Origin of the sequence: Thermohalobaculum xanthum (genome assembly GCF_016623495.1) — a bacterium.
Taxonomy (GTDB): Bacteria; Pseudomonadota; Alphaproteobacteria; order Rhodobacterales; family Rhodobacteraceae; genus Thermohalobaculum; species Thermohalobaculum xanthum.
In genome coordinates, this window is sequence record NZ_JAEHHL010000006.1 from 1 (window position 1) to 56218 (window position 56218).

Annotated in this window: 55 protein-coding genes (1 of these 55 cut by a window edge); 33 read left to right on the forward strand and 22 right to left on the reverse strand. The window is 65.2% G+C overall.

The window, feature by feature from the left end; genetic code table 11:
• Window positions 1–217 precede the first annotated feature (217 nt).
• From H0I76_RS09795 to H0I76_RS09805, 3 genes are all read right to left on the reverse strand, one after another.
• Entirely contained in the window at window positions 218–919 is a 702-nt protein-coding gene (locus H0I76_RS09795) for a copper resistance protein B (RefSeq protein ID WP_200609695.1), read from the reverse strand.
• Between the two features lie 4 nt (window positions 920–923).
• A complete protein-coding gene (locus H0I76_RS09800; protein WP_234455243.1) occupies window positions 924–2798 on the reverse strand; it encodes a copper resistance system multicopper oxidase in 1875 nt (624 codons plus the stop codon).
• 63 nt (window positions 2799–2861) lie between these two features.
• Entirely contained in the window at window positions 2862–3434 is a 573-nt protein-coding gene (locus H0I76_RS09805; RefSeq protein ID WP_234455244.1) for a cupredoxin domain-containing protein, read from the reverse strand.
• A 743-nt stretch (window positions 3435–4177) separates the two neighbouring features.
• Here H0I76_RS09805 and H0I76_RS09810 point away from each other — a divergent pair.
• Window positions 4178–4678 (forward strand): restriction endonuclease, encoded by a 501-nt coding sequence (locus H0I76_RS09810; RefSeq protein ID WP_200609696.1) that lies wholly within the window; start codon window positions 4178–4180, stop codon window positions 4676–4678.
• Between the two features lie 648 nt (window positions 4679–5326).
• Here the strand turns inward: H0I76_RS09810 and H0I76_RS09815 are convergent.
• The 3 genes from H0I76_RS09815 to H0I76_RS09825 form a co-directional block, all read right to left on the reverse strand.
• Entirely contained in the window at window positions 5327–6526 is a 1200-nt protein-coding gene (locus tag H0I76_RS09815; RefSeq protein WP_200609697.1) for an MFS transporter, read from the reverse strand.
• Window positions 6527–6577: 51 nt separating this feature from the next.
• Entirely contained in the window at window positions 6578–7018 is a 441-nt protein-coding gene (locus H0I76_RS09820; protein WP_200609698.1) for a cupin domain-containing protein, read from the reverse strand.
• Between the two features lie 398 nt (window positions 7019–7416).
• Entirely contained in the window at window positions 7417–8244 is an 828-nt protein-coding gene (locus H0I76_RS09825; RefSeq protein WP_200609699.1) for a 3-hydroxybutyrate dehydrogenase, read from the reverse strand.
• Window positions 8245–8500: 256 nt separating this feature from the next.
• Between H0I76_RS09825 and H0I76_RS09830 the strand changes: the two genes are divergently transcribed.
• From H0I76_RS09830 to H0I76_RS09880, 11 genes are all read left to right on the forward strand, one after another.
• Window positions 8501–9424, forward strand: coding sequence for a LysR family transcriptional regulator (locus H0I76_RS09830; protein ID WP_200609700.1), 924 nt, complete (start codon window positions 8501–8503; stop codon window positions 9422–9424).
• A gap of 382 nt (window positions 9425–9806) precedes the next feature.
• Complete coding sequence (locus tag H0I76_RS09835) at window positions 9807–10490, forward strand: hypothetical protein (RefSeq protein ID WP_234455245.1); 684 nt, start codon at window positions 9807–9809, stop codon at window positions 10488–10490.
• Window positions 10487–11638 carry a patatin-like phospholipase family protein gene (locus tag H0I76_RS09840; protein ID WP_200609701.1) on the forward strand — a complete coding sequence of 384 codons (1152 nt, stop codon included), beginning with the start codon at window positions 10487–10489 and terminating at the stop codon, window positions 11636–11638. Before H0I76_RS09835 ends, H0I76_RS09840 begins: the two co-directional genes overlap by 4 nt.
• 141 nt (window positions 11639–11779) lie before the next feature.
• Complete coding sequence (locus tag H0I76_RS09845) at window positions 11780–12823, forward strand: LacI family DNA-binding transcriptional regulator (protein ID WP_325166439.1); 1044 nt, start codon at window positions 11780–11782, stop codon at window positions 12821–12823.
• A 327-nt stretch (window positions 12824–13150) separates the two neighbouring features.
• Window positions 13151–14473, forward strand: coding sequence for an ABC transporter substrate-binding protein (locus tag H0I76_RS09850; protein WP_200609703.1), 1323 nt, complete (start codon window positions 13151–13153; stop codon window positions 14471–14473).
• 114 nt (window positions 14474–14587) lie between these two features.
• Window positions 14588–15535: a carbohydrate ABC transporter permease gene (locus tag H0I76_RS09855; protein WP_200609704.1), complete on the forward strand. Its 948-nt coding sequence runs from the start codon at window positions 14588–14590 to the stop codon at window positions 15533–15535.
• On the forward strand, window positions 15532–16470 hold the full coding sequence (locus H0I76_RS09860; RefSeq protein WP_200609705.1) for a carbohydrate ABC transporter permease: 939 nt from the start codon (window positions 15532–15534) through the stop codon (window positions 16468–16470). Before H0I76_RS09855 ends, H0I76_RS09860 begins: the two co-directional genes overlap by 4 nt.
• Window positions 16467–16655 carry a hypothetical protein gene (locus H0I76_RS09865; protein ID WP_200609706.1) on the forward strand — a complete coding sequence of 63 codons (189 nt, stop codon included), beginning with the start codon at window positions 16467–16469 and terminating at the stop codon, window positions 16653–16655. The genes H0I76_RS09860 and H0I76_RS09865 overlap by 4 nt, the downstream gene beginning before the upstream one ends.
• A gap of 3 nt (window positions 16656–16658) precedes the next feature.
• Window positions 16659–17756, forward strand: coding sequence for an ABC transporter ATP-binding protein (locus tag H0I76_RS09870; protein WP_200609707.1), 1098 nt, complete (start codon window positions 16659–16661; stop codon window positions 17754–17756).
• The gene (locus H0I76_RS09875; protein WP_200609708.1) at window positions 17749–18744 is read left to right on the forward strand and encodes an ABC transporter ATP-binding protein; all 996 of its coding nucleotides are present in this window, start codon (window positions 17749–17751) and stop codon (window positions 18742–18744) included. The genes H0I76_RS09870 and H0I76_RS09875 overlap by 8 nt, the downstream gene beginning before the upstream one ends.
• An 11-nt stretch (window positions 18745–18755) precedes the next feature.
• Entirely contained in the window at window positions 18756–20372 is a 1617-nt protein-coding gene (locus tag H0I76_RS09880; protein ID WP_200609709.1) for a dihydroxyacetone kinase subunit DhaK, read from the forward strand.
• Between the two features lie 305 nt (window positions 20373–20677).
• Here H0I76_RS09880 and H0I76_RS09885 read toward each other — a convergent pair whose 3' ends face one another.
• The gene (locus tag H0I76_RS09885) at window positions 20678–21589 is read right to left on the reverse strand and encodes a DMT family transporter (RefSeq protein ID WP_200609710.1); all 912 of its coding nucleotides are present in this window, start codon (window positions 21587–21589) and stop codon (window positions 20678–20680) included.
• Between the two features lie 83 nt (window positions 21590–21672).
• Here H0I76_RS09885 and H0I76_RS09890 point away from each other — a divergent pair, with 83 nt between their 5' ends.
• On the forward strand, window positions 21673–23883 hold the full coding sequence (locus H0I76_RS09890; protein WP_200609711.1) for a N,N-dimethylformamidase beta subunit family domain-containing protein: 2211 nt from the start codon (window positions 21673–21675) through the stop codon (window positions 23881–23883).
• 31 nt (window positions 23884–23914) lie between these two features.
• On the opposite strand, the gene H0I76_RS09895 is transcribed toward H0I76_RS09890, so the two are convergent.
• Window positions 23915–24145: a hypothetical protein gene (locus tag H0I76_RS09895; RefSeq protein ID WP_200609712.1), complete on the reverse strand. Its 231-nt coding sequence runs from the start codon at window positions 24143–24145 to the stop codon at window positions 23915–23917.
• Window positions 24146–24304: 159 nt separating this feature from the next.
• On the opposite strand from H0I76_RS09895, the gene H0I76_RS09900 reads away from it, so the two are divergent.
• The 9 genes from H0I76_RS09900 to H0I76_RS09940 all read left to right on the forward strand — a co-directional run bounded on the left by H0I76_RS09900 (window position 24305) and on the right by H0I76_RS09940 (window position 30958).
• A complete protein-coding gene (locus tag H0I76_RS09900; RefSeq protein WP_200609713.1) occupies window positions 24305–25510 on the forward strand; it encodes a tyrosine-type recombinase/integrase in 1206 nt (401 codons plus the stop codon).
• Complete coding sequence (locus tag H0I76_RS09905) at window positions 25510–26190, forward strand: hypothetical protein (protein ID WP_200609714.1); 681 nt, start codon at window positions 25510–25512, stop codon at window positions 26188–26190. Before H0I76_RS09900 ends, H0I76_RS09905 begins: the two co-directional genes overlap by 1 nt.
• 124 nt (window positions 26191–26314) lie before the next feature.
• Window positions 26315–26554, forward strand: a complete 240-nt coding sequence (locus H0I76_RS09910) for a hypothetical protein (protein WP_200609715.1) — start codon at window positions 26315–26317, stop codon at window positions 26552–26554.
• Window positions 26555–26723: 169 nt separating this feature from the next.
• A complete protein-coding gene (locus H0I76_RS09915; protein WP_200609716.1) occupies window positions 26724–27011 on the forward strand; it encodes a hypothetical protein in 288 nt (95 codons plus the stop codon).
• Window positions 27008–28354 carry a DUF3631 domain-containing protein gene (locus H0I76_RS09920; protein WP_200609717.1) on the forward strand — a complete coding sequence of 449 codons (1347 nt, stop codon included), beginning with the start codon at window positions 27008–27010 and terminating at the stop codon, window positions 28352–28354. The genes H0I76_RS09915 and H0I76_RS09920 overlap by 4 nt, the downstream gene beginning before the upstream one ends.
• Window positions 28351–28620 (forward strand): hypothetical protein, encoded by a 270-nt coding sequence (locus H0I76_RS09925; protein ID WP_200609718.1) that lies wholly within the window; start codon window positions 28351–28353, stop codon window positions 28618–28620. The genes H0I76_RS09920 and H0I76_RS09925 overlap by 4 nt, the downstream gene beginning before the upstream one ends.
• Window positions 28617–28841 (forward strand): hypothetical protein, encoded by a 225-nt coding sequence (locus tag H0I76_RS09930; RefSeq protein ID WP_200609719.1) that lies wholly within the window; start codon window positions 28617–28619, stop codon window positions 28839–28841. Before H0I76_RS09925 ends, H0I76_RS09930 begins: the two co-directional genes overlap by 4 nt.
• Window positions 28842–29236: 395 nt before the next feature.
• Complete coding sequence (locus H0I76_RS09935; RefSeq protein ID WP_200609720.1) at window positions 29237–30409, forward strand: phage major capsid protein; 1173 nt, start codon at window positions 29237–29239, stop codon at window positions 30407–30409.
• Window positions 30410–30697: 288 nt separating this feature from the next.
• Window positions 30698–30958, forward strand: coding sequence for a hypothetical protein (locus H0I76_RS09940; RefSeq protein ID WP_200609721.1), 261 nt, complete (start codon window positions 30698–30700; stop codon window positions 30956–30958).
• Window positions 30959–31218: 260 nt separating this feature from the next.
• On the opposite strand, the gene H0I76_RS09945 is transcribed toward H0I76_RS09940, so the two are convergent.
• Entirely contained in the window at window positions 31219–31557 is a 339-nt protein-coding gene (locus tag H0I76_RS09945; RefSeq protein WP_200609722.1) for a hypothetical protein, read from the reverse strand.
• Window positions 31558–32175: 618 nt separating this feature from the next.
• Between H0I76_RS09945 and H0I76_RS09950 the strand changes: the two genes are divergently transcribed.
• Window positions 32176–32430, forward strand: a complete 255-nt coding sequence (locus tag H0I76_RS09950) for a hypothetical protein (RefSeq protein ID WP_200609723.1) — start codon at window positions 32176–32178, stop codon at window positions 32428–32430.
• A gap of 243 nt (window positions 32431–32673) precedes the next feature.
• Window positions 32674–33069, forward strand: a complete 396-nt coding sequence (locus H0I76_RS09955; RefSeq protein ID WP_200609724.1) for a hypothetical protein — start codon at window positions 32674–32676, stop codon at window positions 33067–33069.
• Between the two features lie 766 nt (window positions 33070–33835).
• Here H0I76_RS09955 and H0I76_RS09960 read toward each other — a convergent pair.
• On the reverse strand, window positions 33836–34105 hold the full coding sequence (locus H0I76_RS09960) for a hypothetical protein (protein ID WP_200609725.1): 270 nt from the start codon (window positions 34103–34105) through the stop codon (window positions 33836–33838).
• A 99-nt stretch (window positions 34106–34204) separates the two neighbouring features.
• On the opposite strand from H0I76_RS09960, the gene H0I76_RS09965 reads away from it, so the two are divergent.
• On the forward strand, window positions 34205–34447 hold the full coding sequence (locus tag H0I76_RS09965) for a helix-turn-helix domain-containing protein (protein WP_200609726.1): 243 nt from the start codon (window positions 34205–34207) through the stop codon (window positions 34445–34447).
• Between the two features lie 97 nt (window positions 34448–34544).
• On the opposite strand, the gene H0I76_RS09970 is transcribed toward H0I76_RS09965, so the two are convergent.
• From H0I76_RS09970 to H0I76_RS09995, 6 genes are all read right to left on the reverse strand, one after another.
• Entirely contained in the window at window positions 34545–35078 is a 534-nt protein-coding gene (locus tag H0I76_RS09970) for a hypothetical protein (protein ID WP_200609727.1), read from the reverse strand.
• A gap of 27 nt (window positions 35079–35105) precedes the next feature.
• On the reverse strand, window positions 35106–36746 hold the full coding sequence (locus tag H0I76_RS09975) for an amidase (protein ID WP_200609728.1): 1641 nt from the start codon (window positions 36744–36746) through the stop codon (window positions 35106–35108).
• Window positions 36743–38374, reverse strand: coding sequence for an ABC transporter ATP-binding protein (locus H0I76_RS09980; protein WP_200609729.1), 1632 nt, complete (start codon window positions 38372–38374; stop codon window positions 36743–36745). Before H0I76_RS09980 ends, H0I76_RS09975 begins: the two co-directional genes overlap by 4 nt.
• The gene (locus H0I76_RS09985; protein WP_200609730.1) at window positions 38371–39261 is read right to left on the reverse strand and encodes an ABC transporter permease; all 891 of its coding nucleotides are present in this window, start codon (window positions 39259–39261) and stop codon (window positions 38371–38373) included. Before H0I76_RS09985 ends, H0I76_RS09980 begins: the two co-directional genes overlap by 4 nt.
• The gene (locus H0I76_RS09990; protein ID WP_200609731.1) at window positions 39258–40235 is read right to left on the reverse strand and encodes an ABC transporter permease; all 978 of its coding nucleotides are present in this window, start codon (window positions 40233–40235) and stop codon (window positions 39258–39260) included. Before H0I76_RS09990 ends, H0I76_RS09985 begins: the two co-directional genes overlap by 4 nt.
• An 82-nt stretch (window positions 40236–40317) precedes the next feature.
• A complete protein-coding gene (locus H0I76_RS09995) occupies window positions 40318–41913 on the reverse strand; it encodes an ABC transporter substrate-binding protein (RefSeq protein WP_200609732.1) in 1596 nt (531 codons plus the stop codon).
• Between the two features lie 343 nt (window positions 41914–42256).
• Here H0I76_RS09995 and H0I76_RS10000 point away from each other — a divergent pair, with 343 nt between their 5' ends.
• Window positions 42257–43699, forward strand: coding sequence for an aldehyde dehydrogenase family protein (locus tag H0I76_RS10000; RefSeq protein WP_200609733.1), 1443 nt, complete (start codon window positions 42257–42259; stop codon window positions 43697–43699).
• Between the two features lie 35 nt (window positions 43700–43734).
• On the opposite strand, the gene H0I76_RS10005 is transcribed toward H0I76_RS10000, so the two are convergent.
• A complete protein-coding gene (locus H0I76_RS10005) occupies window positions 43735–45459 on the reverse strand; it encodes a tetratricopeptide repeat protein (RefSeq protein WP_200609734.1) in 1725 nt (574 codons plus the stop codon).
• A gap of 368 nt (window positions 45460–45827) precedes the next feature.
• Between H0I76_RS10005 and H0I76_RS10010 the strand changes: the two genes are divergently transcribed.
• From H0I76_RS10010 to H0I76_RS10025, 4 genes are all read left to right on the forward strand, one after another.
• Window positions 45828–46067, forward strand: a complete 240-nt coding sequence (locus H0I76_RS10010; RefSeq protein ID WP_200609735.1) for a hypothetical protein — start codon at window positions 45828–45830, stop codon at window positions 46065–46067.
• A 105-nt stretch (window positions 46068–46172) separates the two neighbouring features.
• Entirely contained in the window at window positions 46173–47855 is a 1683-nt protein-coding gene (locus H0I76_RS10015) for an arylsulfatase (protein WP_234455247.1), read from the forward strand.
• 72 nt (window positions 47856–47927) lie between these two features.
• Window positions 47928–48929 (forward strand): HAD family hydrolase, encoded by a 1002-nt coding sequence (locus tag H0I76_RS10020; protein WP_200609736.1) that lies wholly within the window; start codon window positions 47928–47930, stop codon window positions 48927–48929.
• Window positions 48930–48965: 36 nt separating this feature from the next.
• Window positions 48966–49784 carry a transporter gene (locus H0I76_RS10025; protein ID WP_234455248.1) on the forward strand — a complete coding sequence of 273 codons (819 nt, stop codon included), beginning with the start codon at window positions 48966–48968 and terminating at the stop codon, window positions 49782–49784.
• A gap of 99 nt (window positions 49785–49883) precedes the next feature.
• Here H0I76_RS10025 and H0I76_RS10030 read toward each other — a convergent pair whose 3' ends face one another.
• Window positions 49884–50309, reverse strand: coding sequence for an Lrp/AsnC family transcriptional regulator (locus H0I76_RS10030; RefSeq protein ID WP_200609737.1), 426 nt, complete (start codon window positions 50307–50309; stop codon window positions 49884–49886).
• A gap of 129 nt (window positions 50310–50438) precedes the next feature.
• Between H0I76_RS10030 and ctlX the strand changes: the two genes are divergently transcribed.
• From ctlX to sugE, 3 genes are read left to right on the forward strand one after another with little or no spacing between them, the layout of a single operon-like run.
• Window positions 50439–51380 (forward strand): citrulline utilization hydrolase CtlX, encoded by a 942-nt coding sequence (ctlX, locus tag H0I76_RS10035; RefSeq protein ID WP_200609738.1) that lies wholly within the window; start codon window positions 50439–50441, stop codon window positions 51378–51380.
• 11 nt (window positions 51381–51391) lie between these two features.
• Window positions 51392–52453 carry an ornithine cyclodeaminase gene (locus H0I76_RS10040; RefSeq protein ID WP_200609739.1) on the forward strand — a complete coding sequence of 354 codons (1062 nt, stop codon included), beginning with the start codon at window positions 51392–51394 and terminating at the stop codon, window positions 52451–52453.
• Between the two features lie 12 nt (window positions 52454–52465).
• Window positions 52466–52786 carry a quaternary ammonium compound efflux SMR transporter SugE gene (sugE, locus tag H0I76_RS10045; RefSeq protein ID WP_200609740.1) on the forward strand — a complete coding sequence of 107 codons (321 nt, stop codon included), beginning with the start codon at window positions 52466–52468 and terminating at the stop codon, window positions 52784–52786.
• Between the two features lie 93 nt (window positions 52787–52879).
• On the opposite strand, the gene H0I76_RS10050 is transcribed toward sugE, so the two are convergent.
• The 4 genes in view from H0I76_RS10050 to H0I76_RS10065 are tightly spaced (at most 6 nt apart) and all read right to left on the reverse strand, a layout consistent with a single transcriptional unit that may run on beyond the window.
• Window positions 52880–53770 carry a F0F1 ATP synthase subunit gamma gene (locus tag H0I76_RS10050; RefSeq protein ID WP_200609741.1) on the reverse strand — a complete coding sequence of 297 codons (891 nt, stop codon included), beginning with the start codon at window positions 53768–53770 and terminating at the stop codon, window positions 52880–52882.
• Between the two features lie 6 nt (window positions 53771–53776).
• Window positions 53777–55303 carry an alternate F1F0 ATPase, F1 subunit alpha gene (locus H0I76_RS10055; RefSeq protein WP_200609742.1) on the reverse strand — a complete coding sequence of 509 codons (1527 nt, stop codon included), beginning with the start codon at window positions 55301–55303 and terminating at the stop codon, window positions 53777–53779.
• Complete coding sequence (locus H0I76_RS10060; RefSeq protein WP_200609743.1) at window positions 55296–56192, reverse strand: F0F1 ATP synthase subunit B family protein; 897 nt, start codon at window positions 56190–56192, stop codon at window positions 55296–55298. The genes H0I76_RS10055 and H0I76_RS10060 overlap by 8 nt, the downstream gene beginning before the upstream one ends.
• Before the next feature lie 4 nt (window positions 56193–56196).
• Window positions 56197–56218: the 3' end of a F0F1 ATP synthase subunit C gene (locus H0I76_RS10065; RefSeq protein WP_200609744.1), read on the reverse strand. The gene runs 257 nt beyond the window's last position; only the last 22 of its 279 coding nucleotides appear in the window; its start codon lies off the right edge, out of view; its stop codon occupies window positions 56197–56199.

The following is a 56218-nucleotide window of genomic DNA, read 5'->3' on the forward strand; positions in this document are numbered from 1 at the left end:
GGTGTCCAGGATTCCGATCAAAGACCCATCGCCTCCCATCCGATTCGTTGGGCGAACCCTAACATTCTCGACGGTGAACAGCCTTTCCTTCGCCGAGACCCGCAAGCGGCATACGGGGCGGGCCGCGGCACGCAGCCGAACGCTAAAACGCGTCGAGGTGGACGCCCGCGTATCCGAGAGCGCCCCGGCGCCATCAAGCGCCGGGGCGAGCCATTGCTCAGAACATCAGCCGGACGCCGGACACGAAGAACACCGCGCCGGGATCCTCACCACCGGCCCGCGCCAGGTCGGCCGTTTCACCAAAGCTTCGCTCGTAATGGACGCCGATATACGGCGCCACCGCCCGGTCGACGAGGTCATAGCTCAGGCGTGCGCCGACTTCGAGCCGCGGCCCCCACGCGCCTACGCCGTTTGCCGTGTCGTCCGTGAAGGGAAGCTCGAACTCGATGCTCGGGATCAGGATGATCCGGTTCGTCAGCAGCGCCTCGTACTCCCCCTCCAGCCGAGCGAAGGGCTTGCCCGAGATGAAGAGGTCCGCGTCGACCTCGAACCATTGCGGCGCGAGGCCATGGAGCCCGATCACGCCATGGACGCGATCTGGACCGTCGGGCGTGTCGACCCGGACGCCGGCGACGGCGTCGAAGAACTCCGAGACCGGGACCTGCAGGCGCAATTGGTTCTCCAGCTTCTCGAAGGCATCCTCGGCCATCGCGTATTCGGCCTCGCTTCGCCAGACGAGCTTGAGTTCGTCGGTGCCCACCATCGCGTCGAAATCCCAGGCGAAGACGTCCGTCTCATCGCCCACCCGGTATTCCAGCTGCTCGACCTGGATCCCCCAGATCAGCGGCTCGGCCAGCGCCGCTGGCGCGCCGAGGAGAGCGGGCGCCAGCGCGCCCGCCAGAAGGCTGCGGAGGGTCATCGGCTCAGCCCCCCGCCCCGTGCTTCATGCCGGGCGCTGCGCCGTGGCCCTGTGCCCCGGCACCGGCGGCATCGTAGGACGCGCCCTCGGGTCCGCCCTCGACGATCACCTCCCGCATCATTCCCGCCTCCATGTGGTAGGCGAGATGGCAGTGGAAGACCCATCGACCCGGCGCGTCGACCTCCACTTCCATCGACACCGTGGTGCCCGGCGAGACGCTGACGACGTGCTTGGCCGGATTCCACCCCTTGTTGCCGTTGTCGAGGATCGACCACATGCCGTGCAGGTGCATCGGATGGGTCATCATCGTCTCGTTGACGAAGGTGATCCGGACGCGTTCGCCATAGGTCAGTCGGATCGGCTCGGCATCGGAATGCTTCACGCCGTCGATCGACCAGATGTAGCGCTCCATGTTCCCTGTCAGCCTGAGCTCGATCTCGCGCGTCGGCTCCCGGTGGGGGTAGAGAGGTTTCTGCGCCTTGAGATCGGCATAGGAGAGGAAGCGGCCGCCCTCCTCGGCCGGCTCGGGGTTCAGGCCGCTGCCCGCCGCGTAGAACGGATCGCTGCCGGCACCGCCATGGACCGAGTGGTCCATGCCCGGCATCACCGTGCCGTCGGGCATGGTGTGGCTGCCGCCGCCATGGCCGGCCGCATCATGCGCCGCGCCCTGCATCACCGTGCCGTCGGGCATCACGTGGCTCGCCCCGGTGCCGTGACCGTCGTGGCTCGCGCCAGCCATGACGCTGCCGTCGGGCATGACGTGGCCGCCGCCCGCCATGGCGCCATGGTCCATGCCACCATGGTCGCCATGCGCCATCCCCATGTCGGCCATGGTCAGTCTCGGCGGCTCGCGAAGCGGCGGGATATCGCCCGCCATGCCCTCGCGGGGAGCGAGCGTGCCGCGTGCCATCGCCGTGCGGCCCATCGACTCGGCGAGGATCGAGTAGGCGCGCGCCTCGGTCGGGCGCACGATCACGTCGTAGGTCTCGGCCACCGCGATCCTGAGCTCGTCGACCGTCACGGGCTGCACGTTCTGCCCGTCGGCCTGCACGACCGTCATCTTGAGGCCGGGGATGCGGATGTCGAAGTAGCTCATGGCCGAGGAGTTGATGAAGCGCAGCCGAACCCGCTCGCCCGGCTCGAAGAGCCCGGTCCAGTTCTGTCCGGGCCCCTTGCCGTTGATCAGCGCCGTGTAGCCCTGCACGTCCTCGATGTCGGTTGGCATCATGCGCATCGAGCCCCAGTCGGCCCGGTCGGCGAGGGCCGCGCCAAGGCCCAGATCGGAGGCGTCTCCGAGCAGGTCGAGGAGCGTACGCTGTTGGCGGTTGTAGTAGTCCGGCATCATCTTGAGATTGCGCATGATGCGGCTGCCGGAATGCGGGTGCGCGTCCGTCAGCTGCACCACGTAGTCGCGGTCGTAGCGGAAGGGCTCGCGCGCCGCGGGCTCGATGACGATCGCGCCATAGGCGCCGTCTGGCTCCTGGAACCCCGAATGGCTGTGGAACCAGTAGGTGCCCGCCTGCACGACCGGGAAGCGGTAGGTAAAGGTCTCGCCCGGTGCGATGCCGGGAAAGCTGACCCCCGGGACGCCGTCCTGCTGGAAGGGCAGGATCAGCCCGTGCCAATGCACCGAGGTTGGCTCGGAGAGGTTGTTGGTCACGTTGATGGTGACGTCCTCGCCCTCGGTGAAGCGCAGCACCGGACCGGGGCTGGCGCCGTTGTAGCCGATGCCGCGCTTGCGGAACTCGCCCGTGTCGATCCTCACGCGATCGACGGTGAGCTCGTAGGTGCCGGCCGGGGCGGGCGCGGCGAAGCCGATGCCCATGGCGACGGCAAGGCCCGTCAGCCCGGCGCGGCCGAGTCTTGAGATCATGGTCATTGGACCCTCTTCGCTGTGCTCAGACGCGCGCGACCCGGCCCGGGTCGCGCGCATGGCTGCGGCTCAGGAGCCGGCGCCGAGGTCGAACCGGCCCACCATGCCGGCGCCGTAATGGCCAGGCACGGTGCAGCCGAACTCCAGCACGACGTCGGTGGCCTCCGGGAAGGTCCAGATCAGTTCGGCCGACTTGCCCGGCTCGAGCAGCGCGCTGTTGGCGTAGTCGTGGTCCATGCTGTGGCCCATCGTCTTGGCCATCGCCTTCGCCGCTTCCCGATCGATCCGATCCGGCTTCAACACCCCGTGATCCACCATCATCTGCATCTCGGGCATATGCTCGGCATGCATCTGCGGGGTGCCGATATTGAACTCGTGCACCAAGGCGCCAGCGTTACGGACCTTGAAGCGGATCGTCTCGCCCGCCCGAACGCTGATCGTTTCGGGCTCGTAGTAATTGTCGTGCATTACGACCTCGACCGTGCGGGAGACGGCCGACGCCTTCCCCTCCTGGCCATGCATGCCGCCATGCCCGCTACCGTGGCCGCTACCGTGAGACCCCGCAGCGTGCGACATCGCCGGGATTGCCGAAAGGACAAAGGCTGCAGCCAGTAGGCCGCGCTGCATCGAATTGATGGACATTCACTGATTCCTCGACTGCCTGAATTCGTCATCGCGATGCCCCGTCGGGAGACACGTGGTCGCCCGAGACACATCAAGGACTGGCAGTCAGGCTCGAGGAGGCGGTGTCTCGGCTTCCGGGTGCAACCCGTGCCCGGTTGCTCCAACCCCAAGCGGGAGAGCCCCGATCACGCTTGTCCCGCACGCCAGCGCCGTGCGCGCGCTGTCAATCGCGGGAGCGTTGCAGCCATCGAGCATTGCCACGCAGCATGTCACCAGCTCGGCTTGCGTGGGCTCACACTGATCTTCGAGGCACTCCTGCGCGGCATGGTGGTGCGTACCCTGCCCATGGAGCTCGGCGGCTTCCGCCGGGCCCGCGGGCAGGTGAGAATGGTGCGCACCCCACCCCGCGAGCAGGGCGAGAGCGACAACCGCACCGATGATCATCCGGATTCCGCGCATCTCGGTCGATGTAAAGGCTCCCCCAAGTGGAAGGTCAAGATGCGCGTGTCGCCCCATCCGCGCCGGGCCGCTCCTTGGCCGCTCTTGGCAGCGAATTCGGCTCCAGGACGCGGGCGAGATGGGACGGAGCGGCCCGAAGCAGAAATTGCATTCACGGACAGCTTAGGCCTGATTTGGTCGCCCAAGAAAATGGACCGTGTGTCTGATTAGCTCGCGGAACCGTCGATGGATGGCACTCTGAGAGCGCTCACGGGACACTGCTGTCGTCTGACCGGCTCTCGGGCAATCTCCTCAAGGTGCAGATGTTTCGGGGCACGATCTGCTCGGTGAAGCCATTCGCCTACTTGCTGCGCAAGTTGAACGATGAGGTCTCATCCGAGGTCGCGGCGGCCGAGGAGGCCGAGCTATTGCTGATCGAGGCGAACGCCCGCTTGATGCGCCTTCTCACGTGGCAGGATTTTGAACTCTTGGTCGACCTGGTCTTTTCGTCCAGCGGCTGGAGAAGGGTCGGGGTAGTCGGGCGAACGACGAAGATGATCGACCTCGATCTCGTGTTGCCCACCACGGGTGAGCGGGCCCTTGTGCAGGTCAAGGCCCGCAAAGATAACACCGCCGTTGAGGACTACGCGCGACGCTTCTGCGAGGCCAATCTGTATGACCGAATGTTTTTCGTTTGGCATTCGGGTTCGGTTGACCCTTCCGCTGGCGACCACGATGGCATCGCGCTGATCGGGCCGGAGCGCTTGTCGCGGATGGTGCTTGATGCCGGGTTGTCAACTTGGCTGTGCGAGAAGGTTTCATGAATGAATCGAAATCCATACACGTGTGTAGAAATCGATTCTTATAGAGATCAAACAGTTACGAGCTGGCTGGACTACGAATCTGGGGGTCGGGAGTTCGAATCTTCCCCGGTGCGCCATTTACCTCAACAACTTGGATGTGAACCCCAACGGTCGCGCGCGCGATTGGTGCCTCGTGGGTGTCGCGGTGCCGGGACCGTCGTATTCCGTCAAACGGCGCGCGAGTTCAGCGAAGCTACCTGCTTCGACGTTCATTCATTGGGGGCAGGGCGTGTCGTTCGTCGAAAAGTAAAACAAAAGTATATGGATAACCGTTCTTTGCGTCGTTTGAGCGAGGTGTCCATCCAGCGCGCTGCAAGTGTCCTTGCCCGCGCGCGGATGCAGGTTTTCTCCTAGGCGAATAACATCGCAAGATCCATTCCAGCGGCTTCCTGGCCTTGCATCCCTCAGCAGGTTCCCAAGCGATCGGTCTTGGAAGGTTGACGGCAATGATCAAGCAACTCGCCTCGAGACCGTGATTGTCTGGTCGCGAAGACGTGGCGCGCGCCGCAGGTATGGAACGCCGCAACGGGGCGCATTTACAGGTCACGTACTGCGCGTCGGATCGACAAGGCGCGCCATCGCGATCGTTCAATCGCCATGACGCGGGCTTCATTCAGTGGGTCGCAGGCGCAAGGCCAACAGTAGCGCGGCGACGGCTCCGATCCCGATGGCCGCAACAGTCGCGGGCCAGCCAAGCCCGTCATAGAGACGGCCAAGCATCGCCGCGCCAACCAGGCCTCCCAGGTAATAGGCCGCAAGGTAGAGCCCGCTCGCCGCGGCGCGATCGGAAGTTGCCGCGTGGCTCACGAAACTGGTCGTCGCCGCTTGCGCGATGAAGGTCCCGATGCCAATGGCGGCAAGCCCCGCAAGAACCACGAATAGATTTGGCACCACGAGCAGCGGCAGCGAGGCAAGGCATGTGAGCATCGACGCCTGCACAATCCGGCGAACCCCGAAACGGCGAACCGCTCCGGCAGCCGATGGTGTCGTGACCAACGCCGGCAGAAACACCAGATAGACAAGTCCGAGCTGCATCGGCGAGAGGTTGAGCGGTGCCTTCACGAGCTCGAAATTGACGTAGGTGAAGACGCCGATAAAGAGAAAGAGGATCAGAAAGCCGACGGCAAAGGCCGCGCGCAAGGCGGGGCTTCCAAAGTGCATCGACCAAGCCGCGAGCGGTGGCTGCATCGGCCGGCAGGTCGGCGCCATCCGAAGCGATGGCCGAAGGGTCGAGGCAACGAGGGCTGCACCGCCGAGGTTGAGCCCCGCGAACACCCAGAAGCTGACCGACACACCGGCAAGGTCCGCGACCGAGCCCGCGACGAACCGGCCGACCAGATTCGAGGCGACGATCCCCGTGACATAGGCGGCAAGACCGGCGGCGGCTTCCTCACGTCCCGCGCGCTCGGCGATGTAGGCCATGGTCAGCGCGAAGGCGGCTGCCATCAGGACGCCCTGCGCAATTCTGAGTGTCGTGAATGTGCCGAGATCGGGCGCGAAGGCGAGGCCTGCGGTCGGTGCGGCGAGGAGTGCAAGGCTGAACCAGACGCCTCGGCGCCTGTCGATCCGGCGAGCGATCAGCGAGACGAGAAGGCCCGAGACCGCCATGCCGATCGTGCTGGCGTTGACGGCAAGGCCCATGGCGGCGGCACTGACGCCATAGGTGTCGGCCAGTGTCGGGAGGATTGCTTGCGCGGCAAAGAGATCGACCAGCGTCAGAAAGCCGATCAGGCCAATCACCATGGCACGGGGCAGAGCCGAGTTCCCTGGCTGCGAAATCATTGCGGGGGGGTGGGTGATATCGCTCATCCTGAGCTCCGGCAAAGCTGTGGGACGGGCGATGCACCCGTCCCCTGGATCTCATTCAGCGCGTGGCAGGTCGGCCGCGATGAGTACCACCGGCTCGGCCGTTTCATTGCGCCACCAGTGCTCGAGGTGACCAATCTCGGCAGCCACCTCTCCGATGCGATGGACAATGGGCGTGGCGCAGGTCGAGCGGTATTCCACGATCTCGCCCGAGACGACATAGATCAGCGCGGGCCGATCCGCATGGCTGTGCCAGGGAACCTCGCCTCCAGGTTCGATGGTGAGCATGCGCACGCGCTGGTCGCGACTGGCCAGTTCGGGGTAGTGGGCGCCAAGCTCGTTGACGGCGAGCACGACGTCGGTGACTCCCTTGCCTTCGGTGTGTCCGTCACCCGTCATCGCGGCCGCGATGACTTGATCGGCCGGGCATTCGCCGGCGGCAGCGAAGGTGGCGGTGCCGACCAGGGCAATCACGCCAATGAGAAGCTTTTGCATCAGTGTGTCCTTCCAATTTCTGGGATCCGCCGGCATCCCGGCGATCGCTGCATGGTGGGGCCGGCGCCCGTGGCGGTGAAATGCCGGTTCGTTGTCGGGATCATGCGCGGTGCGCATCGATCGGAATGCGTGGGCGAGACGGTGACGCGCCCGCCGCGGGTGGCGGCGAGTACGCGAGCACGGTGGGTTGCTCCTTCATCCGTCGGGATGCCCGCAGCGCCGGTCTGAGCGGCTGCGCGGCGATGCATCCCGATGCCGGCAAGAGGCAGGTCCCTTGTCGTCGATCGATGACGATCCGCCCGGCGGATCCGGTTCAGCGCTTGCTGGTCGGTGACGACGACAACCGTAGCGCGGCGGCCAGATCGCGATGCGTGGATGCCACTGGCCGCATTGTCATGTCATTCCGCGGTCCACCCGCCGTCGACCGGGATGGCAGCACCCGTGATCGACGCGGCGCCTGGCGAGCAAAGGAAGGCGACGACGGCGCCGATCTCGTCAACCGTGACGAAGCGCCGGCTGGGCTGCTTCTTCAGCAGCACCTCGCGGATCACCTGTTCGCGCGGGATACCGTGCGAGCGCGCCTGATCATCGATCTGCTGCTCGACCAGTGGCGTCCACACATAACCGGGGCAGACTGCGTTCGCGGTGATGCCGCTCTCGGCAAGTTCGAGCGCCGCAACCTTGGTCACGCCGAGAATGCCATGCTTCGCAGCGACGTAGGCCGACTTGTAGGGCGAGCCGACGAGGCCATGCGCCGAGGCTACGTTGACGATCCGCCCCCAGCCGTTGGCCTTCATCCCCGGTATCGCCGCGCGGATCGCGTGAAACGCGCCGGAGAGATTGATGGCGAGCACGCTGTCCCATCTCTCGACCGGAAATGCATCGATCGGGGCGACGTGCTGCACGCCCGCATTGTTGACCAGGATGTCGACCGATCCGAAGGCATGCGCGGTTCTCGCGATCATACCCGCAACCTGATCGGGCTGCGCGATATCAGCGCCGTCATATTCGACGCTTGTGCCCGTCTCCTCTGCCAGCGTGTCGCGCGTTCGGGCGATCTCGTCGGGATTGCCCAATCCATTGAGCATGATCGCGGCGCCCTGCGCTGCAAGGGCCCGGGCGATGCCAAGCCCGATGCCGCTTGTCGATCCGGTGACAATGGCGACGCGATTAGAAAGCGGTTGGCGCAGTCCCGTGGAATGTTCGGTGGCAACGAGTTTCAACATATGGCGGCCTCCTGATGCGGGGTGTGGGCCGGAGCCTTTTGGAAAGGGTGGCGTCCGGCACGCTGGGCCGATTGTTTCTGCCGTGGTCGATTGGTGGAAATGCCGTCTCAACAGCATTGCGATAACCACGCCGCATGGCCGAGTGTCGGCCTTTCGCGTAACCTTCTGGCGGGTTGCAGGTGCCGCAAATGCATGTCCGGATCAGTGGCGCGGTGCTATGCTCGCCCAACCGAGCGGCCATATCGGGACGACGGAGATGGAGCTTCACGAGATCCGTTATTTCCTCGCGCTCAGCGAGGCGCTCAACTTCACCCGGGCCGCCGAACACTGCAACGTCACCCAGCCGGCGCTGACGCGCGCAATCAAGTCGCTCGAGGACAAGCTTGGCGGCACGCTCATCCACCGGGAGCGCGGCAATACCCACCTGACTGAGCTTGGCCGCATGATGAGACCCTATTTCGAGGAGATGTTCGTGCGCCTCGACGAGGCCCGGCGCCAGGCCGAGAGCTTCGTCCGGCTGCGCCAGGCACGGCTGACTGTCGGCCTGATGTGCACCATCGGCCCGACGCGGCTGATCGACCTCTTCGCCGGCTTCAATGGCCGCTACCAGGGTGTCGAACTCTGCCTGCGGGATGGCGCCGCGGGCCAACTCGAGGAGCTTCTGGCGAAAGGCGAGATCGACGTTGCCATTTATTGCAAGCCGGAGACGCAGAGCGAGGCGCTGCACGGGATACCGCTCTACAGCGAACGCTTCATGATCGCGGTGGCGCCGGATCATCCGCTTGCAGAGCTTGAGACCATACGACTCCGCGATCTCGAGGGGCAGAGCTACCTCAGCCGCATCAATTGCGAATACCGCGACGTGATCCGCAATACGCGCGAGGCCATCGGCATCTGCGTGAAGCAGCCCTACAGCAGCGAGCGCGACGACTGGATCCAGAGCATGGTGATGGCGGGAATGGGTTTCACGGTTATCCCCGAGTTCGCCGTGACGGTACCCGGACTTGCGATCCGACCCTTGGTCGAGCCCGAGTTCGTTCGCGACGTCAGTCTGATGACGGTCCGTGGTCGGCCGCATTCGCCTGCAGTCGGTGCTTTCGTGCATGAGTGCCGGCGCTATCCGTGGCGCGAGAAGATGGCTGCCTTTCCCCGATCACCTGCCCCTGTTGCCGCCGAGTAAACCTGCTCAGCTTGCCCCGGGCGCACGGGCAGCAGGTGAATCCGCCGCATCGTGAAAGACAGGGCCGGTAGCGGTCGTGCGCCGCGGCGTTTGCTTGGGAAGCGTCGCTTCCTGCTCGTGACTGCGGCGACCGCACCGAGTGCACGGGCTGGCAACCAGGATGGGGCCAGTGCCGCGAGAAAGCATGCCGGAGAGCCTGGAAGGCGACGTCCCGTCACATCGCGCCCGGGCGTGCCTCGCCCGATCGATCTCGACGCATGGCAACTTCTCCGCAGGCGAGGCGATCGCAGCCGCCCCCAAGCGATGGTGCGGTAACGAGCAGCCCCGCTCGCAGCCCAGCGCAATCCGACCCCACAATCGCCAACCGCGAGGATCGCGCGCAGTGCTGCTCCTCGGGATGCTTGGTTTGATCAATCGCGCCCGAGAGTTGCGGCCATCGCGCGGGACGACAATGCCGCCTCCCTATCGGCTCGATGCTGCAACGGCATTCGATGGCGCGTCCGTCAACGCGCATCCTGCCCCGTATCGCCCCATCGAAGGAGGAGGCATGGAAATGAACACGACGATCACCCTTGACGATCGGGCCCGGCAGCTCTTTCCGGCCCTGGCCTGGTCAACGCTCGGTACCGGACTGCTGGCAGGCGCGGCGTCCGACCTCGTCTGGGAAGGCTGGGCGCGCATCGTCACACCCGTTCTGGTCGGCGGACCTTTGCAACCGGCTGCGCTGGTGCAGTCGGTCTTCGGATTCGAGAACTGGTTCTGGGCCGAAGTGATCCACGGCGTTGTTGGCGTCGTCTTCTACCCGCTTGGCTATCTCTTCGTCGCCCGGCCCCTCGCTCGGGTGATCGTTCCGTTCATGCCGTGGTGGATGGTGGGTATCGGCTTTGGGCTCGGCCTCTGGGTGTTCGCGCTTTTCGTCATGGCGCACCTGATCGCCGGGCTGCCCGCATTCCTGGGCTTCATCCCTCTCGCATGGGCTTCCTGCGCGGGTCATGCGCTCTTCGGCCTCGTTACCGCGGCCGTCGTCCGGTGGCGCGAGGCGCATTTGAAGGAGGGGCGGTCATGAACATCGTGAGAGAATCGCCCCTCCTGCCCATCGACCGAGACGCCGAGATGCGGCGATCGCCTCTGCCGGGGCAGGTGGTTCTGGTCCTGCAGGGAGGTGGCGCACTGGGCGCCTATCAGACCGGCGTCTACCGGGCCATGCACGAAGCCGGCATCGAGCCCGACTGGGTGATAGGCACTTCGATCGGCGCCATCAATGCCAGTCTCATCGCAGGCAATCCCCCCGAGGAGCGGCTGGAACGGATGCAGGAGTTCTGGGAGAGGGTCACGCATGGCCCCCTCCAGCGTCTCTTTGCAGGCATGCCGATGCTTGGCAACGCCGTCGCGAACTGGATGACCGTCGCCGGCGGGATCACCCCGTTCTTTCAGCCAAACCCGGCGGCCTTCTTCAGTCCGCACGCGTTGCTCGGCGCCGAGGCCGCGGGCTACTACAGCACGGTTCCGCTGCGCGCGACCCTGGGTGCGCTGGTCGACTTCGACACGGCGAATACGGGTCCGGTGCGTCTGACGGTTGGCGCCGCCAATGTGCGGACGGGCGAGATGCGTTATTTCGACAGCCGGGACATGATGCTCGACGCGCGCCATGTCATGGCGTCGGGCGCCCTGCCGCCCGCCTTTCCGGCGGTCCGGATCGACGGCGATCTCTACTGGGACGGTGGCATCCTCTCCAACACGCCTGTCGAGGCGGTGTTCGACGACAACCCGCGCCGCGATGCCCTCGTCTTCGCCGTGCATCTCTGGAATCCGGGTGGCGAGGAGCCGCGAACCATCTGGCAGGTCATGAATCGGCACAAGGACATCCAGTATTCAAGCCGCGCTGTCAGCCACATCCGGCGCCAGCGTCAGATCCATCGGCTGCGTCACATCATCAAGGAACTCGCCCTGAAGTTGCCCCCCGAGGAGCGGGCGCGGGCCGAGATCCGCGAGATGGAGGCCTATGGCTGCCTCACGCGCATGCACGTCGTCCGGCTGCTCGCGCCAAGCCGGCGGGGTGAGGATCACCAGAAGGACATCGACTTCAGCAGAGATGGCATCCGCGAGAGAAGTGCCGCCGGCTATGCCGACATGATGCGGGCTCTGGATGCGGCGCCATGGGAGGGCGAGGTCGACCCGCTCGAAGGCTTTGTCATGCACGAGCTCGGATGCTGACAGATGCTGCGCCGGTTCGGTGGCGCTAGGCCAATCGCCTGGCTCGGCCATGGTTCACGAAGGAGCCAAGAGATCGACATGACGGCGCCTGCTCGGGCGCGTGGCTTGATTGACGTACCTCACTCATGTGCCTATTCTCGCGTGAAAAGGAGAGCGAGCTTGAGTAGGCCGACCGTCCACGACATAGCAAGAGAGGCGGGAGTGAGCCTTGCTACCGTGGACCGCGTCCTGAATGCACGCCCTGGCGTGCGCGAAAAGACGATCGCCAAGGTTCATGCAGCGGTCGAACGGCTTGGGTATGTTCGCGATACCTATGCCGCGAATCTCGCCCGCCAGCGCCAGTATCGGTTCGTCTTCATTCTTCCGGAGGGGCCAAGCCAGTTCGCGCAGACGATCAAGTCGGCGCTGCAGGAGGCCTACGCCTCGCACATCGCGGACCGCACGCTGCTCAAGGTCGTGCGGGTTCCACAGCAGGACCCCCACGCGATCGTCGCGGCGCTTCAATCGCTGAACGTCGATCGGCTCGATGGCATTGCCTTGATGGTGCCGGAGACGCCGCAGGTTCGTGATGCGGTGTCGAGGTTGAAGGACGCCGGCCTGGCTGTCGTCACCCTGGTCTCCGATCTGCCCAACTCGCGACGTGACTACTTCATCGGCGTCAACAGCGTCGCCGCCGGTCGCACCGCCGCGCTCCTGATGGGTCGGTTTGTCAGATCGGGTGGCGAGATACTTGTCGTGACCAACTCGATGAGATCGCGGGACAGCCTGGAACGGAGATTGGGTTTCGACGACGTTATGTCAAGGGATTTCAGTGATTTGGTGGTTCTCCCCTCCATCGAGGCGTATGATGACCCAGCCCGCATGGAGCGGGTGATCACCGAGGTGGCTTCGGGGCGGGAACGGCTCGTCGGCATCTACTCCATGGGATCGGGGAACTCCACTCTGCTTGCGGCCCTCAGGCGCAGTGGCCGGCTTGGCGAGTTGATCGTCATCGCGCATGAGCTGACGCCGACGACGCGCCAGGCATTGCTGGAGAATGAAATTGCCGCCGTGATCGCGCAGAACGTCGGGCATCTCGTCCGGAGCGCGCTGCGCGTGCTGCGCAACATTTGCGACGACCTGCCGATCTTCGAGGCGCAGGAGAGGGTGCGCATCGAGATCGTGCTGCGCGAGAACCTTCCGTAAGAGACATCGACCAACAATCTGCCGTGCCGATGTGGCCGGACATGGCCGGCCACCCTGAAGTCAGCTTGTGGCACGCAAGATGGCGGCCGCTTTCAAAGCGCTCGCGACAGGCTTGGCGTTGGTGCGAAGCGACCGCGTGACCGGGGCTGCCAGGCGGTGATGGCGGGCCGCAAACCGAGTGCTCAGGGCGAGAAGAGGGACGTGCCTCAGATTCGTCGTTGAAAAGAGGTACGTTCCTCAGTTACTCTGGCATCAGCACCCCCAAAATGTCACGCGGCGGTGTAACGCTCAAAATGAGCGCGTCCAGGAGACGGGAGGGAACTTTCCATGAAGACGATCCACCTGCTAGCGGCAGCATCCATCGCCGTTGCATCGGGGCTTGGCGCCACGCGCGCCCATGCGGACGAGCTCACGCTGTGCTGGGCCGCGTGGGATCCCGCGAATGCGCTGATCGAGCTGTCAAAGGATTTCGAGCAGAAGTCCGGCCACAAGATGAGCTTCGAGTTCGTTCCCTGGCCGAACTTTGCTGACCGGATGCTCAACGAGCTCAACTCGGGCGGACAGCTCTGTGACCTGATGATTGGCGACAGCCAGTGGATTGGCCTCGGTGCCGAGGCCGGGCACTACGTGAAGTTGAACGACTTCTTCGCGGCCGAAGGGATCTCGATGGACGATTTCATCCCGGCGACCGTCACGGGCTATGCCGAATGGCCGAAGGGCACGCCAAACTACTGGGCATTGCCCGCCTTCGGCGATGTCGTCGGTTGGACCTACCGCAAGGACTGGTTCGAGCGCCCCGAACTGCGCGCCGAGTTCAAGGAGAAGTATGGCCGCGAGCTCGAGGCACCGAACACGCTCGCCGAGTTGAAGGATATCGCCGAGTTCTTCCAGGGGCGCGAAATCGACGGCAAGACGGTCTACGGTGCCGCCATCTACACCGAGCGTGGCTCGGAAGGCATCACCATGGGGGTCACCAACGCGCTTTATAATTTCGGCTTCGAATATGACGATCCCGAGAACCCCTACCATCTCGACGGGTTCGTGAACTCGCCCGAGGCCGTCGCCGGCCTGGAGTTCTACAAGCAGCTCTATGATTGCTGTACGCCGCCGGGTTCGTCTGACTGGTACATGTCGGAGAACATCGACGCCTACAAGTCGGGGCAGGTCGCGCTGCAGATGAACTTTGCCTTCATCTGGCCGGGCGTCAACGCCGACCCGAATGTGGGCGGCGAGCGTTCAGGCTATTTCCCGAACCCGGCTGGTCCGGGCGGCCACTTCGCACAACTTGGCGGTCAGGGCATCTCGGTGGTGTCCTATTCAGACAGCAAGGACGCTGCGCTCGAGTACATCAAGTGGTTCGCGCAACCCGAGATCCAGTCTCGCTGGTGGGACCTCGGCGGTTATTCGGCGCTTCGCGCCGTGGTCGAGGACCCGGGTTTTGCAACCAGCCAGCCCTATGCTCAGACCTTCCTCGACTCCATGGCGATTGTGAAGGACTTCTGGGCGGAGCCGGCCTACGCTTCGTTGCTGCTATCCATGCAAGAGCGCGTCCACAACTACGTGATCGCGGGCCAGGGCACGGCGCAGGAGGCGCTCGACGCGCTCGTCGCGGACTGGGTCGAGGTCTTCGAGGACGAAGGCAAGCTCTGAGGCGGTGCCCGTCGCCCGCCCGGGTTCGGGCGGGCACGGCAGGCGTGCGAGCGGCTGCGTAGAGCCGCTCCCACCCCGCACCGCGGGCAGTTATGCACCCCGGAAGGACGTCTCATGTCCGAGACCGCCATGGACCGCATTGCGAAGGCAACGCCGCCGCGCGTGGCGCGCCGGATCAAGGGGTTCTCCGACAGGACCATCGCCTGGATCTTCGTCGCGCCGACGATCTTCCTCTTGCTGGCGGTCAACATCTTCCCGCTCATCTGGACGATCCGGCTGAGCTTCACGAACTACCGCGCCAATCGCCCGAATGCCGAGCTCGATTGGGTGGGGCTGCGCAACTACCAGCGCATCCTGAACGACGGCGACATCTGGCAGACGATGCAGGCGACGGCGCACTTCCTGTTCTGGACGCTGTTCTTCCAGGTGCTGATCGGCTTCGCGCTGGCCTGGCTGATCAACCGGAAGTTCAAGGGGAACGACCTGTGGACGACGATCATCGTGCTGCCGATGATGCTGTCACCGGCCGTCGTCGGCAATTTCTGGACGCTGCTCTACCAGCCGCAGATCGGCCTGTTCAACAACATCGTTGCCTACTTTACCGGAGCAGACCCGACCAGCTTCTCGATGATCGGCGACGTGGCGCTTGCGCCATGGGCAATCGTGATCGTCGACACGTGGATGTGGACCCCCTTCGTGATGCTGATCTGCCTTGCCGGGCTGAGATCGATCCCGGACTCGATCTACGAGGCGGCCGAGTGCGACCGCGCCTCGAAGTGGCGGCAGTTCTGGACCATCACCGTGCCGATGGTGCTGCCGTTCCTGATGCTCGCCGTGCTGTTCCGGGGGATCGAGAACTTCAAGATGTTCGACCTCGTGGTGCAGCTGACGGGCGGCGGCCCGGGCAACACGACGACCCTCACGTCGATCGAGCTCAAGCGCGAGGCGTTCGAGAAGTGGCGCACGGGCTACTCCTCGGCCTACGGCATCATCCTCTTCGTCACGGTGTTCGGCCTCGCCTCGATCTATGTGAAGGCCCTCAACAAGGTGAAGGAGAGATGAGCAGTTTCTCGGTAACCGAGCCGTCCGACCGGCAGAAATGGATCGCAGGCATCCTGGTCGTGGGCTATGCGCTGATCACGCTGATGCCGCTCATCTGGATCCTTGCGACGGGTTTCAAGTCCTCGCCCGACGCCATTGCCTATCCCCCCAAAGTGCTCTTCGAACCGACGCTCGAGGGTTACGTGAACCTGTTCACGACGCAGACCCGGCAGACACCGGAATACCTCGAGGCAAATCCGCCGACGACCTGGTACGAGGAGATCGTGCACGACAAGGGCATGGTGATCGCCGGCCCGTCGCGGTTTGGCGGGCGTTTCCTGAACTCGGTGATCATTGGTTTCGGCTCGACATTCCTGTCGGTGTTCCTCGGCACCCTCGCGGCCTACGCCTTCTCGCGCTACCGGATCCCGCTGAAGGACGACCTGATGTTCTTCATCCTGTCGACGCGGATGATGCCGCCGATCGCGGTCGCCATTCCGATCTTCCTGATGTTCCGCTCGCTTGGGCTCAGCGACACGCACGCGGGCATGATCCTGCTCTACACCGCAGTAAACCTGTCTCTCTCGGTCTGGCTGCTCAAGGGCTTCATGGACGAGATCCCACGCGAGTACGAGGAGGCAGCGCTGATCGACGGCTACACGCGCTTCCAGGCCTTCTGCAAGGTGGTGCTGCCGCAGGCCACCATGGGGATCGCGGCGACGGCCATCTTCTGCCTGATCTTCGCGTGGAACGAATACGCCTTTGCGGTGCTGCTGACCTCGGGCAATGCGCAGACGGCCCCCCCCTTCATCCCCACCATCATCGGCGTTGGCGGCCAGGACTGGCCGGCGGTGGCGGCTGGCGCGACGATCTTCCTGCTTCCCGTGATGGTCTTCACGATCCTTCTTCGCAAGCATCTGCTGCGCGGCATCACCTTCGGCGCGGTGCGGAAATGAGCGGGTTTCTCAATGGCCTTCTGCGCTTCCGCCGCGGCTCCTGGGAGCTGGTCGCAAGCATTCTCATCGCACTCGGGGTGGTCATGCTGATGCAGCCGTGGGTGCTCTGGGCCTTCACCTACTCCTTCATCATCACGCTCGTCGGTACCGTGATGTTCATCATCGTCAGCCATTTCCCGGAGTGAACGATGGCTGAGATCGTGATCCATAACCTGCGCAAGGACTTCGGCGACTTCACGGCGGTCCGCTCGTCGTCGTTCAAGATCGCGGATGGCGAGTTCTTCATGCTCCTCGGCCCTTCGGGTTGCGGCAAGACGACGACGCTGCGGATGATCGCGGGGCTCGAGCTGCCCACGTCGGGCGAGATCTTCATCGATGGCGAGGAGGTCGGCCAGAAACCGGCCAGCCAGCGTGACATCGCCTTCGTGTTCCAGATGTTCGCGCTCTACCCGCACATGAACGTGCGCAAGAACATAAGCTATCCGCTCGTCAGCCAGGGCATGCCACGGGCGGAGATACGCGAGAAAGTCGCCGAGGTGGCCCGCATCCTGGGGATCGAGAGCATCATCGACCGTCCTGTCGGCGGCCTCTCGGGCGGGGATCGGCAACGCGTCGCGCTTGGGCGCGCGATCGTGCGAAACCCGAAATGCTTCCTGATGGACGAGCCGCTTGGCGCGCTCGATGCCGAGTTCCGCGAGCGGATGGCGGAGGAGTTGCGCGCCCTGCACGATCGCATGGGCGCGACCACGGTCTATGTCACGCATGACCAGCTCGAAGCCATGCAGATGGGGGACAAGATCGTGGTCATGAACCACGGCGCGATCGAGCAGTTCGGCACGCCGCGGGACATCTACGACAAGCCGGCGACCATGTTCGTTGCCGACTTCATCGGATCGCCGTCGATGAACTTCCTGAAGTTCCACGGCAGCCTCGAAGCGGGCGCGACCGAGGTCCGTCTGCACCACCAGACCCTCGGCGTTCCAGTCCTTCGCGAGCCCTTCGACGGCGACATGGTCTACGGCGTCCGCCCCGAGCATGTCAGGCTTTCGGATGCAGCAGGCTACCGCGGCGAGGTGATCGCGACCGAGTATCTCGGCACCACCCAGATCGTCACCCTCAAGTCGCCGAATGGGGAGGTGAAGGCGCGCATCGCCTCCGATCAGGTCGCCCGTGTTGGCGAGACCGTTGGCCTCGACTTCAACAGCGCCACGGTGACGCTCTTCGATGATCAGTCCGGACGCGCCATCCGCTCGGATCTGAACGAGGGGATACTGGCGCATGGCTGAAGTGTCGCTTCTGAACGTCGCCAAGACCTTTGGCGACACCGTCGCGGTCGAGGATATGACGATGACGGTGCCCGACAGCGCGTTCGTCGTCCTGCTTGGCCCTACCGGGGTCGGAAAGACCACGACATTGCGGCTCATCGCCGGCCTCGAGCGGCCTGACCGTGGCGACATCCTCATCCATGGCCGATCGGTGGTCGATGAAACGCCGGCCCAGCGTGACGTGGCGATGGTGTTCCAGCAGTATTCGCTCTATCCGCACATGACCGTGCGGGACAATCTCGCCTTCCCGCTGCGCTCGCCGATCCACAGATTGCCGGAGGACGAGGTGGCCCGGAAGGTTCGCGAGGTCGCCGACGTCCTGCGGATCGCTCACAAGCTCGACAACAAGGCGACGGCGCTCTCGGGCGGCGAGATGCAGCGGGTCTCGATCGGACGCGCGCTCGTGCGAGACCCGGCCATCTACCTGATGGACGAGCCGCTCAGTTCGCTCGACGCCAAGCTGCGTGCCGATCTGCGGGTGGAACTCAAGCGCGTCCAGGCCAGCCTCGGCGCCACGATCCTCTACGTGACGCATGACCAGATCGAGGCCATGACCATGGCGACCCATGTCGGCGTGCTGGATGCAGGACGCCTGGTCCAGTTCGGCAGCCCGCGAGAGATCTACGAGTCGCCCGTGTCTCTCTACGTCGCCGGCCGGCTGGGGCTTCCCCGCATAAACGCCCTGCCAGCCGACCTCTTCCCCGGGGCGCCCGCCGGCGCCAGGACCGTCGGGTTGCGCCCCGAGCACATCCGGCACGGCGAGGGCAAGCCGTCTCGGGTTGTGCGGATCGAGCATCTCGGCGACCAGACGCGCCTGCACCTGATGCTCGAGGGTCATGACATCGTCACCCTGACCGACGTGCACACCGACCTCGAGCCCGGCGATACGGTCGCCATCGAACCCCGAAACGCCCTGTATTTCGACGCCGCCGGCGCCCGGATCGCCTGAGGAGAGAACCCATGAAGCAGTTCATCAACACCAGGGAGACCCTGGTTACCGAGGCGATCAACGGCACGCTGCGAACGGCGGGGGGGCGGCTGGCGCGACTGGACGGCTATCCGCATATCAAGGTTGTCATCCGCACCGACTGGGACAAGTCCAAGGTAGCGCTGGTGTCCGGCGGCGGCTCCGGCCACGAGCCGAGCCACGCGGGCTTCGTGGGGCAGGGCATGCTGACGGCGGCGGTCTGCGGAGAGGTCTTCGCGTCGCCTTCGGTGGATGCGGTGCTCGCCGGCATCCTGGCGGTCACCGGCAGGGCCGGCTGCCTTCTGATCGTCAAGAACTACACCGGCGATCGTCTGAACTTCGGCCTTGCTGCCGAGCGGGCACGGGCGCAGGGCCTGAAGGTCAGTATGGTGGTCGTCGATGATGACGTGGCCCTGCCGGACCTGCCGCAGCCGCGCGGCGTGGCAGGCACTCTCTTCGTGCACAAGATCGCGGGGGCGCTCGCCGAGCAGGGCGCCGACCTCGATGCGGTCACCGAGGCAGCGCATCGCGTCATCAAGGGTGTCGTATCCATCGGAATGTCGCTCGACACGTGCACGATCCCCGGTTCCCCGAAGGAAGACCGCATACCGCATGGCAAGGCCGAGCTTGGTCTGGGCATTCATGGCGAGGCGGGCATCGAGCAGGTGGAGTTCTCGAGCGCGCGCGAGGCGATGGAAATGGTGGTCGACCGGCTGGCTCCGAACATCGGTCCGGGCCCCAAGGTCGCTCTCCTGAACAACCTCGGCAGCGCGACACCGCTGGAGATGGCGGTGCTTGCGGAGGAGCTGATCCGTTCGCGGATCGGCGACCAGATCCGGTGGCTGGTCGGTCCCGCGCCACTGATGACCTCGCTCGACATGCGGGGTTTCTCCGTCTCGCTGCTCTCGGCGACCAAGGCGGACGAAGCCGCGCTCGTCGCCCCGGTGGGGCCTTGGGCCTGGCCTGGCTGCCTGCCGGTCGGCGAGGTGGCGGTCGAGCCCTTGCCCGACGGGCTGACCCCGATCCAGCCGATCCCCTCGAAGAACGCCGCGACACGCGACTTCATCGAGCGATGCTGCCGCATCCTGATCGAGGCGGAGTCGGATCTGAACGCACTCGATGCCAAGTCCGGTGACGGCGATACGGGCAGCACGCTCGCCACAGCCGCGCGCGCCCTGATCGGCGCGCTCGACAGGTTGCCTCTCGCGGATCAGACCCAGCTCTACCGTGCGATCGGCCTTGAGCTCAGCCAGACGATGGGCGGCTCGTCCGGCGTGTTGCTGGCGATTTTCTTCGCAGCCGCCGGGGACGCCTCTGCCGCCGGGCAGGATCCGAACGGCGCCCTGAAGGCCGGCCTCGATCGTGTTCAGCAGGTCGGCGGCGCGCGGGTCGGTGACCGGACCATGATCGACGCCCTGATGCCGGCGCTGGAGGCGCTGCAGAACGGCCTCGCCGCGGCTGCCAGCGCCGCTCGTGCCGGCGCCGATTCAACGGCCAAGATCACCCAGGCGCGCGCGGGTCGGGCCAGCTATCTCGCAGCGGAGAGCCTCGCAGGCCACAACGACCCCGGCGCGGAGGCCGTCGCCCGCCTGTTCGAGAATCTGTGTTGAGCAGAGCGCTTTGCAAAATCCGAGGCCCATTGGCGTGAACTGCAGGCATTCGGCCCATTCAGACCAGGGCTGCCGGCGGGGGGCGAAGACCACGATCAGAACGCTATTGCGTTGCAGGCTCGGTCTGAGTTCGTGCCATGGGCTCCCCACGGGTCAGGATTGCAGCTTCTCGAGACGCCGTTCGTACCATCCAGATTTCGTCTTCCGGGGTTCGGGGATCGGATCCTCCCCCGTGGCCGCAGTCTTGCATCTCGCCGATATCACTCCGGCTGCCCCTCTGCGCATCGGCATGAGGCGAGCGCGTGCTATCTCCTCACCGCCAGGGCGACCGCCCCGATCACGGCGGCGAGCGCGAGAAGCCTGAGCGGCCCCAACGGCTCGCCGAGAAGCAAGCCCGAGGAGAGGACGCCCACGACGGGAATGAGCAGTGTCGCCACCGTCGAGACCGCGACCGGAAGGCGTCCGACCAGCGTCGCCCATGCGGCGTGGCAGGCGACCATCGGCCCCGCGACGTGGAAAGCGAGGACGGCGAGCACGCCGGCGGATGGCAGCGCCGCGTCCCAGGGGCGCTCGACGAGCATCGCACCCAGCGTCGCCGGCACTGCCGCCACGCCCACGATCCAGGCCGCCCGGGCGACCGGCCCGATTCCCGGTGCCGCCCCCTTCAAGAGGACCGTGCCAACAGCCCAGGAGAGTGCTGCCGCCAGCATGAACAGCGGCCCCGCCGGCGCGGCGAGGATGCCGGCCGGGTTCTCGGCAATAAGAAGGCCGAGCGCCGCCATCCCGAGGCCGATGGCTGCCACCTGTCGCGGCCCGGCCCGCTCGCCGAGGAAGATGGTCGAAAGGATCGACGCCCAGACAGGCATGGTGAAGGCGATGATCGCGGCCTTCGAGGTTTCCGTGACCAACTGGCCGAAGGCGGTGAGGATGTTGAACCCGAACACAGTGAAGAAGCCCGCCGCGGCCAGCCGCGGCAGGGTGCCAGGCGGTGGCCTGAGCGTCTCGCCCTTGAGGGCTGCAATCGCGGCGAGGCAAAGCGTGCCCGTCGTGAGCGCGAAGGCGCGCAGCGTCCAGGGCTCGACCTCGCTCAGGATGAACTTCACTGCTGGCCAGTTGAGGCCCCACAGCACGCCAATGAGCGCGATGAGGCCGAGCGTTCCCCACCCGCTCGCCTCGCCGGGGCCGGCGGGCGCCGCCTTTCGCAAGCCTTTGTCCATCAGGTCTTTCTGCCGTCTTGCAGCCGGTCCGCGGGTTGGGAAAGATCGGCCGGTGACACCCGGCTCCCGCGCACGAGGATAACATGATCCCGATCACCGGATATACCGACCGCCTTTCCGCCCGGCCAGGCGAGGAGATTGCCTTCAAGGTGTCTGCCACTGGCGCGGCGGATTACGAGGCGCGGCTCGTGCGCATCGTCTGTGGCGATCCCAACCCGGCGGGACCGGGCCGGATCGAGGAGGACCTTGGCGAAATCTACAGCGCGCGTCACCCGGCCCGGCCGCAGGTTCACGCGATGGGCTCGATGGCAGTGATCGAGGCGGGTGGCGTCGACGCCCAAGGCGCGATCACACTCGAGGCCACCATCTGGCCGACGCGACCGGGAAAGGGCGAGCAGGTCGTCCTGTCGGCGTTCGAGTCCGCTGCCGGGGCGGGCATCGCGCTCGCACTCGACGCGGACGGCGCGGCGATGGTTCTGGCGGGCCGGGCGGGCAAGACGCCGGTCAGGCTATCGACAGGTCAGCCGCTTCATGTCCGCCACTGGGCCGTGATCCGCGCCAGCTTCGATCCGTCGACGGGCAGCATTCGGGTCGGTCAGCTTTCCCTGCACCCGCCCTTCGGCCCGGTGCCGCCGGTGGTCGCGGAGGGCGGGATCGAGCCCGGGCCCTTGCCGCTGGCGGCGCGCTGGCACATCGCGTCGCTCGGCCGCGATCCGAAGACCGGGCATTCAAGCGCGCATTTCAACGGCAAGATCGAGGCGCCCGCGATCCTTTCGGGCGCGGCGCGCGACCTGATGGCCGACGCGGCGCTCGAGGCCCTGGCGCGCTGGGACTTCTCGCGCGAGATCCCGACGATGCGCGTATGCGACACCGGGCCAAACGGCCTCGACGGGCGGCTCGTGAACCTGCCCGCGCGGGGAATGACCGGGTCGAACTGGACCGGCCGCGAGATGTGCTGGCGCCACGCGCCCGAGCAGTATGGTGCGATCCATTTCCACGATTCCGACCTCGCGGATTGCGGCTGGGAGACCGACTTCACCTTTCGCGTCCCCCAGCGCCTGAAGAGCGGCGTCTACGCAATGCGGCTGACGGCGGGGGGCGAGGTCGACACCATCCCGTTCTTCGTCCCGCCGCCACGGGCGACGCGCGGCGCGGATCTCTGCGTTGTCATCCCCACCTTCACCTACGTGGTCTACGGCAACTTCGACCGCCCCGATTTCGACCAGAGCTATCGCGACCGCGCGGCCGAACTCGGCATGACGCGGCATTTCCCGTCCGACCACCCGGAGTACGGCTTCTCGACCTACAACACGCATTCCGACGGATCGGGGATCTGTCATTCGAGCCATCTTCGACCCCTGATGACCATGCGTCCGGGATACCTGAACCAGGTCGACCCGGCGGGCTCGGGGCTTCGCCATTTCTCGGCCGACACGCATCTTCTCGCCTGGCTCGAGGCGCGCGGCATCCCCTTCGATGTCGTGACCGATCATGATCTCGACGAGGAGGGGGCCGGCCTGATCGACGGCTATCGCACCGTGCTGACCTGTTCGCATCCCGAGTACCACACGGCCGCGACGCTGGATGCGCTGATCGACTACCGCAATCGCGGCGGGCGCTTCTGCTATCTGGGTGGCAACGGCTTCTACTGGCGCGTGGCCCGGCACCCGGAGATGCCGGAGGCGATCGAGATCCGACGCGGGGAAGGCGGGATCCGGGCATGGGCCTCGGAGCCGGGCGAGTATTTCAACGCCTTTGACGGAGCCTACGGCGGGCTCTGGCGCCGGCAGGGGCGGCCGCCGCAGGCGGTGGCGGGGGTCGGGTTCTCGGCACAGGGAACTTTCGAAGGCTCGCATTACCGTCTGATGCCGGCCGCGCGCGACCCGCGGACGGCTTGGATTTTCGACGGCATCGATGGCGAGATCCTGGGTGATTTCGGACTTTCTGGCGGAGGCGCGGCGGGCTTCGAGCTCGACCGCGCCGACACGCGCCTCGGCACGCCCGACCACGCGCTGGTCCTTGCGCGGTCGGAGGATCATTCCGAACGCTTCGTTTTGGTTCACGAGGAGCAGCTGACTCACCTCGTCACCCTGCCGGGCGAGCCGGCACGCGATCTCGTCCGCGCCGAGATCGTGTTCTTCGAGACGCCCGCGGGCGGTGCCGTCTTTTCGACCGGCTCGATCACCTTCTGCGGCAGCTTGCCCGTGAACGGCTTCGACAACGCCGTCTCGCGGATGATGGAGAACGTGGTGCGCCGCTTCCTCGATCCCACGCCCTTCGCGATGCCGGGCTGACAAGGCGCGCGGGCGCACCCCTGAGCCGCGGCTACCAGGCGTCCCAGTCGAACCAGCGGCAGATGAGTTCGGGCCGCTTTGCCTCCAGCGCCTGAAACTCGGCCTTGGATGCGAAGCGCGCGCAGTCGAGGAGATAGAGGTTCGGGCAGGTCAGCAGCGGCGAGAGATCCTTGTCCTTCAGCATGACCGAGATCATGAAGAGCGCTTCGAATGCGAACCCCTCGAGCGGCGCGAGGCTCGCGACCCTTTGATCCTTGTTCAAAATGATAGGCACCACACGGGGCAACATGACCTCACACATCAAGCACCCGTTGCCGCTTTAAATACTTGAATATTAGGAAATGTTGCCTCATGGTGGCCCACACTGGGCAACACGGGGTATCATGCTAAGTGCGTTACCCCACAGACCGCAGGGGTAACAATGGCCAAGACATTGACCGCGCCAGCCGTCGAGCGGATCAAGCCGACAGACAAGCGCCAGGAGGTGCCCGACGCGGCGCTGCCGGGCTTCTACCTGATCGTCCAACCGAGCGGTGGCAAGTCGTGGGCTGTCCGCTATAGGCATAACGGCAAGCCTCGAAAGTTGACGCTGGGCGCGTTCCCAAAGCTGGGGCTGGCAGCCGCTCGCGAGAAGGCGCGCGAGGCGCTGCGGACGGTGTCCGAGGGTGTTGATCCTTCCGCGAAGGACAAGCCCGACCGCGACCTGTTCCGCGCGGTGGCCGACGACTTCCTGCGCCGCCACGCCGATAAGAGAAAGAGCGCCGATCAGATCCGGCGTTACTTCGACGTCGAGATCCTGCCCGTCTGGGGCGAGCGCCGTGTTGATGAGATCACCCGCCGCGATGTTATCGACCTTCTCGACGCCGTCGTTGACCGGGGCGCGCCCGTCACAGCCAACCGAGTGCGCGCGATGCTGAGCCGGTTCTTCAACTGGTGCGTTGAGCGCGACGTGATCGACGCAAGCCCGTGCGCTGGGGTGAAGCCACCGACAGAGGAAAAGCCGCGCGACCGTATCCTGACAGACGACGAGATCAGGTGGTTCTGGCGGGCGACCGGGCGCATGGGATACCCGTTCGGCAACCTGTTCCAGTTCCTTCTCTTGACGGGCCAGCGGCGGGGTGAGGGCGCGGCAATGAGCGTCGCCGAGGTGACGGGCAACGAGTGGCACCTGACACGTGACCGGACGAAAAAGGACCGCGCGCATGTCGTGCCGCTGAGCGCTCAAGCGCTGGCCGTGATCGACGGGCTGCCGCGTTTCGGCGCTTACTACTTCTCGGCCAATGGCCGCACGCCCGTTGCGGGCTTCCCGAAGCCGACTGCGCGCCTAAGGTCGCTGATGGCCGAGGAAGCCGGGAAGGATGGACACCACGAGGACATTCCGCGCTTCACGGTTCACGACCTGCGGCGCACGGCGGCGTCTGGCATGGCGCGGTGCGGGGCGCGACTAGAGGTGATCGAGCGGGCGCAGAACCGCGTGAGCGGCATGTTCCGGGGCGTCGCGGGCGTCTATGTCCGTTACTCTTACGGCGACGAGATCCGCCACGCGCTGGACGCATGGGGGGCGCTTGTCGAGCAGATCGTTACCCGTGCGCCGGGCGGCAATGTCGTCAGCTGGAGGGGCGTGTGATGGACGAGCAGATTGCCCACATCCTGCGCCGGGCTGCCGGGCTGCCCGAGCGGGAAAGCCCGTTAGCATACTACTATCCCGACGACGAAGACCTGCCTTCCATCAGACTTGTAGTGAGCAGCGTCAAGGTGGCGTCCCTTGGCCGCAAGTCGTTCGATGGTAAGCCGCGCGATGCCGAGGCGCAGCTAGAGGACATGTGGAAATCTGCCCATGCCCTTCACACGCAGATCGCTGCCATGGACAGCTGGATTAGCTCTCAGATTAATCAAGCCGGGTGTCCGTGGCATCAGGCAGTGCGCGACGCCGAGGAAGCTGGCGATATCCCAGCGCTGCACGAGGCGATGGCGCAACCGCACCCGGCGCAGGAAACGTGGGCCGTTCCTTCCACAATCGCCGCGCTAGAGCGATTCATGCAGGCGCTCGTGCCGGTGATCGACCGCGCAGCCGAGGAAGCAGAACGCAAGCAGCAAGGCGGTGCTCCCCACGACGCACGTGCGCGACAGGTGGCCCTCGTGGTAGCTCGCTATATCCTCAACGTGACAGGAGACCCGCCAGATAGAGGCGAGGCGTTCAAGGCGTCGCCACTTGCCGCTGCGCTCCGCGACCTCTTCCCGCTTCTCGGCATCGACACAAAGCCGCGCGAACCGGCGCGATGGGCTGCTGAGCAAGTCGGCGGTTAAAGCAAGGGCCGTGCCAATTCACTATGTAGAAACCTGCCCGAAAATCTGAGGTTTCTGCACACGCGACTCTCTGAAAATGTGATTAATAAGAATGTCACCCGAAGCAAACGAACGGAGTGACGCAATGCCGATTTATGATCCAGAAGACGACCCGAACGGTTATCTTCCTTCTCGCAAAGTCAGGAGCCGTTACAACATCAGCGGAATGACGCTTGATCGTTGGTCCGGCGACGAAGACCTCGACTTTCCGGCGCCGATATACATCGGGCGCAATCGTTTCTGGTCCATCTCTGAATTGAAGGCGTGGGAAGCGTCTTTGCCTCGCAACAAAGACCGCTCGCGGCAGGCGGGCGTCGCGGCGTGACCGGAAAGAATTGGGCCGCTCTTGGCGGGAGCGGCCCAGGCAGAGTGTTCACGAAAACTAACAATCAGAACACTAAAGAAAATTGCCATTTTTTTCAAGCAATCGCGCTGATCGTGCGCCTCGACGCGTCGCACATCGCGGCTGGCTTCCTCGCATGGGGGGGCGCCGCGTGAAGGATTGCAAAGCTACCATCGAAACGCTGATCGCCGCCGCTGGCGAGCCCGGCCACCACTCGCCCGGACAGATTGCCGAGGGGCTGGCCGCGATCCTGCGTGCGAAGTGGAGCCGCCCGGCGCGGCTCGTCGTTGCCGGTGGCGCAATGCTTTCGCTCGACTACGCCGATCGCGAGATGCTGGCCGACGCCGCGCTCGACGCCCCGACGTGGGGCGATGCGATAGAGGCTCGGCGCAAGTCGTGGCTTGCCCGCTGGAAGGCCGAGCGGGAGGGCGGGGCATGAGTGATTATTGGGACGAGCCCGAGCGCGATCCGCTTGGCGAAGATCCGAAACAGGACGAGCCCGAGACGCCGGATCTGGTGGAGACGCCCGACCCTTGGCCGAGCGCGGTAAGCGGCCTTGAGTTGGCCGAGGATGTCCGCGCCGCATTCCTGGCGCATGTCGTGTTCCCGAGCGACGCTGACGCCGACGCGGCGACGCTCTGGGCCTTCGGCACATACTTCATGGGAATTTGGCGGCTGTGGCCGAAACTGCTGGTGCAGTCCCCGGAAAAGCAGTGTGGCAAGTCAACGCTCCTTGAGGAAATCGAGGCGCACGTCTGGCGCGGCTACATCACCGCCAACATCACGGCGGCGGCACTGTTTCGCATCATCGAGCAGTGGGAGCCGACGCTCCTGATCGACGAGGCCGACAGGTTCCTGCGGAACAACGAGGAAGCTAACGGCATCCTCAATGCGGGGCATACCCGCCGCCACGCCCGCGTGATCCGGACTGTCGAGGTAAAGGGCAACCATGTGCCCCGCGCTTTCTCTGTCTGGGGCGCGCAGGTGATCGCGACAATCGGATCACAGATGGACACGCTGGAGGATCGCTCGATCCGGATTGGCCTGCGGCGGCGTCTGTCTTCCGAGAAGGTTGCCAAGCGCCCCACGGACTATTTCGAGCGGCGGCTGATCGTCCGGCGGAAGCTGGCCCGCTGGGCAGACGATAACCGCATACGGATCGGCGCGCTCGATATGGAAGCGCCGGACTGCGGCAATCATCGGGCGCAGGACAACTGGACGCCGCTCTTCCGGATCGCCGCAGTCTTGGGTGGCCCGTGGCCCGAGCGAGTGAGCCGGGCTTACCTGCTCAAAGAGGCCAGCGACGGCGAGCGCGATGAACCTGCGGGCGTGATGCTGCTCCGCGACATCATGGGGCTCTTCGAGGAACGCGGCACGGATCGCCTTCAGTCGGCGGACATCGTGTCCGCACTGGTGGAGATGGAGGACCGCCCATGGCCGGAATGGAAGCAGGGCAAGCCGCTCACGGCGAATTCTGTATCCCGGCTGTTGAAGCGCTACGGCATTCGGCCACGCAAGATCCGCTTCGGCGCGATGTCGTTGAATGGATACGAGCGGGGCGCGATTGAGGCCGCTTTCGTTCGCTACTGCCCTCAAACCAGCCCCCAAACCGGAACACCGGAACAATCCAACGAAAACAACGGATTAGGTGCGATTCAAACCGGAACAGAAAGCGAGAATGTTCCGGATTGGAATGGCGCTAAACCTCTGAAAACAAACAATTGTTCCGGTGTTCCGGATGGAATGCGGGGATTGGGGGAAGACTGGGAGGGCTTCGAGTGAACGCGCCCGACCCCCGGCTAATCTGGGATGACACCGACACCCCGGCGGTGATGGCCCGGCGGCTGTGGTCGCAGGTGCTCTTGGCCGCCATCGAAGACGCCTTGCACCCGGCAACCGCCATGCGCCCGAGCCAAGGGCAATCCATCGCGTGGTTTCGCTCTCGCGACTTCGCGGAAGTTTGCAGCCTCGCCGGGCTCGACGCGCAAGCCGTTCTCGACCGGCTGCGCCCTCACCTCATCAAAGCTGAAAAGGAGACCTCGAAATGACCCACGAAGAACTCCTCACCGGCGCGCGGCAGCGCCTTCAGGACACGGCGGGAAAGCTGTGCAAGTTGCTCGACCCGCTCGACGTGGCGGGCTCCTTCCTGGCCATCGGGGCGGTGCTTCTGGTCGCGGCCATCGGCCCGGAAAAGGCGGCGGAATACCTGCGCGAACTCTCAGACGAAATCCTCGCGAAGGAAGGCGGGGGCAGCGATGCGCTGCACTAAGGCCGAGCAGGCACGGACGCGGGCGGCGCTCCGGCTGCGCGTTGCGGACTTGCTCGACCACATCGCGAAAGAGACGGGCGACGGGCGATACAGGCGCGCGGCTGGGCATGTGCTGGGCGGCAAGGGCGGCAGACCGCCGGTAGACGACGCGGCGGCCCTGCGGCTCGCTCAGGCGCTATGCGCGGACGGCACGTCCAAGCGCGCGGCGGCGCTCACAGTTGCCCGCATCTATTCGGCGGCTGGCAATGTCACAGCAATGGCCGAGCGCATCCGAAAAAAGCTAGGACGGAAATAGAAAAATCCCACGATACTGCGCGCACCGTGGGCTATAGTTGCTTTGACTGAAATCACGGCCCGTCGAGACGACGACGCCAAGCTCACAGAGAGAATATACGATGTCTGAGACTGCAAAGCTAATTCAGGAAATTGGCGTCGCCTTCGAGGAATTCAAATCCGGCTACAATGCCCGCCTTGACGACCTCGAAAAAATCGCGGCCCGCCCGGCGCTCAAGGAAACTTCGGGCGAAATCCTGACCGGCGGCCAGAAAGAGCACGTTGACGCGTTCTCGCGCTGGCTCAAGAACCCGCACAGCCCCGAGACGAAAGCGCACCTCGCGCAGTTCGACACGAAGGCGGCATCGGGTCTCAGCGAAGGCGCGGGCGGCTTCCTGGTGCCTGAATTCCTGTTTCGCCAGATTGAATCGCGCGTTCAGGACGTGAACCCGTTTCGCGGTCTCGTCCGGGTTATCGGCGCATCGTCTGGCGACATCCGGCTTCCGGTGAACAACAACGACGCGGGCGTCGGATGGGTTGGCGAGGGCGACACGCGCACCGCGACCGCCGAGCCGACTGGCGCGCAGCGCACGCCGACAACGGGCACGATTTATGGCTACGTCTCGTCGTCGGAAGAGCTGATTTATGACAGCGCTTTCGACGTTCGTAGCTGGTTTGTCGAGGCCGTGGGCGACGCCCTCGCGAATGCCGAGGCCGAGGCCATCGTTACCGGCAACGGCACGAAGAAACCGACTGGCTTCCTGAACGCTACGCCCGAGGCGGTGGGCGACAACGACAGCCCGGCGCGGACGGTTGGCGCGCTCGAATACATCGCGACCGGCACGCTGGGCGCGTTCGTGGCGAACAACGCGGGCTCGCCCTACACCTGTCCCGAGGATGTCTTCGCGGATGTGGCCTATCGGGTGCGCTCCCAGTATCGCGCGAACGGCACCTGGGTCATGTCGTCTTCGACGGCGGCGGCGGTGCGCAAGCTTCGCGACAGCGACAACCGCTCGTTCTGGGTCGATAGCATGGCGATGGGCACGCCCCCGATGCTCTTGGGCCGCCCGGTTGTCATCGCCGAGCAGATGCCCGCCATCGGCGCGAACAGCTACTCCATCGCCTTCGGCGATTGGCGGCGCGCCTACACGCTCGTGGAACTCGGCGGGCTGCGGATTACCGTCGATGACAACATCACCACCCCCGGCCAGGTGAAGTTCTACATCAGGCGGCGTCTCGGCGGCATCACCGTGAATGACGATGCGGTCAAGCTGATGAAGTTCGCCGCGTCGTGATGAATTCCGGGGGCGGCTTATCGGTTGCCATGCCCCCGGTTGCGGCCGCACCTCGCGCTCCTGTGCGCGGCCGCGCTTCCCGCCTGCTGGCACCTCACCCGGCAGGCGGGCTTTCCTTCGGGGCCACTCGGAGACGGCGACCACGGCCAGCCGAAAAACGAAAAGCGGAATGTGCGGCCCCAAGCCTCTTCTTGAGCATTCAATTCCGCATGGCCGAGCGAGCGGCGAGGCACGGCGACACGGCAGCGCAAGGCTGCACGACGCTCCCCTCGCGGCCCGCGACCCAACATGAGGCAGGGAATGGAAAGTAACCCGATTTGGACGACCAAGCGGCTCAGCGAAGACGAGAAGAAAGCACTACGCCGAGGCACCGGCGTCCGCGTCATCACGGCAAACGAGGCTGCCGTCATGCTGCAAATGGCCGAGGGCCTGCTCAAGCCGGAAGGCGAGGAATACTCAAGCGTTGGCGCGCGCGTGCGCGACATTCAAGACGCTTGGCGCAAGGGCAAGCCGACACCCCGCCCGAAGTTCAGCGGGCGCGATGCATGAGCGGCGAGACCTCAGACGATTACGCACGCATCGTTTGGGCCGATGGCAATCATCGGATAATCCGCTGCCGGTCGGATCTTCAGTGGATTATCCAAAGACGCGAGCGGGGAAATGCGTCCCGCCCATGGCGTGCAACCGCGTTCGTGGTAAACCCGCGCAATCTGCGCAACTTCGCTCCATTGCCCGATGAAGTGCTAGCCCCGCTTCTGAAAAAGCGGGGCTAGACTGATAGTCCATGACAAGGCTGGTGCGAGAAACGGTTACTGTTTCTTTGCAGTCATCTCAGCTGCAGGAAGACGATCCCGTCTGCCATCGAGAATGGATAGGCTATTTAGTATCCGACCGATGGCGGCGTTGATTACAACGTCCCCACCATCGGCGACCAGGTCGCCGCTACATGTCACCTTGCCATTGACGGAAAGGTCTGACTCGTCGCACGTGCAGCCCTCGTATTTCTCAGTCAAAGCTTTGCAACATTCGCCGCCATCGATGACCACACCTTCACCAGCTGTGCAGGTTGCGGTCCCCGCGACGGCAAAGCCTGCAGTGCCGATCATCACGAAGATGAATGCAAGCGGTGAGATTGATTTCCACAGCATGTCTCATTCCTCACTAGTGTATCGCCAGATGCTTTGCGCGTCATTCGCGCAATATCTCGCGCGTCAAGATAGAAAACACGATAAATACCCGAAGCGATCGAGTCGTTTTTTGAAAGTCATTTACAGATTTTTACACATTAACATACATCATGGCTTCTCATCTGTGAGCAAAGTCACATGATTTTAGGCGCTGACTTCTTCACCGCGCAATCAATTGAACGGTGTCATGTCCGTTGGAGAGTTTTAGAACCCGTCAGGTCGCCAACCGGTGGCACAATGGAATGAAGTTCAAGATGGCTTCGATCGTACCGCACAGCGATGCGATACGTCTTGAGTAGGTGGATATATGGGCAACGATGATGGCTGTGCGCGGTGCGCTTTACGGAGCCAATCGGCTTCTTTGGGTGGGGGGCTCGTTTCGCTGGGCCTAGGCGCCCGGCGACCGTCACCCGCAAAAAGCGCGCGTTTCCACAAAACAGAAAAATGAGGTGAGCATTGCCTAGACGCAGAAAGCCGCTTGCCGTCGCCAGTGTCACGGGCGCGGACGTTAAGAACCCTCAGCGGTATTCTGGCCGCTCGAATCTGAAGGTTGCGCCCCTCGGGGAGCCGCCGAAGCGGTTGAGCGATGCCGAGCGGGACGCATGGCTGGAGCTTGCGGACGAAATGCCCTGGCTTGCGCATTCGGACAGGAAGATTGTCGAGGTGGCCGCGAAGCTGACTGTGCGCCTCGCGGCAGACACCGACATGGGCGTGAACGCGCTGGCACAGTTGCGCATGTGCCTGTCGTCAATGGGCGGCACTCCTGCCGACCGCAGCAAGGTTGTATTGCCCGATGACGAGGACGACGACCCGCTTGCCGAGTTTCTGAATTGACCGGGGGGGTGGGTTAATCCTTCCGGCCCAGCGTCCGGGCAACCGCCACACCCGAGGGACAGAAACGCTAACCCAGAAAAATCGACGGTGTTCGCTGTTCCAGGCCTCAGCCTCGGCGAGTCCTGCGCGCAACACGGACACGCGCGCGAGTGCTTGTTCTGGCGACGTGCCCGGCCATCGCGTTGACCTGACCCGTGTTGAAGTTCACCTTCATTGGAACGATTTTGGGGTGGGGCAAAGAACATGGACAATCAAGCTACGACCGCGACCGGTAAACCTCATGAAGAGGTTCCGCTTACGCTCAAGGATGACAACGCTGTAGAGAGGCTGCGCGCCTCTCGGGTGAAATACCGGCAGAATCTCGAGATTGACGCGAAGAAGTCTGGCGCCGAATGGCTGATGTCATTTGCGAGCTACGAGCAGATCATGTTTCTGCACGCCGTAAAGGCTGGCAAACATAAAGATGGCCGTGAAATGCAACTCGACAATGCTGTTGTGCTCTTCGATGAGATCGACAGGCAGATCCCGCGGGTCTCGAAAGTCGCGAGCTGGTCGAGAGATGATATCTGGCTGGAAGCCTTCATAAACGGCGCCCTGGAGCGCTGGAGCGAATTCTCCGACAAGGTTGAAAACGCCTAACGCGGTTTGGTCCGCAATCAGCGTTAACGAAGCCTTAAGCCATCATCTGCCTTCGTAACGCGCGGCCACCCTCGTAGGAGATCAAGGGCAGCCGCGGCACGCCACGCGAGCAGAACACGCCACCGATACGCAAGCAAGCTGGTGGCGTGTTCATTCGACAGACTGCGCTTGTCAAATCCGCGGCGGGTTTGCGTCCTCTTTTTGACGCCTCAAGAGGCGAGCTAGGCGCATGACGAGGCGCCAGACGCTCGGATATTTTCCGTTCGGGCGCGACCGATCTAAACACCGCCTCAAGGCAGGCCGAAGTTTGTCCACCTCGATCGCGCCCCCGCGCGCGCGAGGCGTAAACTTATCTGTTGGTAAGGTTGCCGTGTGCAACGTTGTCAGCCATTGTCCATGCATGGGCCGGGGACTCTCACCACTACAACGCGAAATCCTCGAAGTGTTGGCGCAGTTTCCAGAATGTCCCGAGTCGGGCATCGTCAACGTTAAGTGCTGGCCGCGACCGACGGACGTTATCCTGGCGCTAGGCCGCGAGCCGACAAATTCTAACCGCAACACAGTGAGCAAGGCTCTTAGGTCTCTTTGCGCTCGCGGGCTCGTCGTGCCGCTTCGCGCGGAATTGCCAAGCCCGGGCAATGGATATCGCTACGCATTGCGAGCTAGCTAAAATGGCTGAATGAAAAAGCCCCCGACCGGGGCCGGGGGCAGGGTCGCGCTGTGCCGTTTGGAACACAGCATCGAAAGGGAAGCTTACGCGAGGCTTTTAATCGCTGGCAATCGCCTTGCGGGCTTCTTCAAGCGCCGCAGCGTGTTCCCCGTAGGCTTCCATGGCGCCGCCGATAATCGTGCGAAGCGCGTTGAGGTCATTGTTGCCAACGGTTCCGGCATCATCTGCGTCAGCAAACCAACGCGCGGCGCATAAGGCGGCTTTCATCCGGTCAAGGGCGCCGCAGTAGTTGGTGGCGTCCAGCAGGATGCTATGGGCGTCCCTGATGCTCTCAGGGCCGGGGACTGATTCAACGGGGTTGAGCATTGCCGTCTCCATCGGTGAGATTGCCCGGTCGGCGTCCTGGCATTGCGGACTCAACCAAACCGTGCTTGATAGTTTGACTATCATAAGCGGGCTCAAACGATGTCAATAGAAAAACTATCAATCCGGCAAATCAAGGCGGCCCGCGAACTGTTGGGCTGGAGCCAGCGCGACCTTGCAAAGCATTCGGGTGTGTCGCTTCCCACAATCATGCGGCTTGAAGCTGCGGGCGGCGAACTTGGCGGGCGGAAATCGACGGCGGACGCGATCCGCGCGGCTTTCGAGGCGGCGGGCTTGGTGTTCATTTTCCGAAACGGCGGCGGGCTTGGTGTTCGCCTGCGCTGATTCCGCGAAATCTGGCTAGGCCGTTACCCGTGGCGTTACCCGAGACGACAAAATAGCCAAGGCATCCAGATTAATTCATTGTTTTTATTAAATATTATTAGTTTAACTGGCAATAGAAGCCTTGATCCTTGTTCACGGTCCCCTCGATCCCGAGGACGAGAAGCCGGTCCTTCAGGGGTCTCATCCATTCGAGGTCGAAGAGGTGCTGGGCGTTCTCGATCATCAGCACCTCGAGCGCGGGAAGATCGAGGATCGGCCTGAAATCCTCGACCTTGCTTGGCGAATCGATCTGCAGCACGTGGAGCTTCTTGAGGTTCCTGAGCGGTGCGAGGTCGGGCGCGCGCATCGGGAAGCGCAGGTCGAGATGGACGAGTTCGGTCAGTTCGCCGATTTCATCCAGGAAGTCCTGGTCCGCCGCGGCGGCGGCAAGCCCGGTCAGCTGCTTCATCGCACCGACGCCCCTGTGGGACTTCTTCACCCGGTGTAGCTCGGCCTCGATCGCGTCGGGCGGGATCTCGGCGGCCGACTTGCGCGGCGGCCCCACCCGCAGCCGGTGCCGGTAGCGGTTGACGAGTGCGCGGAAGTAGGCCGGGCTCTCGGGATCGAGGCCGAATTTCCCGGTGCCTGCCATCCATCACCCCCTTCCAGCCGCCCGGGATCAGACCGCGACTTGCGGCCGGTGTTCGTCGCCGAAGGCCCGGGCGCGTTCATAGGCCCGCGCCGCACGAAGGATCGTCGCCTCGGCGAAGGGTCGTCCGACCAGCTGGAAGGCGACCGGCAGTCCGTTCGCGCTGATCCCGCAGGGCAGCGTCACGGCGGGCAGACCGAGGAAGTTGAACGGTCGGGTGCAGTGCCCGGTATCCTCGATCTTTGCCGCCGAGCCCCCCACGGGGTCGCCCGCGATCGGCGGCGGCTCAAAGGGCCAGACCGGTGCGAGGATCGCGTCGACCTGTGCAAGCGGGCCGTCGAGCACAGCGCGCAGCAAACGTGCCCGCTGGCCGAGCGCGGCGACATAGGCCGCTCCGGTGACGAAGAGGCCGGCGGCCATCCGGCCCAGCGTCTCGGGGCCGTAGTCGGGCGCGCGGGTCCTGAGCCAGTCGCGATGCTGCGCTGCCGCCTCGACATTGATCACGATCACGTTGAGGCGGTTCGCGTGCTCGATCCCGGGCAGGTCCACCTTCGAGACGGTGGCCCCCTCGGCCTCGATCAAGCGCCCGACATCTTCCATCTGCCGCCCGAGGTCGTCGGACAGGGGGGCGAAGAAATAGCGCTCGGCAATCCCGATGCGGAGGCCCTTCAGGCCGTCCTCGATCCCCGCCATGAGGTCGACGGGCGGGCGGCGCACAGACTGGGGATCTTCGGGGTCGTGTCCGGCCATGACCTGCGTCATCAGCGCCGCGTCGCGCACCGTGCGGCACAGCGGCCCGACCGTGTCGAGCGACCCGGCGAGCGGAAAGACGCCCGAGCGCCCGATCAGCCCGGCCGTGGGCTTCAGCCCGACCAGCCCGCAGGCCGCGGCCGGCAGCCGGATCGAGCCGCCCGTATCCGAACCAAGCGCCGCGGCGACCGCCCCGGCCGCGACCGAGGCGGCCGAGCCCGACGATGAGCCGCCGGGCAGATGCGCCGTGTTCCAGGGATTGAGAACGGGCCCGGTATGGACGTTCCGCCCGTCGGGGCCGAGCGCGAATTCGACCGTGTTGAGCCGGCCAAGATCGACAGCCCCGGCCCGGTCGAGTGCGCGGAGCGCGGGACCCGTGACGCGCGCAACATGGCCCTTGAGAATGGTCGAGCCCGCCTCGATCACCCAGCCTGCGCGGCCGTAGAGATCCTTGTGGGCCATCGGCACGCCGCAAAGCGGGCCCGGGTCCTCGCCTGCAGCGAGCGCGTCGTCGACCGCGCGCGCCTGCTTCAACGCGGCTTCGGGCTCGAGCCGCGCGACCGAGTTCAGGCGCCCCGTTGCGGTCTGCAGCGCGGCGAGGTGCCTCTCCGCCAGCTCGGTGGCCGAGACAGCGCGGGTGCGGACGAGCGCGGCGACCGCCTCGACGCTTGCGCCTGTCGTGGCGTCCGCCGGGGCGGGCTCGGCGGCCGGGGGCGGCGCTCCGCCACCGGTCGCGGGGTTCTCGGCGATCGAGCGCAGGGCTGCCGGATAGACCGAAGGATCGGCCGCCTCGAAGGGATCATGCGAGAGCCCGGTCGCGAAAGCCGAGTGCTGCTCGGCGGTTTCGCGCGCGGCGGCGATCATCGCCTCGTCGATGCCCTGCGCGGCGAGAATGGCGACCCAGTCGTCCGAGCCGGTCATACCGCACCGGCCTCCGCCAGTTCCGGAATCTGCCAGTCCTTGCCCGGGATCGAGGCAAGCAGCTCGCGCGTGTAGGCGTGCTTGGGATCGGCGAAGACCTCGGCCAGTGTGCCGTGCTCGACCACCTCGCCCTTCGACATCACGACGATGGTGTCGCAAACCTGCGCCGCCACCCGAAGGTCGTGGGTGATGAAGACGACGCTGAGGCCCAGCCGGTCGCGGATCTCGGCCAGAAGTTCCAGCACCTGCGCCTGGACGCTGACGTCGAGGGCCGAGACGGGCTCGTCCGCGACAAGAACCTCGGGGTCCATGGCGAGCGCGCGCGCGAGCCCGATGCGCTGGCGTTGCCCGCCCGAGAATTCGTGCGGGAACCGCTCGGCAACCTCCGGCTTGAGGCCGACGAGGCCGAGCAGCTCGCGTGCCCGAGCCATCGCTTTCGACTTCGGCACGCCGTTCGCGACCGGGCCCTCGCAGATGATCTCGCCGATCTTGCGGCGCGGGTTGAGCGAGGCGTAGGGATCCTGGAAGACCATCTGCACCCGCCGGCGGTGAGGCTTGAGCTGCCGTTTCGAGAGTGGCGCAAGGTCGATCCCGTGAAGGTCGATCCGCCCGCCATCGGGCTGCAGCAGGCGCACGATCATCCGCGCGACGGTCGATTTGCCCGATCCCGACTCGCCCACGATGCCGATCGTCTCGCCGCGCTTCAGCGTGAAGGACACGTCCTTCGCGGCGTGGACCTCGCGCCCCTTCGCGAGAAGGCCACTCTGCCTGTAGGTCTTGTCGAGGTCCTCGACTTTCAGGATCGGCACGCCCTCGATCGGCGTGCGGCTGCGCGGCGTCAGCGAGGGAATTGCCCGGATCAGAGCGCGCGTGTAGGGCGCCTCGGGCCGGTTGAGGATCTGGTCGGCCGTCCCCGTCTCGACCACCTTGCCGTGTTGCATCACGAGGATTCGGTCGGCGACCTCGGCCACCACGCCGAAGTCATGCGTGATGAACATCACGCCCGTCCCGTGCAGGTGCTGCAACTCGCGAATGAGCTTGAGGATCTGCGCCTGGGTCGTCACGTCCAGCGCGGTCGTCGGCTCGTCCGCCACCAGGACCTTCGGGTCCATGATGAGCGCCATTGCGATCATCGCGCGCTGGCGCTGCCCGCCCGAGAGCTGGTGCGGATAGGAAGCCGCGATCCGCGGCGGATCGGGAAGGTGGACCTCGGCGAGGAGGGCCAGCACCCGCTCCATCCGCTCTGCGGCCGAGAGGCTGGTATGGACGATCAGCACTTCCTCGATCTGCCGGCCCACCGTCATCAGCGGGTTGAGCGCGGTCATCGGCTCCTGAAAGATCATCGAGAGCTGTTCGCCGCAGAGCAGCCTGCGCTCGTGCTTGGGCAGTTGCAGGAGGTCGCGTCCGCCGAAGATGATCTGGCCCGCCGAGGCGCGGACGCGCGGCTCGGGCAGGAGCCCCATCATCGCCCGAGCGGTCAGCGACTTGCCCGAACCGGACTCGCCCACGACGCAGACGATCTCGCCCGCGTTGAGCGTCATCGAGAGATCCTCGACGGCGTAAGGCCGGTCCGCGCCATCGGGAAGGGCGACATGAAGGTTGCGGATGTCGACAAGCGGCGCGGTCATCCCTTGCGCTCCCTCAGCCGCGGGTTCAGCGCGTCGTTCAGGCCCTCGCCCACGAGGTTGATCGCAAGCACGGTCAGAAGGATCGCCACGCCGGGGAAGGTGCATATCCACCAGGCGCGCCGCAGGACCGTCCGGCCCGCGCCGACCTGGAAGCCCCAGCTCATCACGTTGGGATCGCCGAGGCCGAGGAAGGAGAGACCCGACTCGATCAGGATCGCTGTCGCGACGAGCAGCGAGCCCGCGACGATTACGGGCGAGAGGCAGTTCGGCAGTATCTGGATGAGGATGATCTTCCAGTCCGGCACCCCCATCACGACCGAGGCCTGGACGAACTCGCGGTTCTTCATGGAGAGGAACTCACCGCGCACCAGGCGCGCGAGCGCGGGCCACGACACCACCGCGATCGCGATGATGATCGACTGGATCGAGGGCGACATGATCGCGACGAGGAGGATCGCGAAGACGAACGAGGGGATCGTCTGGAAGACCTCGGTGATCCGCATCAGGAGGTCGTCGATCCAGCCGCCGTAATAGCCCGCGAGCGCCCCCATGAGGGTTCCGAAGACCACGGCGACCACGGTCGCGACCAGCCCGATCATCAGCGAGGTGCGCGCGCCGTGTGCGATGCCCGCCATCACGTCGCGCCCCAGCGTGTCGGTGCCGAAGATCCATTCGCCGAACGGCGGCGACATCGGCCGCCCAGCCAGGCTGAAGGGATTGTCGGGATAGATGATGGGCGCGATCGCGGCCAGGACGATGACGCCGATAAGGATCGCAAGGCCCAGAACCGCCGGTCGGTTCCGCGCGAATAGACGCCAGAAACCGAGCGCCCGCGCGCGCAAGTTCGGCGCTTCCCCCTCGGGGAGCTGTTCCGTGAGATCGGTCATTTCAGTTCGATCCTGGGGTCGAGCAGGGTGTAGAGGATGTCGACGATCAGGTTCACGATCAGAACCAGCACCGCCGAGAGGAAGAAGATTCCCATCAAGAGGTTGAGATCGCGCGCGAAGAGCGATTCGAAGGCGAGCTGGCCGAGACCGGGCCAGCCGAACACCGTCTCGACGATGACCGAGCCCCCAATCAGTGACGAGACCTGCACGCCTGCCATGGTAACGACGGGAAGAAGCGCGTTGCGAAGCACGTGCCGGAATGTGATGCGCCGCTCCGAGAGCCCCTTGGCCCGCGCCGTGATGACGTAGTCCATCCCCGCCTGCTCGAGCATCGAGGCGCGCATCAGCCGCGTGTAGAGCGCGAGATAGAAGAGCGAGAGCGTGATCGCCGGCAGCACCAGATGATGCGCGATGTCGAGGACCCGCGCCCAGCCCGTGTGAAAGGCCGCGATCGTCTCCATGCCCGATGTCGGGAACCAGCCCAGATTGATCGAGAAGACGACGATGAGCATCAGCCCGACCCAGAAAAGCGGCGTCGCGTAGCTGACCAGCGCAAGGATCGAGATGACGTTGTCGCGCCAGGTGTTGAGCCCGGTCGCGGCGAGGAGTCCGAGCAGGATGCCAAAGCCGACCGCGAGCAGGATGGTCGTGACCATCAGGATCAGGGTCGGGCCCAGCCGGTCGATCACCAACTGCGCGACCGGCATGTCGTGGCGGAAGGAGTACCCGAAGTCGAGCATCAGGACGCGCCCGACATACTGGGCAAGTTGCACCGGCACCGGCTTGTCGAGGCCGAACTTGGCCCGCAGCTCGGCCATGTATTCGGGCGTCGCGCTTCCCGCCTCGCCCGCGAGCACGTCGGCGGCGTCGCCGGGCGCGAGCTTGAGCAGCAGGAAGTTGATGATGATGATGGCAAGCAGGATCGGGATCGCCTGGAGAAAACGGCGCAGGATGAAGGCGATGCGTCCGCTCATGCCGGTCGCGCCGCGCCGAGGATGGATCCGGGGCGCGAGGCCCCGGATCCGGCAGTGGGTGCATCTGGACGCATTCGGGGCATCACTGCTCGAAATACGCGTCGGCGAAGGAGTGGTAGACGCCCAGCGGGCCCATCACCGCGTTCTTCAGATTGGCGCTGTGAACGGTGGTGAACTCGAGCTCGTGCATGAAGATGATCGGCGAGGCGTCGACGATCTGGCGCTGGAAGTCGTGGTAGAGTTCGGCGCGCTTCTTCGGGTCGTTCTCGACGCTGGCCGCGTCCATCAGGGCGTCGGTTTCGGGCGATGACCACTTGGTGCCGTTCACGAAGACCGTGCCCGGGCGGATCTGGTTCGAGTGGTACTGGCGATGGACACCCAGCACCGGGTCAGGCAGGCCGTAGAGCCAGTTCGAGGACATCTCGTAGTCGTAGTCGGTGTAGACCCGCTTCAGCCAGGTCGCCACGTCCTCGTAGCGTAGCTCCGCGGCGATCCCGAGCTCGGCGAGCACCTGCTTCACGTATTCGCCGAAGCGGCGCCATTCCTCGCCATAGGGCGTGAGGTCATGGATCATCCGGAAGCGGATGCCGTCCGCGTCGCGGGGAAGTCCCGCCTCGTCGAGCATCGCGTTGGCCTTTGCGATGCGGTCGTCGACCTCGAAGCTCTCGACACCATCGGTGGTGAAGATGCCGCTCGGCTCGAACGCCGAGTGGATCGGGCCAGTTGCGGGCTTGCCGAAGCCGAACCAGATGTTGTCGATGACGAACTGCCGGTCCAGGGCCGTCGCAATCGCCTTGCGTACCAGCGGGTTGTCGAACGGCGCCTTGGTGACGTTGAACTGCAGCTGCATGATCGGCGCAACGTATTCATAGCCCTTGGTCGTCACGTCGATCTCGGGCATTTCGCCCAGGCGCGGCACGTCGATGTTCGGGATCGCGCCGAACGCACCGAAATGAACCTCGCCGTTCTCGATCGCCGCGGTTCGGGTGGAGGCATCCGCGATGAAGCGCACGACAACGCGGTCAAGGTAGGGCTTGCCCTCCTGCCAGTAGTTCTCGTTCTTGTCGAGGCGGACGAACTGGCCCTTCTGCCATTCGACGAACTTGAAGGGGCCCGTGCCCACCGGCGCGTTCGCGGTCGGGTTCTCGCGCGGGTCGGTCCCTTCGAACAGGTGCTTGGCGACGATCGGGCTTTCATAGCCATTGAGCGAGATCATTAGGTAGGGCGCCGGCTCGGAGAGCTTGAAGACGGCCGTGTAGTCGTCAGGCGTCTCGACCGCCTCGATGACCTTGAGCGTGGCGCCGCCGCGGGGGTGAACCTCGCGCAGGACGTTCATGATCCCATACTGCACGTCCGCCGAGGTGAACGGCTTGCCGTCATGCCAGGTGACACCCTCGCGCAGCTTGAAGGTGATGGTCTTGCCGTCTTCGCTGACGGTCCAGCTTTCGGCCAACGAGGGCTTGAGCGTGAGGCCGTCGCCGACGTCGATCAGACCCTCGTACACCTTGGCGGCAACCTGGCCGATCGGACCGGACGTCGAGAGATAGCTCGCGAGGTTGGGTGGCTCGGGCACGGTGACCTGAACCAGCGTGCCACCGCTTTGCTGTGCGAGGGCGGGACCGGTCACGAGCGCGAGCGATAGACCGATGGCGGCAAGGATACGACTGTGTCGTCCCATGGGCTGTCATCCTTCTTCCTGTCGTGGCGCGCGGGTCGTGCCCGAGCGCGGCTTTTCTTTTGTGGAAACCGGGGGTGTCCGATGTCGACGATAGCCCGTGAGAAAATACATGGAAGATGTGAGTTTGCGTCGAACGCGAAAAATTGACACATACCTTGCGGAATCTGCAGCTTCTGGCCACGAGTCCAGTTTGAGCTTTCAGGACCGGACGCTGGCACTTCTTCCACATGAAGGGATCGGGCAAGATCCGGAAATCGAGACGACGGGCCGGATCTCTCGCGGATGCGAGCGGGCTGCCCCGGTCCGATGCTGCGTCCGCCGCCCCATGCCACAGGAGCAATTGATGCTTGAGAAACGCGACTTCTACATCGACGGCGAATGGCGCGCGCCCAGTGCCCCGAACGACCTTGAAGTGATCGACCCGTCGACCGAGGAGGCTTGCGCCGTGATCTCGCTGGGCAGCCGGGCCGACACGGATGCGGCCGTCGCCGCTGCGGTGGCAGCGTTCCCGGGCTGGGCGGCGACGCCGAAGAAGGACCGGATCGCGCTGGCCCAGAGAATTCTCGAGGTCTACGAATCGCGGGCGGATGACATGGCCGAGGCGATCAGCCTCGAAATGGGCGCGCCGATCGACCTTGCGAAGACCCAGCAGGTGCCCGCCGGATCCTGGCACATCAGGAACTTCATCCGCGCGGCCGAGACGTTCGAGTTCGAGCGCCCGCTTGGCGCGCACGCTCCGAACGATCGCATCCTCTACGAGCCGGTCGGCGTCTGTGGCCTGATCACGCCGTGGAACTGGCCGATGAACCAGGTGACGCTAAAGGTCATCCCCGCGCTGCTGAGCGGTTGCACCATGGTGCTGAAGCCGTCGGAAATCGCGCCCCTGTCGTCGATGCTGTTCGCCGAGATCATGCACGACGCCGATACGCCCGCGGGGGTCTTCAACCTGGTCAATGGAGACGGCGCGGGCGTCGGCACGCAGCTTTCGGGTCATCCCGATGTCCACATGGTCTCGTTCACCGGCTCGACCCGGGCCGGCATCGCGATCTCGAAGACCGCGGCCGACACGCTCAAGAGGGTGCATCTCGAGCTTGGCGGCAAGGGCGCCAACATCATCTTCGCGGATGCCGACGACCAGGCGGTGAAGCGCGGCGCGCTGCACTGCTTCAACAATACCGGCCAGTCCTGCAACGCGCCGACGCGCATGCTGGTCCAGCGCGAGATCTACGATCAGGCGGTCGAGACGGCGGCGGCCACCGCCGGGATGGTGCAGTCCGGCTCCACGCGTGAGCCCGGTCGTCACATGGGCCCCGTGGCCAGCCAGAGCCAGTTCGACAAGATCCAGGAGCTGATCCAGACGGGCATCGACGAAGGGGCGCGGCTGGTCGCCGGTGGAACCGGGCGCCCCGAGGGGTTCAATCGCGGCTACTACGTCCGCCCGACGGTCTTTGCCGATGTTTCGAACGACATGACCATCGCACGCGAGGAAATCTTCGGCCCGGTGCTGTCGATCATTCCGTTCGAGAGCGAGGAGGAGGCGATCGCCATTGCCAACGACACCCCTTACGGCCTGACGAACTACGTCCAGAGCCAGGACGGCGTGAAGCGCAACCGCCTAGCGCGGCGCCTTCGCTCGGGCATGGTCGAGATGAATGGCAAGCCGCGCAGTGCAGGCAGCCCCTTTGGCGGCATGAAAGCCTCGGGCAACGGGCGCGAGGGCGGCGTATGGGGGCTCGAGGATTTCTGCGAGGTCAAGGCGGTCAGCGGCTGGGCTGACGATGCCTGAAGCCCCGGTCTGAAGGGACCGGCGCGTCGAGCGGCTCAGCCGCTCGATGCGGTTTTCCGGGCCTTCTCGAGCCCGCTCATCAGGGCATCCACGATCTGGTCGATCGCGCCGTGGCGTCGGAAATACACCGCCGGGTCGCGCGCCAGGGGCTCGAATTTCGACATCGCCGCGAGCGCCCGCTGCGCCTCCTGCGCTTTGCCAAGCTCGCCATTGGCGATCGCGAGAAGAGCATAGCTCACCGCTGAGCCGTCCACGGCAGAGAGCTTGGCGAAATGCAGCATCTGCTCGTAATCGTGGTTCAAGCAGTGAGAGACCGCGATCAGGTGATAATACCAGCCGGGGGGACGGGCCGAACGGTCGATCGCATGATTGAGGAGTGCGATCCCTTCCTCGAACTTGCCGCGCACCGCAAGCCGCCAGCCCAACTGCGCAAGAGCGTCCGGGTCGTGCGGGTTGAGCGCCACGGCTTGCCGCGCCAGGCGCTCGGCTTCGTCATAATGGCCCATGTAATGATTGATCGACGAGAGTGCCTTCAGCGCCAGAGGGTTCTGCGGCTCGAGCGCGACCGCGCGGGACGCGGCCGAGAAGGCGGAGTTGTACTGGGCCGGCAGCTCATCGAGCCCCGTGAACTCGTAGCGCCCCGCATCGAGGTGGAGCCAGCCCAGCATGGCCCATGCATCGCTGTAGCCGGGATCACGCCGCACCGCCTCGCGCAGGCAGTCGAACACCGGCTGGAATTCGGTTTTCGAGAAGCTCCGCCGATATCCATAAGCGCGCAGCACGCAGATATAGCTTTGCATGCTCGACACCGAGGGGGTTTCGGCCCTGAGCCGCAGGTCATTCGCGACGATCCCGTAGGGCTGCCCCAACGCGGTCGCGATATCGCCCGACAGGTCGCGCAGGACCTGGGCGAAGGTCGCCGGTGCCAGCGGCGCGTCGGTTCCTTCTGTCCACAAGACGCGCCCGGTCTCGGCTTCGACAAGCTGCGAGGCGACGTGAATCTGCTCGGCGGTCGTCGTGACAGAGCCGGTGACCACATAGGCGACACCGAGCTTGCGAGCGAGCTCGATGCCCCCATTGGCCTGAACGGTGCTCGCTGTCGGAGAGACGTAGACACGGAAGCCCGGGAACTTCATCAGGCTGCCGATCAGCTCCTGTTGAATTCCTTCGGCGAGGCGGCGGCTGTCCTCGGCTGCATCGAGCGTCGTGAACGAGGTCACGACGATGGCTGGCTCGAATGCTGCACTGCGCGCCGGCGGTTCGTCGGCGGGCGTGATCAGCAGCCAACTGAGCGCGGCTCCGATCGCCAAGACGATGCCGAGGCCTGCCGACAATAAACCCAGGGCAGGCATCTTCCGTCGCGGCGCCGTCCCGGAAGCCGGTTCGACCGTGGCACCCTCGTCCAACGGTGGGTCGCTTCCCGCTGACCCCGCGCCCGATGGCTGGGTGCCCTCCTGCCACTCGAAACGCGGCACGTAGGATCCCTTCGGCATTGAGATCAGCACCGCGTCGTTGCGTCCGGCGGACACGTAGTAGCCGTCGAGGTCGCGCCGAAGCCGTCTCGCCTCGAGGCGCACGACGGGATCCGTCTGGGGGTCGAAGCTGTCGTCGCGGCCGAAGACCTCGACCGCGATCGTGTAGCCCTTCAGCCGCGAGCCCCGCCCCGCAAGCGTTTCCTCGACGATGAATCGCAGGAAGTCGCGCCGCCGTTCGCTTGCCTGGAACTGCTCGCTGGACAGGGTCCTCTCAAGCTGCGCCACGACCTCCTCCGCCGATGGCTTGACGTCGGCGGGTGGCGGGATGGCGGCGGCAGTGTCACTTTGCGTCATGCGATTGGCTGAATGAGCGTTTCTGGCGAATTGCAATACTCAACACGCGCTGCGAGGCACGCCCGCAGCTTTGTGCGAATTCTAGCATTGTCCTGCAACATTGTCGTGGCGCGCCCCTGCATGCGACGTTTTCGCCTGCGGGAGCCTCATGTTCCCCTGTTGCGGGAAGGTCCGCACATGTTCGCACCTCCCCGGATCCGGGCATCCGTCGCACGCTCGTGCCGAAGATTCGCCCCTGCGCGACGCGCCCCGTGAGATGGCGTGGCCTGCAGCTGCGAGAAAGCCCTTGGGCCCCGGCCATGGATGCCATGCATGCGATCCTCGATCGTTTCCCGATGCGCGCTCTGGAGATCCTGCGGCGCAGCCAGCGGGATCCGCGTTTAAGGTCGATCTGCGGAGATTACGCGGAAGCGGCCTCGGCCCTGCGCCACTGGGAGGGCATGGCCGGCGACCTGCACCCGACAACCCGGGAGTATCGCAGCTTTGTCGGCGAGCTCGAGAACGAGATCCTCGGTCGCCTCGACGAACCTGGTGACTGAGGCCGAGCAGGGATGGCCCGGACGCCGCGCGCCCGCATGGAAGGCGCGGTTGGCGTGCCCGTGAAACCGACGAACCCGCGATTTTCAATCCAGGAGGAATTGACCATGCGACCCAGATCGACACGCCGGAGCATGCCGGGGCGGACCGTCCGCGCCGTGCTGTCGGCACTCCCGGCGCTTGCGCTGGCGGCGGGCGCGCTGTTCGCGCCAGACGCCCAGGCGCAGGACATGAAGCCCAACATCCTGCTGATCGTGTCGGACGACACCGGGTGGGGCGATCTCGGGCCCTATCTCGGCGGAGCGGCGCGCGGCATGCCGACACCGGCCTTCGACAAGCTGGCCGATGAAGGCATGTTCTTCACCAACTTCTACGGCCAGCCGAGCTGCACTCCCGGCCGCGCAGCGATGCAGACCGGTCGCATCCCCAACCGCTCGGGCATGACCACCGTGGCCTTCCAGGGCCAGGGCGGCGGACTGCCGGCGGCCGAATGGACGCTGGCCTCGGTTCTCAAGACCGGCGGCTACAAGACCTACTTCACCGGCAAGTGGCACCTGGGCGAGAGCGACTACGCGCTGCCCAACGCGCAGGGCTACGACGTGATGAAGCACGCCTTCCTCTATCACCTCAACGCCTATACCTACGCCGACCCTGCCTGGCACCGAAACATGAGCCCGGACCTTCGCGAGATGTTCGCGAAGGTCACCACCGGCTCGCTTTCCGGCAACGCGGGCGAGAAGGCGACCGAGGACTTCAAGGTCCTGGGCAATGCGGACACGCCAAAGGACGGCAAGGTCGGCATTCCTTATCTCGACGCCTACGTCCAGGACACGGCATACGGGTTCCTCGAGGACGCCGCCAAGGACCCCGACACGCCGTTCTTCATCAACGTCAACTTCATGAAGAACCACCAGCCGAACATTCCGCATCCCGATTTTATCGGCAAGTCGATCTCCAAGTCGGACTATGCCGACGCGGTGGTCGAGCTCGACGCCCGCGTGGGCAACGTCTTGAAGAAGCTCGATGACCTCGGCCTCGCCGACAACACCCTGGTCGTCTACACGGTCGACAACGGCGCGTGGCAGGACGTGTATCCGGACTCGGGCTACACACCGTTCCGCAGCACGAAGGGTACCGTCCGCGAGGGCGGCAGCCGCGTGCCCGCCATCGTGCGCTGGCCGGGCAAGGTCGAACCCGGATCGAAGAGCGACGCCATCGTCGGCGGCCTCGACCTGATGGCGACCTTCGCTGCCGCTGCCGGCGTCGACCTGCCGACGGAGGACCGCGAGGGCCAGCCGATCATCTTCGACAGCTACGACATGACCCCGGTGCTGACCGGCTCGGGCGAGTCGAAGCGCAAGGACTGGTTCTACTTCACCGAGGACGAGCTCTCGCCCGGCGCGGTGCGGGTCGGAAACTTCAAGTACGTGTTCAACCTGCGTGGCGACGACGGCGCCAAGACCGGCGGCCTCGCTGTCGACACCAACCTTGGCTGGAAGGGCGCGGAGAGCTACGTCGCCACCGTGCCCCAGGTCTTCGACCTGCTGGCCGATCCGCAGGAGCGCTACGACATCTTCATGACCACCTTCACCGAGAGCACCTGGGCGGTTGTTCCGGCCAACGAGGCGGTGAAGGAGAAGATGAAGACCTACATCAAGTATCCGCCCCGCAAGCTGCAGTCCGAAACCTACACGGGCCCGATCACGCTGAGCCGCTACCAGCGGTTCAAGTGGGTCCGCGAGCAGCTGGAGAAGGACGGGGTGAACATAGGTATGCCCACGGGCAACTGAGCTAGAATGCATCACGGCCGGGCCCGTTCGCGGGCCCGGCGACGCGCAACACCCTCATCCGGACATCAGATCATGCTCGACGCCCTCAGAGAACTTGGTCGCGCCGCTTCCTTCGGTCTTCTCGCGCTCTCGGCCAGCGCGGGCCTCACCCTAGCCGCCGAGGACCCTCTGCCATCGTGGAACGATGGTGAGACCAAGGCTGCGATCGTCGACTTCGTTTCGGCCGTGACTTCGGAGGGCGGCGCGGACTACGTGCCACCCGATGATCGCATCGCGACCTTCGACAATGACGGCACGCTGTGGAGTGAGCAGCCGATGTATGTGCAGCTCGCCTTCGCGCTCGATCGTATCAAGGCGATGGCGCCCGACCATCCGCAATGGAAGGAGACCGAGCCCTACAAGTCGGTCCTGGCCGGCGACATGAAGGGCCTTGCCGCATCAGGCAAGAAAGGCCTGCTCGAGATTGTCGCCACCACTCATGCGGGCATGAGCAGCGAGGAATTTGCGCAGATCGCGGCCGACTGGATCGCGACGGCCAAGCATCCGGTGAGCGGCAAGCTTTATACCGAGATGATCTACGCGCCGATGCTCGAACTCATCAACTATCTCAAGGCAAACGACTTCGAGGTCTTCATCGTCTCGGGCGGCGGCATCGAGTTCATGCGCCCCTGGACCGAGAAGACCTATGGCATCCCGCCCGAGAACGTCGTCGGCTCGTCGATCAAGACCAAGTACGAGATCCGGGATGGCAAGCCCGTGATCTTCCGGCTGCCCGAGATCGACTTCATTGACGATGGCCCCGACAAACCGGTCGGCATCCAGAAGTTTATCGGCAAGCAGCCGATCGCGGCCTTTGGCAACTCGGACGGCGATTTCCAGATGCTGGAATGGACCACCGCGGGCGCCGGGCGCCGTCTCGGCATGATCGTTCACCACGACGACGCCAAGCGGGAGGTCGCCTATGACCGGAAGTCCCATATCGGGCACCTCGACAAGGCGCTTGATGCCGCGCCCGAGAAGGGCTGGCACCTGATAAGCATGAAGGACGACTGGTCGCGGATCTTCCCGGACTGAGTGCCGCATGGCGATCGGGATGGAGAAGGGTGCGCGGTGACAACGCGAGCGACCAGCGGTTGCCTGGCGGCGCTCCTTCTTCTCTCCACGGTCGAAGCGGCGCGCGCCGACGCCGACCTCGCCAAGCAACTTCAGAACCCGATCGCCAACCTGATCAGCGTCCCGATCCAGAGCAACTTCGACTTCGATCTCGGTCCCGCCGATGGATGGCGCAGCACGACGAACATCCAACCGGTCATTCCCATCACGTTGGGCGATGACTGGAACATGATCAGCCGGACGATCGCGCCGGTCATCTACCAGGACGATGTCGCGGGAGATTCAGGCTCGCAGTTCGGTCTCGGGGACACGTTGCAGAGCCTGTTCCTCTCGCCGCAGAAACCCGTGAAGACGCCGATGGGCAACCTCGTCTGGGGCGTCGGCCCCGCGGCGCAGATCCCGACATCGACCGACCGGCTCCTGGGCCTGGGAACGTTCGGGCTCGGCCCCACGGGTGTCGCGCTCTTCCAGCAAGGTCCGTGGACCTATGGCGCCCTGCTGAACCACGTCTGGGGCGTCGTCGAGACCAGGGACAACCTGCCCGATCTCAACAACACCTTCATGCAGCCCTTCATCGTCTACACGACGCAGTCGGCATGGTCGTTCTCGGTCAATTCCGAGCTCAACTACAACTGGGATGCGCAGAGCGGCGAGCACCTGGCCGGGCCGATCAATTTCGGGGTCGCGAAGCTCGTGAAGATAGGCGAGCAGCCGGTGCAGATCCAGGGCCGCCTGCGTTGGTGGGCTGCCGACACGCCCGCGAGCGCCGAGGGTCTCGGGTACACGGTCAATGTGACGTTTGTCTTTCCCAAGTGACGGAACCGCCGCGTGCGGAGGCGGCAGCATCCTTCGAACACCCTTCGGTTGCCCGGCGCGATGACGCTCCCGCCAGGGGCCTGCCCGTCGCGCAGAAGGTCAGACCGAGCTGAGCAGGATCGAGGTCTCGCTGTTCGTGATCCCTTCCACGCTTCGGACCTGGCGCAGCACGCGGTCGAAATCGGGCAGGCTGGCCGCACTGAGTTGCGCGACCAGATCCCACTTGCCATTGGTCGAGTGGAGCTGGCGAAGTTCCGGCAGGCCGCGCAGCTTGCGGATCACCGAGGTCGTTGATTGCCCCGAGACCTCGATCATCATGATCGCATGAACGCCGTCGGGCCCGTGATCCTGCCGGGCTCGGATGGTGAAGCCCAGCACGGCACCGCTTTCGAGCAGCCGGTCGAGCCGGTTCTGAACCGTGGCCCGAGAAACACCGAGGATCGAGGAGAGCTTCGAGACCGGTGCCCGCCCATCCTCGCGCAACACGGCAACCAGGCGTCGGTCGAGGTCGTCAAAGATGTGCATGGCAATTTGCGTATCTTCTGTTGGCATTTTGTATGAAACTTGTGCTCACTTCGCGCAGCATTGCAATGCAATTTGAGAGGCCAATAGGGGAATCTCCAGTGGATGTCGTCATCCCGCAGGAGACACCCGATGCCGCAACCGTCGCTGCAAGCGCCTGGCGCTGTCGTCATGATCCGGCCCCACTGCTTCACGCCGAATTCCCAGACCACCGGCGACAACAGCTTCCAGAAGCTTCCGAGCGGGCGCTCGCCCGAGCAGGTCGCGCGCGCGGCCTTCGACGAGGTGTCCCGGGCGGTCGATGCGCTGCGCGGTGCGGGCGTCGACGTTCACCTGTTCGAGGACGAGATGCCCGGGCGGCCGGATTCGGTCTTTCCGAACAACTGGTTCTCGACCCATGCAGGAGGGCACGTCGCCGTCTACCCGATGTATTCGGCGAACCGCCGGACCGAGCGGCGTCCAGACGTCCTCGAGATGCTCAAGCATCGCTTTCGCGTCCAGGACATCATCGACTATTCCGGGCTCGAGCAGGACGGGCTGTTCCTCGAAGGCACGGGCGCGATGGTGATCGACCATCTCGAGCGCGTCGCCTACGCGGTTCGGTCACGGCGTACGAGCGAGGTCCTGCTGGAGCGGTTCTGCACCCATTTCAACTACGAGCCAATTGTCTTCGATGCCGTCGACAGCAACGGGCTGCCGATCTACCACACCAACGTGCTGATGTGCATCGGTACCGATTTCGCAATGATCGGGCTCGAGGCAATCCGCGACGACGCGCGGCGCACCGAGATCGCCGAGCGCCTTCGCAGGGGCGGGCGCGACATCATCGAGCTGTCGCAGCACCAGATTGCGAACTTCGCAGGCAACGCCATCGAGCTGCATGGCCGCGACGGGCCGGTTCTGGCAGTGTCGCAATGCGCGCTCGACGCGCTCGACGCCGGGCAGATCGAGCGCATCGAGGCGCATGCCGACCTGCTCCCGCTCGCAATTCCCACCATCGAACTTGCCGGCGGCTCGGTTCGCTGCATGATCGCAGGGCTGCATCTCAGCCCACGCCCGGCCAAAACCGCTTGAGGTCCAGAACCATGCCACCGCTTCCCTCGGAACTCGCCTATGTTCCCTTCGTCTCGGTCGAGCACATGATGGGTCTCGTCCATCACCTTGGCATCGAGCGGGTTCTCATCGACCTTGCCGACGAGATCGAGACCGATTTCAGGCGCTGGGACCTGTTCGACAAGACGCCGCGCGTCGCGTCCCACTCGGACGTCGGGGTGATCGAGCTGATGCCGACCTCGGACGGTGAGACGTACGGCTTCAAATACGTCAATGGCCATCCCAAGAACACGAAAGAGGGATTGCAGACCGTCACCGCCTTCGGCCTGCTCGCCGATGTCAATTCCGGCTACCCCAAGCTCCTGAGCGAAATGACGCTTCTGACCGCGCTGCGGACGGCCGCGACGTCGGCGATGGCCGCGCGGCACCTGGCTCCCGAGGGTGCGCGGACCATGGCAATGATCGGCAATGGCGCCCAGTCCGAGTTCCAGTGCCTCGCCTTCAAGGCGATTTGCGGCATCGACACCGTCCGGCTCTACGATATCGACCCCGCCGCCACGGCGCGCTGCGCCGCCAACCTTGCGGGCAGGGGGCTCACGGTCGTTCCGTGCCGGTCGAGCGAGGAGTCGATGGAGGGCGCCGAGATCATCACGACCTGCACGGCCGACAAGCAATATGCCACGATCCTGACGGACAATATGGTCGGCAGCGGCGTGCACATCAACGCGATCGGCGGCGATTGCCCGGGCAAGACGGAACTGCACCGCGATATCCTGCTGCGCTCGGACATCTTCGTCGAGTATCCGCCCCAGACCCGGATCGAGGGCGAGATCCAGCAGCTGGACGGCGACCATCCCGTCACCGAACTTTGGCAGGTCATCGCCGGCAAGGCCGAGGGGCGCAGAAATGCGCGCCAGATCACGCTGTTCGACAGCGTGGGCTTCGCGATCGAGGACTTCAGCGCGCTTCGCTACGTGCTGAAGGCCATTCAAGGCACGCCCTTCTTCACGCGGCTCGACATGATCGCCGACCCCGACGACCCCCGCGATCTCTTCGGCATGTTCGTTCGCGGCGGTCCCGGCACCAACGCGTAACTGGAAAATCCTATGGCGTGGATCTTGCTCCTTCTGGCCGGTCTGTTCGAGGTCGGCTGGGCCGTCGGCCTGAAATACACCGATGGGTTCAGCCGGTTCTGGCCGACCGTGCTGACCGCCGCATCGATGGTCGTGAGCCTTGCCCTGCTGGGGCTTGCGCTGCGCAGCATCCCGCTGGGAACCGGCTACGCGATCTGGACCGGCATCGGAACCATTGGCACGGTCATCTTCGGCATCGTCTATCTTGCCGAGCCGGCGACCGTGGCGCGCCTTGTCTGCGTGGCGCTCATCCTTGCCGGGATCCTGGGGCTCAAGCTCGTGTCCGGATCCTGAAGCAACCGAGGCCTGGTGCGCGTGACTCGCGCCTCCTCGGGCCAGCGGCATCGAGCCCGCTGGCTCAGGCGGAGGGCGGGCCGGAAATGACGATCAAGACGCGCGACTGCTCACGGCCTCGTAGGCCGAAACGATGTCCATGAGTTCGGTGGTAATCTCGTCCTGGCGTGTCCTGCGCCAGTCGGCGGCGAGATCGTCGAGCCGCTCGTTGATGTTCTTCTCGGCCGCCTGCATCGCACGAAGCCGGGTCGCGTGCTCGGCGGCGAGCGACTCGGCGCCCGCCCGCATCAGCGCGACGAACAGCCGCTCGCGCATCAGCGCCGAGAACACCGCATCCGGCTCTCCCCTGGTCGCTGGCAGGTTGTTCGTGGGCCATGGTTGGGTGGCAAGCGCATCGATCGCGCTTGGATCGATCGGCAGGAGCTGCTCGACGCGTAGCTCGATGCCTTCTCGCTCGGTCGCGACGTTGAAGACCACGCTGACCCGCTCGATACCCCGCCGATTGCGCCAGTCCTCGATCTCGACAATGACCGAGCCGGCGGTGTCGGTCAGCCCCGCCGCCGATCCGGGCTGGAAGAAGATCGTGTCGGGCTCGAGGCCGAGCGCCTCGAGCCGTGCCGCGGCGCGCGCGCCGATCGCGAGGATGCGCTGCGAGCCTTTACCGCTTGCCTGCAACACGAGGCGGGCTGCGGCCTCGGCCACGCCGACGTTGAAGCGCCCGCAGAGGCCGCGATCCGAACCCATCACCACCAGACCGAGGCCCGACCCCGGGCCCGGCTCGGCCGATTGCCGCCAGGCGAACGCCCCGGTCGATAGTGCCGCGCCAAGCGAAAGGTCGACCACGCTCTGGTAGGACCGCAGCCGCCGCGCCGCGTCCTGGTACTGCCGGATCGAGACCGCCGAGAGCGATTTCATCACCCGCACGATCGACTGAAGGTCGCGTGCCCCTTCGATCCGGCCCTGAAGCTCGCCGAGGCTCTGCATCGCGGCTCAGTCCCCCCCGGGCACGTCCTGGATGGCGGCGCGGGCGGCCGACAGGATGGCCTCGCGCTCGCTCGCGCCCACCTTCCCGCCGCTGGCAAAGTGCTCGCCGAGATCGCTGCAATCCTCGCGCACGCGCTTGCGGATCGCCGCCTCGGCCGCACGCACGCGCGACACCGGCACCTCGTCCAGCACGCCCGCGGTCGTCGCGAGAAGGACCGCGATCTGCTCGAGCAGCGGCACGGGCTGGTTCTCGTCCTGCCGCAGCACTTGGCGGACACGCCGGCCGCGCTCGAGCTGGTGGCGGGTGTCCTCGTCGAGGCGGCTGCCGAAGCGGGCAAAGGCCTCGAGCTCCTCGAACTGGGAATAGGCGAGCTTCAGATCCCCCGCGACCGCGCGATAGGCGGGAAGCTGCGCGTCGCCGCCGACGCGCGACACCGAGAGGCCGATGTCGATGGCCGGCATGAGCCCCTTCCGGAACAGCTCGGGCGAGAGATAGATCTGCCCGTCGGTGATCGAGATGAGATTGGTCGGAATATAGGCCGATAGATTGCCCGCCTCGGTCTCGACGATTGGAAGCGCTGTCATCGACCCGCCGCCGAGTTCGTCCCTGAGCTGCGTCGCGCGCTCGAGGAGGCGCGCGTGGACGTAGAAGATGTCGCCCGGGAAGGCCTCGCGCCCCGGTGGGCGGCGCAGCAGCAACGAGAGTTCGCGATAGGCCCGGGCGTGGCGCGTCAGATCGTCATAGACGATGAGCGCGTCCCGTCCGCTCCGCATGAAATGCTCGGCGATCGCCGTCGCGGCATATGGCGCGACGAACTGCAGCCCCGGCGGGTCCTCGCCCGAGGCGACGACGATGATCGTGCGTCCGAGCGCACCATGCTCGCGCAGCCGCTCGGCGACGCGCCGCACCGCCGCGCCGCGCTGGCCGATGGCGCAATAAATGGAGACGACGCCACTGTCGGCCTGGTTCAGGATCGCGTCGATCGCCACGGCCGTCTTGCCGGTCTGCCGGTCGCCGACGATAAGCTCGCGCTGTCCCCGCCCGATCGGGACCGTCGCGTCGACCGCCTTGATCCCGGTCTGGAGTGGTACGTTGACCGGCCGGCGGTCCATGATCTTGGGCGCATCACGCTCGATGGTCTGTCGCCTTCGGCAGCGGATGGGGCCGCCGCCATCGAGGGGACGGCCAAGCGCATCGACGATGCGCCCGAGATAGGCCTCGCCAACAGGGACGTCGACCACGCGACCGGTCCGCCGCGCCTCGGCGCCGACCGTCAGCCCCTCGGACGGGCCGAGAAGGATGAGACCGATCCTTTCTTCCGAGAGGCTCGCCGCGATGCCCATGAGGTCCCCCGGCAAGGCGATCAGTTCATCCGCCACGACGCCGCGCAACCCAGAGACATGTGCGACCGCGTCGCCGACGCTCGTGACGGTGCCAATCTCGCGGACTGCCGGGCCTTTCGGGGTCTGGGCGCTCGCCGTGCTGATGGCCTCGCCGAACCTGCGTGCGAGCGTGCTTAGCCGGTCAGCCATCGCCGGCTGCGCCTTCCCTCGCATCCGAGGCTTGGCCTTTTCCGCCGGCGGCCGTGCCGCCATGCGAGTCGCCGAGGGTCGAGTCCCCCGCGCCACGGCCGCCGTTCGCGTCGTCGTCCTGGGTCTCCCGCGCGTCCTCCGTCGGGAACGCGCTTGCGAGCCGGTCGGCGAACCGGTCGAGATGTGCGTCGAGGGTCCAGTCGAGCGTCTCGCCGCCAGCCTTGAGACGGATGCCGGTGAAATCGTCGCTGGATTCGGGGATGTCGATCTCGACCTCGTCACCCACCGCCTTGCGCACGGCTGCGGTAAGCGTGCCGCGGAGCGCGCCGGACACGTCCGAGCCAAGCGTGATCACGAGACCCTCCCCCCGCCGGACAGCCCCGCGCAGCCGCTCGGCATCCACCTCGTCAAGATCGCCTACCCGTGCTGCGAAGGCCTCGGCCATGCGCTCGGTCAACGTGGTGTCGGCGAGCGCGCGGAGCGCGTCGTCTGCGAGTGTCCTGAACCCCTCGCGCGCTTCTGTGCGCATCGCGGCAAGGAACTCGTTGCGGTCCTCGTCCAGCTCGGCGCGCCAAGCCTCGCGAAGCTCGTCGACCTCGGCGCGGGCCTCTTGTTGCAGCCTGTCCTTCAGTCTGCGGGCCTCCTCCCGCGCCTCCTCGAGGATCTCCTCGCGCCGGGCGTTGAGTTCGGCGCGTTCCTGCTCGAGCTCGCGGGCACGCGCCTCGGCCTGCTCGCGCGTCTCCTCCGCCTCTTCGATCCGCGTGCGGATGGCGTTCTCGCGCCGCTCCATCGCCCGGGTGATCGGCCCGTAAAGGAAGCGGTGCAGGAGCCAAGCCAGCACCAGGAAATTAACGATCTGGGCCGCGACGGTGACCCAATCGATCTGCATTCCGTCAGCCCCCCGCGGCCTGCTGC

Coding starts and splice junctions, on each gene's coding strand:
- H0I76_RS09875 (WP_200609708.1), top strand. CDS start 17,749: ATGGCTGAAGTGTCGCTTCTGAACGTCGCCAAGACCTTTGGCGACACC.
- H0I76_RS09890 (WP_200609711.1), top strand. CDS start 21,673: ATGATCCCGATCACCGGATATACCGACCGCCTTTCCGCCCGGCCAGGC.
- H0I76_RS10000 (WP_200609733.1), top strand. CDS start 42,257: ATGCTTGAGAAACGCGACTTCTACATCGACGGCGAATGGCGCGCGCCC.
- H0I76_RS10020 (WP_200609736.1), top strand. CDS start 47,928: ATGCTCGACGCCCTCAGAGAACTTGGTCGCGCCGCTTCCTTCGGTCTT.
- H0I76_RS09885 (WP_200609710.1), bottom strand. CDS start 21,589: ATGGACAAAGGCTTGCGAAAGGCGGCGCCCGCCGGCCCCGGCGAGGCG.
- H0I76_RS10040 (WP_200609739.1), top strand. CDS start 51,392: ATGCCACCGCTTCCCTCGGAACTCGCCTATGTTCCCTTCGTCTCGGTC.
- H0I76_RS09985 (WP_200609730.1), bottom strand. CDS start 39,261: ATGACCGATCTCACGGAACAGCTCCCCGAGGGGGAAGCGCCGAACTTG.
- H0I76_RS09900 (WP_200609713.1), top strand. CDS start 24,305: ATGGCCAAGACATTGACCGCGCCAGCCGTCGAGCGGATCAAGCCGACA.
- H0I76_RS09850 (WP_200609703.1), top strand. CDS start 13,151: ATGAAGACGATCCACCTGCTAGCGGCAGCATCCATCGCCGTTGCATCG.
- H0I76_RS09990 (WP_200609731.1), bottom strand. CDS start 40,235: ATGAGCGGACGCATCGCCTTCATCCTGCGCCGTTTTCTCCAGGCGATC.
- H0I76_RS09840 (WP_200609701.1), top strand. CDS start 10,487: ATGAACATCGTGAGAGAATCGCCCCTCCTGCCCATCGACCGAGACGCC.
- H0I76_RS09855 (WP_200609704.1), top strand. CDS start 14,588: ATGTCCGAGACCGCCATGGACCGCATTGCGAAGGCAACGCCGCCGCGC.
- H0I76_RS09870 (WP_200609707.1), top strand. CDS start 16,659: ATGGCTGAGATCGTGATCCATAACCTGCGCAAGGACTTCGGCGACTTC.
- H0I76_RS09905 (WP_200609714.1), top strand. CDS start 25,510: ATGGACGAGCAGATTGCCCACATCCTGCGCCGGGCTGCCGGGCTGCCC.
- H0I76_RS09955 (WP_200609724.1), top strand. CDS start 32,674: ATGGACAATCAAGCTACGACCGCGACCGGTAAACCTCATGAAGAGGTT.
- H0I76_RS09975 (WP_200609728.1), bottom strand. CDS start 36,746: ATGACCGGCTCGGACGACTGGGTCGCCATTCTCGCCGCGCAGGGCATC.
- H0I76_RS09995 (WP_200609732.1), bottom strand. CDS start 41,913: ATGGGACGACACAGTCGTATCCTTGCCGCCATCGGTCTATCGCTCGCG.
- H0I76_RS09960 (WP_200609725.1), bottom strand. CDS start 34,105: ATGCTCAACCCCGTTGAATCAGTCCCCGGCCCTGAGAGCATCAGGGAC.
- H0I76_RS09805 (WP_234455244.1), bottom strand. CDS start 3,434: ATGTCCATCAATTCGATGCAGCGCGGCCTACTGGCTGCAGCCTTTGTC.
- H0I76_RS09825 (WP_200609699.1), bottom strand. CDS start 8,244: ATGTTGAAACTCGTTGCCACCGAACATTCCACGGGACTGCGCCAACCG.
- H0I76_RS09930 (WP_200609719.1), top strand. CDS start 28,617: ATGACCCACGAAGAACTCCTCACCGGCGCGCGGCAGCGCCTTCAGGAC.
- H0I76_RS10050 (WP_200609741.1), bottom strand. CDS start 53,770: ATGCAGAGCCTCGGCGAGCTTCAGGGCCGGATCGAAGGGGCACGCGAC.
- H0I76_RS09820 (WP_200609698.1), bottom strand. CDS start 7,018: ATGCAAAAGCTTCTCATTGGCGTGATTGCCCTGGTCGGCACCGCCACC.
- H0I76_RS10015 (WP_234455247.1), top strand. CDS start 46,173: ATGCGACCCAGATCGACACGCCGGAGCATGCCGGGGCGGACCGTCCGC.
- H0I76_RS09815 (WP_200609697.1), bottom strand. CDS start 6,526: ATGAGCGATATCACCCACCCCCCCGCAATGATTTCGCAGCCAGGGAAC.
- H0I76_RS09910 (WP_200609715.1), top strand. CDS start 26,315: ATGCCGATTTATGATCCAGAAGACGACCCGAACGGTTATCTTCCTTCT.
- ctlX (WP_200609738.1), top strand. CDS start 50,439: ATGCCGCAACCGTCGCTGCAAGCGCCTGGCGCTGTCGTCATGATCCGG.
- H0I76_RS09810 (WP_200609696.1), top strand. CDS start 4,178: ATGTTTCGGGGCACGATCTGCTCGGTGAAGCCATTCGCCTACTTGCTG.
- H0I76_RS10055 (WP_200609742.1), bottom strand. CDS start 55,303: ATGGCTGACCGGCTAAGCACGCTCGCACGCAGGTTCGGCGAGGCCATC.
- H0I76_RS09795 (WP_200609695.1), bottom strand. CDS start 919: ATGACCCTCCGCAGCCTTCTGGCGGGCGCGCTGGCGCCCGCTCTCCTC.
- H0I76_RS09800 (WP_234455243.1), bottom strand. CDS start 2,798: ATGACCATGATCTCAAGACTCGGCCGCGCCGGGCTGACGGGCCTTGCC.
- H0I76_RS09830 (WP_200609700.1), top strand. CDS start 8,501: ATGGAGCTTCACGAGATCCGTTATTTCCTCGCGCTCAGCGAGGCGCTC.
- H0I76_RS10010 (WP_200609735.1), top strand. CDS start 45,828: ATGGATGCCATGCATGCGATCCTCGATCGTTTCCCGATGCGCGCTCTG.
- sugE (WP_200609740.1), top strand. CDS start 52,466: ATGGCGTGGATCTTGCTCCTTCTGGCCGGTCTGTTCGAGGTCGGCTGG.
- H0I76_RS09935 (WP_200609720.1), top strand. CDS start 29,237: ATGTCTGAGACTGCAAAGCTAATTCAGGAAATTGGCGTCGCCTTCGAG.
- H0I76_RS09880 (WP_200609709.1), top strand. CDS start 18,756: ATGAAGCAGTTCATCAACACCAGGGAGACCCTGGTTACCGAGGCGATC.
- H0I76_RS10030 (WP_200609737.1), bottom strand. CDS start 50,309: ATGCACATCTTTGACGACCTCGACCGACGCCTGGTTGCCGTGTTGCGC.
- H0I76_RS09965 (WP_200609726.1), top strand. CDS start 34,205: ATGTCAATAGAAAAACTATCAATCCGGCAAATCAAGGCGGCCCGCGAA.
- H0I76_RS09945 (WP_200609722.1), bottom strand. CDS start 31,557: ATGCTGTGGAAATCAATCTCACCGCTTGCATTCATCTTCGTGATGATC.
- H0I76_RS09860 (WP_200609705.1), top strand. CDS start 15,532: ATGAGCAGTTTCTCGGTAACCGAGCCGTCCGACCGGCAGAAATGGATC.
- H0I76_RS09940 (WP_200609721.1), top strand. CDS start 30,698: ATGAGGCAGGGAATGGAAAGTAACCCGATTTGGACGACCAAGCGGCTC.
- H0I76_RS10060 (WP_200609743.1), bottom strand. CDS start 56,192: ATGCAGATCGATTGGGTCACCGTCGCGGCCCAGATCGTTAATTTCCTG.
- H0I76_RS09980 (WP_200609729.1), bottom strand. CDS start 38,374: ATGACCGCGCCGCTTGTCGACATCCGCAACCTTCATGTCGCCCTTCCC.
- H0I76_RS09865 (WP_200609706.1), top strand. CDS start 16,467: ATGAGCGGGTTTCTCAATGGCCTTCTGCGCTTCCGCCGCGGCTCCTGG.
- H0I76_RS09970 (WP_200609727.1), bottom strand. CDS start 35,078: ATGGCAGGCACCGGGAAATTCGGCCTCGATCCCGAGAGCCCGGCCTAC.
- H0I76_RS09920 (WP_200609717.1), top strand. CDS start 27,008: ATGAGTGATTATTGGGACGAGCCCGAGCGCGATCCGCTTGGCGAAGAT.